Genomic DNA, 56,374 nt, shown 5'->3' on the forward strand with positions numbered 1-56,374 from the left:
GACTACGATCACCTATTTCCGTAAAGGCAGCCGCAGCAGAAAAACCCGACATAATTTGTTGGCGAATTTGCTCGGCAGACTCCGTACGCGGATTATCGTCAGTAACGATCACGTGGTCAGCTCGCTGCTCCGCTACAGCAGCCATTTCTGCTCGCTTTCCCGTATCACGCTCACCACCACAACCGAACAGGCACCACAGCTTTCCGGTGCTCCCTAAATGCTCTTTCAGCGCTTCGAGAGCATTAGCTAATGCATCCGGCGTGTGGGCATAGTCGATAACAACGCTGGGCGCATTAACCTCGCGGTATAACGCCATACGCCCAGGCACTGGGCCCAACTCAGTTGCCGACTCAAACAACTGCTCTAAAGGCTCGCCCAATCCATAAAGCGCACTAATGGCTAACAGCACATTGTCTAGGTTAAACCGCCCCATCAAACCAAGATTAAGCGTTTTCTCACCTTCCGGCGTAGCAACAAGAGCCTGTTGACCATGCTCATGGGGATGCCAACCAATCACGCGCAGCGTCACTACTTCATCGTCGCCTACTGCCAAAACACGCACACGGCTATCACAGCCTGCCAACATTAGCCGCGCAAGAGGATCATTTGCATTGACGACCGCAAGCAAAAGCTCAGAACGCCGGAACAACTTTGCTTTTGCAGCGGCATAAGCCGCCATACTGCCATGGTAATCAAGGTGATCTCGCGTCAGGTTGGTGAATACGCCTGCGGCGACGTTCACTGCGTCTAAACGGCGTTGCTCAAGGGCATGTGAAGAAGCTTCAAGCGCCACACGCTTCACTCCCTGGTTAGCCAAATCAGCCAAGGTTTCTTGCATTGCCAATGAGCCAGGCGTAGTAAGGCCTGTGTCGACCAATTGGCCAAGGCGACCAACACCTAATGTCCCAATCACCCCAGCAGGCTTGCCAAGCAGTTCACTTAACGCTGCTATATAATGGGTAACAGAGCTTTTCCCATTGGTGCCCGTCACCCCAATCACCTGAAGGTCTTTAGGAACAGAAAACAGTGTGCGACCTAGCTCGCCAAGTCGCATAGACAGATGCGGCAAATAAAGTATTTGCCCGTCCAGTGAAACACCACCTTCTCTTGTATGCGCCAAAACGAGTGACGCACCTGCCGCCACTGCTTGATCAACAAACTCATAACCATCACGCTGACTACCAGGGACAGCCACAAATACATCACCCATCGCTAACTTACGTGTATCCGTCACTAAGCGAAGCTGCTCTGGCAATTTAGGCAGCTCCTTAGGTAACACGGCGTTGGGCCAAACCTGCTTTAGCGCTATCCATAGACTTTCTGGGGACAACCTCATGCAATCTCCTTTGCTACTCGACCTCATGATCGGGTGGCACGTCCAGCAAACGTAGGGCATTACCTGTCACGCTAGAGAACACCGGAGCAGCCACTGCGCCACCATAAAATTGGCCAGCGCGGGGGTGGTCAATCATAACGACGGTAACAATACGCGGGTCGGAAATAGGCGCAATCCCCGCAAAAACACTGCGGTAAGCATCGGTGGTATAACCTTGCTGCCCTATTTTACGCACCGTGCCTGTTTTCCCCCCCACACGATAGCCTTCAACCTGCGCTCGGCGCCCACCGGTATAGGCGGCGACCGACGTTTCTAAAATATTCAGCAAATCATTAGCCACTGTGGGCGATATAGCAGGACTCCCCTGGGGAGGCTCAGAAAGCCTCAACAGCGAGGGCGGTAAACGCACGCCATCATTGGCGAGCGCTGTGTAAGCACTGGCCAATTGAACGGCTGAAACAGAGAGACCGTAACCATAGGAGAGCGTTGCTCGTTCACTTCGAGACCAGCGAACCGGCGCTGGCAAACTGCCTGTCGCCTCACCAGGAAAGCCGGTTCCTGGTGCTTGCCCAAGGCCTAGCTGATTGTATTTTTCCCAAATGGCCGTATCACTTAGCTGCAGCGCTAAACGAGACATACCAACGTTTGAAGATTTTTGTAGAATCCCCGCTAAATCTAAATCGCCATAATTACGGAAGTCTCGGATAGTGAACTGATCCAGGCGCATCCAGCCTGGCGAGGTATCAACGACAGCATCGCGATCTACAACACCACTTTCCAGTATTGCAGCCATCGCCAAAGGCTTCATAACAGACCCAGGTTCAAACACATCAACCAGTGCCTGGTTGCGTAAACCTCGCGGATCTAACCCAGCGCGGTTATTCGGGTTGTAAGAAGGCAAGTTAGCCATTGCTAACACTTCCCCTGTGCGCGCATCGAGCATTACCAACGCCCCACCGTCTGCCTCATGCTCAGCGACAGCAGCACGCAATTCACGGTAGGCCATATATTGAATACGCTGATCAATCGACAGCGTTAACTCACCACCAGGTTGCGCTTCACGAATAACACCCAGCTCACGAACTAACCGACCGCGTCGATCCTTTAAGACTCGGCGTTGTCCAGGATGCCCCGCCAAATAGGGCTGATAAGAGAGCTCCAGTCCCTCTTGACCCACATCATCCACATTGGTAACACCCAGCAACTGCGCCGCCACTTCACCGGCGGGATAATAACGTTTGTATTCACGCTGCTGATAAACACCAGGCGTACGTAAATCCAATATACGTTGGGCCGCATCTGGCGTCATTTGACGACGAAGGTACATAAACTCTCGACTGCTATATCGAGAGACACGAGATTCAAAGTCATCGAGCGACATGCCTAAAGCTTGCGCCAGCATTACTCGCTGAATGGCATCGGTAGGTAGCTCTTGAGGATTCGCCCAAAGTGTCACAACAGGCGTAGAAACAGCCAGAGGTTCACCATTACGATCAGTGATCATACCGCGGTGTGCGGGTATTGCCTCATGGCGCAGCGTACGGGCATCACCCTGGCTCTGTAAAAACGGGCGATCAATTACCTGAAGCAGCGTAATCCTGCCGACTAAAATGGCCGACGCCACCATCACAACAATGAGAATAAATAAAAAGCGTCCGCCAGCTAACGGCGGCGCAATAGGCATTTGACGGGATATCCCTCCCCGACTTTCGCGCTTCATGGTCGAATCACCTCGACATCATTCACATCGGGAATGCGCATTTCAAGCCGTTCCGTAGCAATTTGCTCTACACGGGCCGGAGTAGACCACGCCCCCTCTTCCAATAGCAGCTGTCCCCACTCGGTTTGCAGCTGATTTTTTTCCTGCTCTAACTGCTGTAGCTGCGCATACTGCACTCGCGTCATATGCGTGGTGGCAACCACTAAACCACCGGTAACGACACACGCTAAGAACAGCGCAACAAGGATAACCGGCCAAGCTCGAAAACGTAGCTTGAAAGGCCATTCGGTGCGCAGCGTTGACGCCCAACGCTCTATCCGATCCATGCTCATGATCACACTCGTTTACGGGCGGCTCGCATGACGGCACTGCGCGCCCGGGGGTTAGCGTCTACCTCTTCGTCACTTGGGCGTATTCCTTTACCCAAGGCTTCAAGACGGCGATTTAGCTGATCATCGCGAATCGGCACGCCCCGTGGCAAGTGCGTATCACCCCGCACATGATGACGAATGAAGCGTTTTACACGACGATCTTCAAGCGAGTGGAAGCTAATCACAACCAGATGCCCCCCAGGAGCCAACACTTCCAATGCCCCCTCAAGCGCTGCATCCAGTTGATCGAGCTCACCATTTAAATAAATACGCAGCCCCTGAAACGCTTTGGTCGCTGGGTGACGGCCCTTTTCCCAAGCAGGGTGAGCCTCTTTCAATACCTCGGCCAAGTCAACAGTGTGCGTAAAAGGCTTTTCCACACGTCGCGTAACAACAGCACGCGCCAAGCGCTTTGCGTAACGCTCTTCACCATAGGTTTTAAACACATTGGCAATATCACTTTCGCTAGCCCGGGCTAAAAACGCGGCTGCACTCTCTCCTTGGGTAGGATCCATACGCATATCAAGAGGACCGTTGCGCATAAAGCTAAAGCCACGCTCTGGATCATCTAACTGCGGGGAAGAAACACCAATATCTAGCAATACCCCTGAAAGCTTTCCGTAAACCCCTTGCTCTTGTGCATATTCAACTAACCGAGCGAACTCTCGCTGCGTTATGTCGAAACGAGGATCATCGATATCTTTAGCGGCTGCTATTGCTTGAGGGTCACGATCCATGGCCATTAAACGACCTTGTTCGCTCAAGCGCGAAAGAATAACGCGGGAGTGCCCGCCTCGCCCAAACGTGCCGTCTAAATAAATACCATCGGGATTATGAACAAGTGTATCTACCGCCCCTTCTAGTAAGACGCTGGTGTGGCGAAAATGGGAAGTAACCTGGTCAGCGTCAGGAGAAGGCATGTTAATCTCACACAGTGTTAAGAAAGATGCGAACGGCGCACCTTTTATGGAAATGGGGAGTCGGCCGATAAGCCGGGTTCTGTCGTGGACAGTCATTCCTCTAGGCGCTGCGTCACCACAGCGCTCAAGCAACCTACCCGGATCCAGCGCGGGCCACGCCATTGGATCCCTATTTGGTCTTGCTCCGAGTGGGGTTTACCATGCCACGCACTGTTGCCAGGCGCGCGGTGCGCTCTTACCGCACCCTTTCACCCTTACCAGCCTCGAAAGGCTTAGGCGGTCTACTCTCTGCTGCACTTTCCGTCGGCTTACGCCGCCCAGGCGTTACCTGGCACTCTGCCCTATGGAGCCCGGACTTTCCTCCCCCAACACACTTTTACAAGTGTATTAGCGGCGACTGTCTGGCCAACTCCGGCGGCAAGCATACCAGCGCCCCGCCGTCGCCTCAATGCCCACCTTTCAATGCTTGCAATCTTGCGTACCATTCCTGCTTTCGGCCGCCTAGCATTTTTGCAGCAACGGCTGCCCCCTGCTTGACGCCAACACCCTCTGCTAGCATTGCTTTAAGCAGCTCATCAGCAGTAATAGATTGCTCATCGCTTTGAACAACGGGCGCCGCCCCAGCGATCATTACGACAAATTCTCCACGACCTTGGTTAGGGTCTTGCTTAAGCTGATCAAGCAATGAGGAAGGCGAACCCTGCAAAAAAGTCTCATACGTTTTGGTCAATTCTCGCGCCAGAACAACCGCTCGCTCAGGCATTTGCTCACATAACGATTCGAGCGTGTGCTCAATACGGTGAGGTGACTCGTAAAAAACCAACGTTTCTTCTCGAGACTGCCATTTTTCAAGCGCTTGCCGTCGCGCACTCGGCTTAGACGGCAAAAACCCACCAAATGTAAACCTATCAGTCGGCAATCCGGCCGCTGAAAGCGCACTGACTAGCGCACAAGGCCCAGGAAGCGGCACCACCTGCCTACCCCGCAATCGCAACTCTCTTACCAATACGAACCCCGGGTCACATATAAGCGGCGTTCCCGCATCACTAATTAGGGCAACATTTTCCCCCGCCATTAAGTAACTATCCAGCGTATCGACACGCCGTGCTTCATTATGCTCATGCAGTGAGAGCATCGGCTTATTAATGCCCAAATGCGCTAACAAGCGACCGCTGTGGCGTGTATCCTCCGCAGCAATACGTGATACCTCCGCTAATACCCGAGCAGCGCGTGGCGATAAGTCTTCCAAATTCCCAATTGGTGTTGCAACCACGTACAATATACCCGGATGCTGGTGTGTCATCGTGACTCCCGATTTGTTAATAGCCTGCACTGACGGTGCGCCATGCTTGTGCAATGATAAATTTATCCGCTCATCGAGCGACGGCAGCGCAAATGGAAACTAAGGAAGGATACATGAAACAGTCAATACGTGGATTACTAGCCACTGCCTTCATGGCGCTTCTGATTACAGGGTGCGCTATGCAATCCCCAAGCGTGGTTGACCGCGCCCCTGATCAGGATGCTAGCCGATTACTTAGTCAAGCAGAGCAGCAAGCGCCTGAACAAGCTGCCAAGACGCGACTGGAAGCGGCTAATATCCTCGCCAGACAAGGACAACGCGAAAATGCTTTTGACGCAGCCGATGCGGTTGATGAAAACATGCTTTCAGAATCGGATCGGGTGCGCTGGGCAATGCTTTTCTCTGAACTTGCTCGCGGCATGGACGATCCCCGCGCAGTCCTCCGCGCGACCCAGGTGCTTGACGACGAACTGCCTATGCAAGCAAACCAGCAAGAAACCCTTGCAGAACGGCAGCAGTGGGCACGTCAAGCCTTGGATCAAACTGAATATACGAAAGTATCCATACCTGAATTAGAGGGTGTCGAAATACGCCGCATAGCAGTGGCATTACCAGAATCTGGCCCACTAAGCAGTGTGGCTAACGCTATCGCTTCTGCCATGCGCCGTCACCACGATTTGCGCGGAGATAATGTACAGCTTAATTTCATCAATGCGTCTCAATATTCATTAGATGAAATTTACCAACGTGCACAGCAAATGAACGCTCAACTTTTGATTGGTCCAATTGACAAAGGCCAAGTCACCCAACTTGAGCAGCGCGATAGTGTACCACTACCGACGCTGGCTCTGAACTATGGCAACAGCGCAAGCAATCAAGCATCTCAACTGCTTCAGTATGGTTTATCTGCTGAAGATGAAGCCCGCCAAGCAGCTCGCCGCGCCTTTCAGGACGGCCATCGTCAAATGTCTATCATGGTGCCCGACAATGCCTGGGGACGGCGCGTCGGTGAAGCTTTCTGGAATGAGTGGCAAAGCCAAGGCGGTGAAATCACCAATGCCGTCCGCTATAACCCTAGCAGCGCCGTAGCTAACGCCGTCAAAACAGCCCTAAATGTCAGCGGCGATCGTGCCCGCCTGGGGAACATTGATGCACTATTCTTACTGGCACTTCCCGAATACGCACGCCAAGTGCCGCCCACCATGGACTACTACTACGCCCCCAACCTGCCTATTTATGCCACCTCCCACCTCCATGAAGGGCGCCTACAGACACGCTTAGATCAAGACCTAAATGATGTAATGTTTATCGATATTCCCTGGCAAATCCCTGACGCAGCGGTTGGCGGGGAAGAGGCGCTGCCCTTTTATTCGACGTACGCAGAGCTTCGCAACGAGTCAGACCCTTCAATGTTTCGCCTAATGGCAATGGGCGTGGATGCTTACGAACTTGGCATCCGCCTATCAGACTTATCAGCCCTTGACGGCATGAATGGAAGCACTGGTACGCTTCGCCTATCAGGTGATGGCAGGGTTTCTCGAGAACTACCGTGGGCGAAATTCCAAAATGGCGTGCCTTCGCCCATTTTGATTCCTGGCCTACTGAACGATGACCAATAGTTATCAGAATCCCAATACTCCGCAAACAGCGCGGACACGGGGCGCAGCCATTGAGCAACTAGCCGCTCAATGGCTGCAGCAACATGGCTTAACGCTTGTCACTAGCAATCATCACGTTAAAGGCGGTGAGCTTGATCTTGTGATGAAAGACCAGGACATCCTGGTCTTTATCGAGGTCAAACATCGCACCACTACTCGTTACGGCCACCCCTTAGAGACCGTCACTGCACAGAAGCGCCACCGCTTAATACGAGCAGCCAAGCTCTATATCGCTCGGCATGCTGTTTCAAGTCCGTGTCGCTTTGATATCCTAGCGATCACAGGCACGCCTCCCGCGCTTGAATTCCAGTGGGAAAAAGCGGCTTTTGATGCTTACTGATACTTTTACCTAGGATGCCCTAATGGACTTTCAATCACGCATACTTAATCACTTTAACGCCAGCATAGATACGAAGACATATGCCAGCGAAGTGCTGCCGCCTTTCATCGAAGTCGCCAGCCAAATGATGGTTCAGTGCTTAGTTAACGAAGGTAAAGTTCTCGCCTGCGGCAATGGCGGCAGCGCAGGCGATAGCCAGCACTTTTCGTCCGAGCTATTGAATCGTTTTGAACGTGAGCGCCCCAGCCTACCCGCACTAGCACTGACAACCGACACTTCAACGCTGACCTCGATCGCCAACGACTACAGTTATAATGAAGTGTTTTCCAAGCAGATCAGGGCGCTAGGCCAGCCCGGTGATGTCTTATTAGCCATTTCCACCAGCGGCAACTCAGCTAATATCGTTCAAGCTATCCAAGCGGCCCATGACCGCGACATGACGGTAGTCGCGCTAACGGGCAGAGATGGCGGCGATATGGCGTCATTACTAGGCCAGGATGACTGTGAGATTCGCGTTCCAGCAACATCCACTGCACGCATTCAAGAGGTTCACCTACTCGTCATCCACTGCTTATGTGATTTAATTGACGAGCAGCTCTTTGGCGGAGTCGACTAAATAGTCAGCACCAAACAAATTAAACTGAGCAGATTAAACTGCACAGACACAATCAAACGGGTAGATTAATACCTACTGACTTTACATTTTGAAAGGAGTCATCGCCATGGCCCTACGCTATTCTTTATACAAACTGATTGCCGTTGCGACACTAAGCGTTATTTTACTAACTGGATGTGCTAATAACGCGGCATCTAACCCTTCCAACTATGGTCAGCGCAGCAGTGATGTCGAAGCCATTGACACAACCATTGAACGTGAAGCGCCACGTGCGCTGGAGCGCTCAGACGCCCGCTTGAGAGATGCACGCATTAGAGCACATAGCTATAACGGCTCATTACTTCTGGTAGGGCAAGTGCCTAGCGAGGAACTGCGTAATAAAGCAGGTGAAGTCGCCAGCTCTCTACGCGGCGTAGACCAAGTACATAACGAACTCAGTATTGCTGCAAACCTACCCGCTAGCCAACGCCTAAACGATACCTGGCTAACCACCAATGTCATGAGCCAACTCGCCACTAATGACCGCATCGACTCATCAAAGCTAAAAATCACCACAGAAAACGCGACGGTGTATCTGATGGGCATGGTAACTCGAGATGAAGGCAACCGAATTGCTAACGCGGTATCAGCGGTTGGCGGCATTCAGCGAATCGTTAAAGTCTTTGACTATATGGATTGATTAACACACCGCCATAAAAAAACCTCGTCCTCGGCTTTTCACCGAGACGAGGTTTTTTATTCATCAACTGCTTGCTAAGAAAAACCGACGCTCAAAAGCACAAGTTAACAACTTAGCTAAAAACCACGCTACTTAACCACGCGTAGCGTTGGTTTTTTCTTAGCCTTCTTAGACGGCAGTGCAGAAACGTCACCCTCTTTTTCAGGAACAGGCTCTGTTACCGTTAACTCAGGCTTGGACGATTCGTCAAAAGTGTCTGAAAAATCGCCATCCAGTTCGGCATCATCAAACTCTGCCGCATCCAGCTCTGGCTCATGCCCAAACACCATACCAGCACCATTTTCACGAGCGTAGATCGCGATAAGCGCAGGCGTAGGAATCATTACCTGCATAGGCTGGCCACCAAAGCGAGCGTTAAACCCCATGGCCTGATTTTCCATAAACAGGTCACGCACAGCGGTCGGCGCTACATTCAACACAATTTGTCCATTTTGAACAAACTGGCGCGGTACTTCCACGCCAGGCTGAGTAGCATCAACCACCACATAAGGCGTCAACTCATTATCCAACAACCACTCATAGAGAGCTCGGGCGAGATAGGGACGGCTCGATTTCATAAGACTCCCTCCTCCTGACAAATATGCCCCTTACCTGATTAAGGAGAAGAGGCAGTATGAATTCAAGCGCGCATCTCTTTTTCACGCTCGTTTAAAGATGCTTTAAACGCTTCACGTTCGAATACTCGCGACATATAGCCCAACAGAGGCTTTACCTGCTTCTCAGGCAACTCAATATTCAGCTCAGGCAAACGCCATAAAATCGGCGCTAAACAGCAGTCTACAAGCGTAAACTCCTCACTCATAAAGTAAGGCATATCTTCAAAGATAGGCGAAATCCCAATGAGGCTTTCGCGCAGTTCTTTACGCGCTTTTTCCGCTTCTTTTTTACCGCCTGTGCGTATCTGCTCCAGCATTGGGCACCACTCGCGCTCAATACGATGCATCCACAAACGACTTTGCGCCCGCGCCACCGGATAAACGGGCAGCAGAGGAGGATGAGGGAAACGCTCATCCAGATACTCCATCATGACCTTAGACTCATAGAGCACTAAGTCACGATCTAGCAGCGTAGGCACGCTGTTGTACGGGTTGAGGTCTGCTAACTCTTCAGGTGGACGCTCATCGCTGACATCAACGATATCAACCGCCACCCCCTTTTCAGCCAGAACAATGCGCACACGATGACTAAAATGATCATCATTACCAGAGTAAAAGATCATCGACGACCGCTTGGCCACAACACCCATGAAAGCATCCTCGCATCAAAACAATCTTTGATAATAACACGCCAGCGCTAGCTTATGGGATGGTAACCCGCTTTGCATTACGACTGACTAGATAAACAAAGGGCGCACGGCTTCCGCCGTGCGCCCGACATGCCGCTCATCACTTAATAATTAGTGAACATCTCGCCAGTACTCACGCTTAAGCAAGTAGGCAATCACACCAAAAATGAAAATGAAGATCAGCACTTTAGGTGCTAACGCCTGAGCTTGAAGCTTGGAGGGCTCACCCACATAAGCTAGGAAGTTAGTAAGATCATACACTGCTTCCTCAAACTCAGCAGGCTCCATGGAACCTGGCTGGGTCACTTGCAGCACATCACAAGACTGGTACTTACCCGACAAAGGATCGGGTGACTGCCCCGCCACCGGATGATCCGTTTCCGAACACACCAGCTCTTGTACGCCTTGTAGAGGCTCCAACACGTTAGGCATCGCAACCAGGTCAAATACCGTGTTGTTAACACCAGTGGGACGGCTCGGATCTTTGTAGAAGCTAAGCAGATAAGAGTAGATCCAATCCGTTCCACGCACACGCGTCTTGAGCGATAGATCCGGAGGCGGCGCACCAAACCAACCCTCCGCATCACCGCTGTTCATGGCGTTATGCATTTGGTCGTTGTAGGCCAAATCTGACGAGAAAATCAGATTTTCTTCAACCAAATCCTGCGGCATCCCCAAATCGTCAGCCGCACGCGCAAAGCGCTGATACTGAAGTGAGTGGCAGCCCATGCAGTAGTTAACATAGAGCTTCATGCCATTTTGCAGCGAGGCTTGATCATGCAGATCAGGCTCCATCGAGTGCGGGACACTCGCACCACCGGCAGCCATCGCAGTTACTGGCACTAACGCGAAAAGGAGTCCCAAAAGATACTTTTTCATTAGCCAGTCACCCTTTCCGGAACGGGTTTAGTCTTCTCCAGCTTGGTGTAGAACGGCATCAAGACAAAGAAGGCGAAATAAATCACGGTGCACGCCTGGGCTAGCAGCGTCCTGCCCTCTGTCGATGGCAACACACCCAAAACACCAAGGATGACAAAGCTGATAGCAAACAGCGTCAGCATGGTTTTCGACATCCAGCCTTTATAGCGCATTGAGCGCACCGGACTACGATCCAGCCAGGGCAGAACGAACAATATTGCAATCGCAGCCCCCATAAAGATAACACCGAGGAACTTAGCGTCTAAGCCGAACACTGAGAAAGTGATTGCGCGAAGAATGGCATAGAAAGGCGTCATATACCAAACGGGCGCGATGTGATCAGGCGTTTGTAGCGGGTTAGCTTGATCAAAGTTTGGCTTTTCAATAAAGTAGCCGCCGCCTTCTGGGAAGTAGAACACCACTACACAGAAAACAAACAGGAAGACCGCAATACCCACCAAGTCTTTTACCGTGTAGTAAGGATGGAAGGGAATCCCATCCAACGGCACGCCTGCCTCATCTTTCTTCTGCTTAATATCAATACCGTCAGGGTTATTTGAACCCACTTCGTGTAGCGCAATAATATGCAGCACGACGAGCGCTAAAATAACGATTGGCAGAGCAACCACATGCAGTGCAAAGAAACGGTTGAGGGTAATGCCTGAAATCAGGAAGTCACCACGCACCCACTGCGCCAGATCAGGGCCAATGCCAGGAATCGCTGAGAACAACGAAATAATAACCTGAGCACCCCAGTAAGACATCTGACCCCATGGCAACAAATAGCCCATAAAGGCTTCTGCCATTAGCACCAGATAAATCGTCATACCAAACACCCACACTAATTCGCGAGGCGCTTTGTAGGAACCATACAAGAGGCCACGGAACATATGCAGATAGACGACAAGAAAGAAGGCAGAAGCGCCGGTGGTGTGCATATAGCGAATCAGCCACCCCCACTCCACATCACGCATAATGTATTCGACAGAATCGAATGCACCTTCAGCAGAGGGGTTAAAGCTCATGGTTAACCAAACCCCGGTCAAGATTTGGTTAACCAACGCCAGCAGCGCTAATGAGCCAAAGAAATACCAAAAGTTAAAGTTTTTAGGCGCGTAATATTTGGAAAGATGCTCTTGCCACATCTGAGTGGCAGGGAAGCGATCATCTACCCAACGCATGAGGCCCTTTTCCGCCTTGGCTTTATTCGGATTACCCATCAGGCAGCCTCCTCATCTTCGCCAACGACAATAATGTCATCACTCTCAAAGCGGTAGGGTGGAACCTCAAGGTTGATCGGCGCAGGTACGTTATTGAACACGCGACCGGCCAAGTCAAAGCGAGAGCCATGACATGGACAGAAGAAACCACCCGGCCAATTCTCCACACCCACCCCCTCGGCATTCGGTTCAGGTCGGAACAGGGGCGAACAACCCAAGTGCGTGCAAATACCAATCAACACGCCTATTTCCGGCTTGATAGAGCGCAAACCACCCTGGATATACGCTGGCTGCTGCGGCACTTCCGAATCAGGATCCGCTAAACTGTCGCTCCCTAACGCTTCAGTTCGCTCGATCATTTCAGGCGTACGATTAATAATCCAAATCGGCCGACCGCGCCACTCAACGGTCATACGCTGCCCAGGCTCAAGCTTCGATATATCAGCTTGAACAGGCGCACCTGCCGCTCTTGCCCTGGCACTAGGCTGCCAAGAAGCCACAAAGGGGACCGCAACCCCGACAGCGCCCACCGCCCCCACAACGGAGGTGGCGCCTACAAGGAAACGGCGCCGACCTTTGTTTACGCCGTTATCTGCCATTTCTGGTTTCTCCCATCAGCTTACCCGTTCCGCCGCAAAGGCGTCTTGCGACGACGAATATCAAATACGCTCTATGTTAAAAAAACAAAGCGCTCTGCACAAGAACAACCGCCCGTGACCATGGTGGTATAAGCGTTATAATTTTTTGATATTCCAATAAAAAGCGCCCAGGTCTTTGACCTGGGCGCTTTTGCCGCATAGCGTAAAATTAACGCTTAGAGAACTGCGGACGACGACGTGCTTTACGCAGACCGACTTTCTTACGCTCAACTTGACGGGCATCGCGGGTTACATAACCAGCGGCGCGCAACGTTGGACGCAGATCTTCATTGTAGTTCATCAGGGCGCGAGTGATACCGTGACGAATGGCACCTGCTTGAGAGGAGCCGCCGCCGCCAGCAACAGTGACGAATATGTCAAACTGATTCAGCGTTTCAGTCAACTCAAGCGGCTGACGAACAACCATACGACCAGTTACGCGACCAAAATACAGGTCAAGATCTTTATCGTTGACAGTAATTTTGCCAGAGCCCGGCTTCATAAACACGCGAGCGGTGGAAGTCTTGCGGCGCCCGGTACCGTAATACTGCTGTGTCATGGCGAAGATTTCCTCAGATGTTCAGTTCAAGCGGCTGTTGGGCAGCATGCGGATGCTCGGCACCGGCGTACACTTTTAATTTTGAGTACATGGCGCGACCCAAAGGACCTTTCGGCAACATACCTTTAACGGCAGACTCAATAATGCGCTCAGGGGCATGATCAAGCATTTTGTCGAATGTCATAGAGCGCAGACCGCCCGGGTAACCAGTATGGCGGTAGTAGGTTTTAGCCTTCGCCTTGTTGCCGGTTACATGGACTTTTTCAGCGTTGATAACAACAATGTAATCGCCAGTATCAACGTGAGGAGTAAATTCGGGCTTATGCTTGCCACGCAGGCGGCGAGCAATCTCGGTTGCCAGACGACCGAGCGTTTTGTCCGTAGCGTCGACTACGTACCAGTCGCGCTGGACGGACTGCGGCTTAGCACTGAACGTCTTCATGGATAAAATCACCAGATTAAGTGTGTTGGGTAGCTTACACCGCTACGTAAGCGATGAAGCACCATCCCTATTTTTTTTGGTTGCCAGAAAAAACCAGCAACATGCAGCGAGGCGGCATTCTACAGCAAGCATCACCGTAAGTTAAGTACCGCCACTCTTTTTTATTGATATCGCTCTTATTGATATTATTCTTGCTTGCAGCGTATTTATCGGCGCACCCGATACTAAGGCTTATGAGGTAGCGCTAAATACTCTTTAGACTGCATTTCCTGCAGACGCGACAGCGTCCGCTGAAATTCAAAGGTCAGCTTGCCATCGCGATACAGCGCTTCAATTGGCACCTCTGCCGACATCAACAGCTTAACCCCGCGATCATAAAACTCGTCAACCATATTAATAAAGCGGCGAGCCTGATCGTCTGTTTTTGCATTCATCTGAGTGACGTTAGATACCAAAACTGTATGAAATTCTCTGGCAAGCTCAATGTAATCATTCTGGCTACGCGGCCCATCACAGAGTTCGACAAATTCAAACCATGCCACATCGTCGTGGAGTCGGCGCGTCTTTAAAATGCGATGATTAATCTCAAGAGGCGCCCCCTCCTCACCCTCATGGCCGGCTATCTCTCTGAAACTTCTGCTTAGCTCCTGCTCGGCCGCTTTATCAAGCGGTGCATGAAAAATCTCAGCCCGCTCTAGGGCACGCAAACGGTAGTCAACACCAGAATCGACGTTGACGACCTCGCAGTGACGATTCACTAGCTCAATGGCGGGAACAAACCGTGCGCGCTGCAACCCATCTTTGTAAAGGTCGTCCGGCACTATATTTGATGTCGCCACCAACACCACGCCACGCTCAAACAGCGCCTCAAGCAAATTTGCCAAGATCATTGCATCGGTAATATCTTTGACAAAAAACTCATCAAAGCAGATGACGCGTGCCTCAGCAGCGAACTTGCCAGCAATCAGCGTCAATGGGTTCTTTTCGCCCTTATAGTGAGTCAACTCATTGTGGACACGCTGCATAAATCGATGAAAGTGGGTGCGCATTTTTTCAGGGAACGGCAGCGCCTCGTAGAAAGTATCGACTAGATACGTTTTCCCACGCCCCACACCTCCCCAAAAGTAGAGCCCCTTAACGTCAGGCAGCACTGGCACGCCGGCACTGACCTTTTTACCCAGCAGCCCGGCAACTTTTGCCTTTAACCCTTTGTTAGCAACGACGGCTTTAGGAGCACTAGCGGGCCTGGCTAGCAGCTCATCATAAAGGCGCTGAAGATGCTTAACCGCCTGCTCTTGAGCAGGGTCGTACTGGAAATCGTCACGCTTTAAGTCTTCCTGATACCGCGCAAAAGGCGTTAATCGGCTCGCCTGCTCGCTGTCTTGACGTGCAGATAATGATGACATCAACTCGCTCCCACAGCACACATCGTGAACGGAACTGTGACGTTGTAAGAACACAGCCTGCCCAAATAAAAAAACAATATTATACGCTGCATAATAACTGAGCGCATGAGCGGATTGACCCAACCGACGGATACGCGCCTATAATGGTCACGCTTTGTTAAGCTGTTTGTTAAACTATTTGCCAAACCCCGCCATGCGCTTGGTGGCGTGCATCATCTCTAGGGAGAATACTGTGGAAGCAAGCTCGCCATTCACTTTTGCGATTATCGGTCTCGTTATTGGATTTGTTATCGGCTTGGCGTGTTATCGCCTGTTCAGCAAAAGCCAACGTGACCACGCCACACTAAAGCAGGCTTTGCTTGAGCGTGAACATCAAATAGCCGAGCTTAAGAAAGGCATGGGAAGCCACCTCACTGGCATCCAGCAGCACATCATTAATATTCGCCAGGAGACTGATCGGCTAGAACAGCAAATAGACAGCGAAGCTGCTGAATGGAAACTGGAAACGGCCATCACACCTTCCACAAACAAACTCGCGCCTAACACAGAGGACGAAGGTGATGTTAACACTCCGCGTGATTATGCAGATGGCAAAAGCGGTACGTTATCCGAAGACTTTGGCCTAAAAGGCAGCTTGAAAGAACATGATGCGCCTGCCCCGCAACCTCCGCGTTATTAATAATTAACAAGATCAAAGCATCCGCATAGCCAACCGATGCGGATGCTTTGCACAAATTAGCGCTAGGCGGGATTATCGATATCGACAAATCGATGCTCTACATCATACTCACTCGCCAACCACTCACCCAGCGCCTGAACACCAAAACGCTCAGTAGCATGGTGACCAGCAGCAATGTAATGAATACCCATCTCTCTAGCCAAGTGCGTCGTGCGCTCTGATATTTCCCCAGACACGAAAACTTGCGCCCCTGCATCGTAAGCCGCCGTAATCATGTCTTGAGCACCTCCAGTGCACCATGCGATCCGCTCCACAGAGCCAACTAAAGGCGACTCGACCACTAAAGGCGCTCGATGGAGCACTGCAGCCAATTGACTGCCCAGTTCTGCAACGCTTAGCGGCTCAGCTAATCGGCCGGACCATAACAGTCCTTCACCAAGCTCACCATCAATGCATCCCTCGACCTTCCACCCCAGACGCTTGGCCAGCTCGGCATTATTGCCAAACGCGGCATGCGCATCTAACGGCAAGTGGTAAGCCAGCAAGCTCATTTCGTTATCCAGCAGCGTTTTAATTCGCTTCTGCTTCATGCCGGTAATGGCTACCGGTTCATTTTTCCAGAAATAACCATGGTGCACTAACACCATGTCCGCTCGCCAAGCGACCGCCTCCTCCAATAACGCCTGACATGCCGTCACCCCTGACATCACCCGCGTTACAGTGTCACGCCCCTCCACCTGAAGGCCGTTAACGGTAAAATCTTTAAATTGCGATGAGCGCAATTGATGGTCGCAAGCAGCAACTAGTTGGTCGCGATGGATCACACTGACTCCTTAACCGATTAACAGGCTATCGTGAGGAACATCTCAATAAAGTGTTACGATGGAACTATTGTAAATCTCGCTTCGCGTTATCGCGAACCTCGCGACCATTTAGACTATCACCCGCTGAGGAAATTTCGCATGCACCGCTCTGTGCTGCCCTATATATGGCCAATTATCACCGGGCTATTGCTCGCCGCCTTGGTGCTACTTGCTTTCCCAGAGTATTTGCCCAACCCGTTTCGGCAAACGCCACCCGCAACGGTCGAACCCCCCTCTTCGCTGGTGCCTACTAGCGGAGAGCCGGCAGCTAATCGACCTGCCCCCGAGATTCGCCAAGCAGAGCCGCTCAACCGCAACCAAGGGCCTGCAAGCTACTCCAACGCCGTTAATCAAGCGGCGCCAGCCGTCGTCAACATCTATTCATCACGCATTGTTGAACGCGATCAGCATCCATTGATGTCCGATCCTTTTTTCCAGCAGTTCTTCAGCGGCGACGATGCAACCACGCATCAGCGAATGCTATCGAGCTTGGGCTCTGGCGTTATTGTCAGCCATGACGGCTACGTGCTAACCAATCACCATGTCATTAATGGCGCCGATCAAATACAGGTAGCACTTCGCGATGGTCGGGAAACACTTGCCGAGGTAATTGGCACTGACCCAGAAAGCGACCTTGCCGTTTTACGCATTACCCTTGATGACTTACCGGTAATCGAGCTTGCTGACTCAGAACAGGTAGCCGTGGGTGATGTAGCACTCGCTATCGGCAATCCTTTCGGTGTTGGGCAAACCGTTACCATGGGCATTATTAGCGCGACGGGGCGCAGCCACTTAGGTTTAAATGCCTACGAGGACTTCATTCAAACAGACGCCGCGATAAATCCAGGCAATTCCGGGGGCGCATTAGTCAACCCTGACGGCGCTTTAGTGGGCATTAATACGGCTATCTTCTCACGGTCAGGGGGATCACAAGGGATTGGTTTCGCGATTCCAGCCAACCTTGCCCACAGCATCTTGAATGAACTGGTTACCCGCGGTCGCGTCATACGCGGCTGGCTAGGCATAGAAGCACAAGCACTCTCCCGCGAGCTGGCCGCATCGTTTGGGTTAAGAACCCCTCAAGGCGTGATCGTCGCTGGCGTCGTGAAAGACGGACCTGCCGCTAAAGCAGGCTTACAGCCCGGCGATGTTCTGCTGTCTATTGACGGTCAAGTGATTTTGGATGCTCGGGTAACAATGAGCGCGATTGCTTCCATTCCACCCGGCACAAAACTACCGCTGACGATCGTACGAAGCGGTGAGCGTATGGACATGACACTGGAAGTAGGTGAACGGCCGGTACCCATTAATGCTACGTCAGGAGAGCATCAGAGCGACTCGTAAGTCGCTCTGATGGTTATCGGTGCTTGTTCAGACGGCGCCTTCTCAGGCAATGCTCAATCGTTAATACGATACTCCGCCGAACGAGCATGGGCCGTCAGCGATTCGCCCCGGGCAAGTACAGAGGCTATTTTACCAAGCTCAGACGCACCACTAGGCGAGCACTGAATAATGGAGGAGCGTTTCTGGAAATCATAAACCCCCAGTGGCGATGAAAAACGGGCTGTTCCAGACGTGGGCAGCACATGATTCGGCCCTGCACAATAGTCACCCAGAGCTTCCGAAGTATGCCGCCCCATGAAGATAGCCCCAGCGTGACGCACGTCATCAAGCCAGTCACTAGGCGCCTCGACAGAAAGTTCAAGGTGCTCCGGTGCGATACGATTGATCAACTCAATGGCTTCGGCTTGATCTTGGCAGAGAATCAATGCACCACGACGTTGCAGTGAAGCACGGGCAATATCTTCCCGCTCCAGCGTCGGCAATAATCGCTCAATTGAAGCCTCAACGGCATCCAGGTGATCAGCCTTCCAACTAACAAAAATCGCCTGGGCATCCTCATCGTGTTCAGCCTGAGAGAATAAGTCCATTGCCAACCAATCTGGGTCTGTTTGGCCGTCAGACACCACCATGATTTCAGAGGGACCGGCAATCATATCAATACCAACTTGACCAAATACCGCGCGCTTAGCAGTCGCTACGTAGATATTTCCAGGCCCTACGATTTTATCTACCCGCGGAACGCTTTCAGTGCCATAAGCAAGCGCCGCGACCGCCTGTGCGCCACCAATCGTGAACACATAATCGACGCCCGCCAGATGCGCAGCTGCCAGCACAAGATCATTCAGCACACCGTCCGGAGTCGGCACAACCATCACAATCTCGCGCACACCAGCCACATTGGCAGGGATAGCATTCATCAATACCGATGAAGGATAAGCGGCTTTCCCGCCTGGCACATAAATACCTGCGCGGTCCAGCGGGGTAACCTTTTGGCCCAGCACCGTTCCATCAGCCTCTTCGTACTGCCACGAGCTTGGCTTCTGGCGCTCATGATAACGCTTAATACGCTCAGCAGCGGCTGACAGCGCATTGCGCTGCTCAGCAGGCAGACCGTCAAAGGCCTTTTTCAGCTGCTCAGGAGATAGGCGTAGCTGCTCCATACTCTCGGCTGACAGGCGGTCAAAGCGATTGGTCGCCTCAACCACCGCACTGTCACCTCGCCGTTTAACATCTGCCAATATCTCTTCAACACGAGCCTGTACTGCCTTATCAGACACCCCTTCCCAATCCAGCAGCGCGTCTAAATGCTGATGGAATGCCCCATCAACAGTCGAGAGACGGGCAATGGTGGCTGTGGACTTATCGCTCATGGTAAACCTCGTGTCATTCAATAGGCTGAGTCTGACGCTTTTTAACCGCACTTTCCAGGCGGGCTAACAATGGCTTAATACGATCATGCTTCATGGTCATGGCGGCTTTATTAACCACCAGGCGGGTACTGATATGGGCAATGAGCTCACGAGGCTCCATGCCATTGGCGCGTAGCGTATTGCCGGTATCCACGATATCAACAATTTCATCGGCCAAATTCATCAGCGGAGCAAGTTCCATCGCCCCATAGAGCTTGATCACTTCGGCTTGAATACCCTGCTCCGCATAGTAACGCCTCGCTACGTTTACAAACTTAGTAGCTACACGACGACGCGCTTCAGCTGGCAACTGCCCCGTCACACCAGCAGTCATCAGCTTGCAACGAGCGATATCCAGATCTAGGGGCTCGTATAGACCTTCAGCCCCATGCTCAAGCAGAACGTCTTTACCCGCAATGCCCACATCTGCGGCACCCAGCTGCACATAGGTCGGCACATCGGTTGCCCGTATAATCACCAACTTTACATCTGGCAAATTAGTATCAAACAGCAGTTTACGGCTTTTACCCAAATCTTCTGCCGGGGTAATCCCCGCATCCGCCAACAGCGGCAGCGTTTCGTCCAGAATACGCCCTTTTGAAAGGGCCAAAATCAGTTGCTTACTCATTATTTAGGCCAATGGTTAATAACATGGCTTAGCCAGGAATACGGCGAATGCGCGCACCCAGCAGCTGTAATTTTTCCTCAATGCACTCATAACCACGATCGATATGATAAATACGATCTACAAGCGTTTCGCCTTCAGCCATCATTGCCGCGATCACCAATGATGCTGACGCACGAAGGTCAGTAGCCATTACCGGCGCACCTGAAAGCTTTTCTACGCCTTCAATCAGTGCCGTATTACCTTCAAGGGCAATATTCGCCCCCATCCGGTTTAGCTCTTGTACGTGCATAAAGCGGTTTTCAAAGATGGTTTCCACTACCCGGGAATGCCCCTCGGCGACAGCATTCATCGCCACAAACTGGGCCTGCATATCGGTAGGAAATGCAGGATAGGGCGCAGTGCGAATATTAACCGCTTTTGGACGCTTGCCATGCATATCCAACGCGATCCAATCATCGCCACTGGTAATCTCAGCACCGGCTTCTTCAAGCTTCGCAAGCACCGCTTCTAAAATATCGGCACGAGTGCGCTTCACTTTCACGCGACCACCCGTCATGGCAGCGGCCACCAGGAAAGTACCCGTTTCAATACGATCAGGCATGACATCGTGCTCACAGCCATGCAGAGATGCGACACCTTCGATCACGATGGTGTCTGTACCATGCCCACGAATATTAGCCCCCATCTTGATCAAACACTCGGCGAGATCGACAATTTCCGGCTCGCGCGCAGCATTTTCAAGAATAGTAGTGCCATCAGCGAGCGTTGCCGCCATCAACAGATTTTCAGTACCCGTTACCGTCACTGTATCAAAGAAGATAGTCGCCCCTTTCAAGCGTCCATCAACTCGGGCACGAATATAACCCGCTTCAACGCGGATCTCTGCGCCCATCGCCTCAAGACCACGAATATGCAAGTCCACCGGACGTGAACCAATTGCGCACCCGCCTGGAAGAGAAACATCTGCCTTACCGAAATGTGCTAACAACGGGCCTAACACCAGAATGGAGGCGCGCATCTTCTTAACGAGTTCATAGGGAGCATGACACTGCGTTACCTGAGAGCCGTCAAGCTGGATACTGAGCTTCTCTCCCATCACCGGCTCAACGCCCATCCGCCCTAGCAGCTCCAGCGTCGTAGTGATGTCCTGCAAATGAGGCAAATTACCAATAATGACCGGACCATCTGCCAAAAGGCTGGCACACAAAATTGGCAACGCCGCATTCTTAGCGCCACTCACCCACACTTCGCCATCTACCGACCCATTGCCGGTAATGATTAATTTATCCATAGAGAAGCCGCTACTATGCGTTTTCCGGTGCAGTTTGCCACTGCGCCGGAGTAAACGTTTTGATACTAATGGCGTGCAGAGCGCCGGATGCAATTTCGTCATTTAGCGCCGCATAGACCAGCTGCTGACGCTTTACAGGAGAAAGACCTTCAAAAGCTTCGCCAACTGCGATCACCTGAAAATTGCAGCCTTCACCCTGGATATGAAAATCACATCCACCGATGCGGGACTCAAGCAGTGCTTTTACCTCGTTGGGTTGCATAAGACAGGAAACTCCTTTGGGTCATTAAACTAGGTGGTTGAAATAGGGGGTCGTTGAATTAGAGAGGAACAGGGGGAACATGATAAAGAAAAGCGGCACGCTTGGCGATGCCAGACGAACACTCACGCTTCAGCGTTGGGCGAACCTATTAGCGCATCGAGCTCAGCGAGCGACGTTAAACGCTCAAGCGGAGCAGACAATGCAATCGAGGTAACGACAATACCTAGCGAGTGACACGCACGCAGCCATTCAAACAGAACGCTAATCGCCGCGCTACTTGCTTTTGAAACGTCTGAAAAATCGAGGACAACATCAGTTAACCGAGCACTTTCAAGCCACTTAACGCCTGCAGCGGCCACATCGGCCGCTGCATTGACATTGAGATCACCCTGAACCGCCAGCGCGCAAGACTGCGCAATCAGCGAAACATGGGGCGTAGATAACAGCGTCGTCACGCGTTGCCCCCTTGCTCAAGCTCGTCGACACCAATTTCGGGTGACCAGCTACGAATGACGGCATCGTAGTCTCGGTTATTTTCGCGCATCGACTGGTCAAACTGATTGCGGAAGGTCAGCCCTAAATTGATGCCATTAACAATGACATTGACCACTTTCCACTCACCATTTGAAAGTCGCAGGCTGTAGCTAACGGGGTAAACCTGACCATTAGTGGCAACAACTTCCATATCAACACTGGCTTGATCTTCATAGCGCTGACCGCGCTGGTCGGTCAACACTCTCAACTCATCATAATCAAAGGTCACGAGACCACGCGTGTACGTGTCGATCAGGGTTTGACGAAAGACATCGGCGAACCGACTACGCTGTTCTGGCGTTGCATTGCGAAAGTAGCTGCCCATCACGCTAGCGCCAATATAACGAAAATCCGCCACATCATTCAGGCTATCGTTGACCAACGCTTTAAGCTCATCAAGATTATTGGCGTAATAATCTTCTCTGCCGTTAATCTGCTCCATGAAGCCATTGACGTTGTCACGAACCAACGCTTCTGGCGATTTCGACTGGGCCTGAGCGGCAAAAGGCAGCAGAACAACCGCTAGCGCCAACCAAAAGAGCAAACGACGGGCCAACATTACGCTATTTTCTTTCATTAAAGTCACCTCATGACAACTGACAGCACCCACGCTGCTTAGTTAGTAACCATATTGGATACAAATTGCTGGATAAGTTCTTCGAGCACCAGGGCAGACTGGGTATCTCGAATAACATCCCCCTCTTCAAGCACTTCAGGAGCGCCGCCAACACTCAGGCCAATATACTGCTCACCGAGCAGCCCAGCCGTCAAAATAGCCGCGGTAGTATCTTGCGAAAGCTGGCCTTCAAGATCGCTATCGAGACTCAGCACCACCCGCGCATCATACCACTCGGTATCAAGCTCAATGGCCTCTACCCGCCCCACAGTAACACCGGCCATGGTGACCCGCGCACGTGGTTTCAGACTGCCAATATTGGAAAAACTGGCCTCAAGACGAAACGTGTCGGAAGATGTTGAAAGCGTCATGCCACTTACGCGCAAGCCCAAAAAAACAAGCCCCAGAATGCCCGCAAGCATAAACAGGCCAACGCCAAACTCCATGGTTTTACTGCGCTTCATGTTATTGCTCCACCCATTAAAGGCCGCCAAACATCACGGCGGTCAATACAAAATCCAGCCCCAAAACAGCAAGCGATGAATACACCACCGTGCGTGTTGTCGCACGTGAAATACCTTCAGAGGTAGGCACTAAGTCATACCCTTGGAACACCGCAATCCAGGTAACGACTACTGCAAATACAAGGCTTTTGATTATTCCATTACCAATATCATCAACAAACGAAACACTAGCCTGCATATTGCTCCAGTAAGAACCTTCAAAAACCCCCAGCCATTCCACACCAACCAAATAGCCACCCCAAATCCCCACCACGCTAAAACCAACGGTCAGAATGGGTAGCGCAATAAAACCTGCCCACAGCCTTGGCGCCACAACCCGGCGCAGTGGGTCAACGCCAATCATTTCCATGCTGGTTAACTGTTCAGTCGCCTTCATCAGGCCAATTTCCGCCGTCAACGCAGAGCCCGCGCGCCCTGCAAACAGTAGCGCAGCAACCACCGGCGCTAGCTCTCGAAGAAGCGAAAGAGCAACCATCTGGCCAAGCGCCTGCTCTGCCCCAAAGTCAACCAAAATGGTATACCCCTGTAGCGCAAGCACCATGCCTATAAACAGCCCTGACACCAGCACAATAGCCAGAGATAGCACACCGACAAAGTGCACTTGGCGCAGCCACAACGACCACCCTTCCCGAGAAGGCACCCCTACAGCCGACTGGGCAAGAAAGACACCTGCACGCCCTAGCGACTCTAAGGCATCACACCCTTTTTGCCCCAGCCGAGCAACATGCGAAATAGCATGTTTAATATTTGATTGCATTTAACGCACCTTCCCTGCGGAGGCTTGGCCTAGAATATCGCGGTAAAGTGTCTCAGCGGGATAGTGAAACGGCACCGGCCCATCTGGCTCACCATGAATAAACTGGCTTACTCGGGGATCTTGGTTCGTATCTAAGGTACTTGGCGTGCCTGAGGCTACCACCTGCCCATCGGCAATGAGGTACAGATAATCCGCAATACTGAGGGTCTCTTTGATATCGTGCGAAACGATCACTGACGTAAGCGACAGTGCCTGATTCAGCCGTTTAATTAGCTGTACAAGCACCCCCATAGAAATAGGGTCTTGCCCGACAAAAGGCTCATCATAAAGGATTAACTCTGGGTCAAGCGCTACCGCCCGTGCCAGCGCCACACGCCTTGCCATCCCCCCCGAAAGCTCAGCTGGCGACAAGTGCCTAGCCCCGCGCAAACCCACTGCCTGTAACTTAAGAAGCACTAGATCGCGTATCATAGGGTCAGGCAAGTCAGTATGCACCCGAAGCGGAAACGCTACGTTTTCAAATACATCGAGATCTGAAAACAGTGCGCCGCTCTGAAATAACATACCCATGCGCTTACGCAACGTAAACAGGGCCTTACGCGATAGGCGATGCACATCTTGACCGTCGATTAGCACTCGCCCCCGGTCAGGCGTTAATTGCCCACCAATTAGCTTTAAAAGGGTCGTCTTGCCGGTACCGCTTGGCCCCATGATGGCCGTTACCTGGCCACGCGAAATCGTCATATTGATTCCGCGAAAAATATCATGATCACCCCGCGAGAAGTACAAATCTTCAATTTCGATGAAGGGAGCATCGGTCATGGGCTGGCTGGCCTTGATGGTCGTCTTGCCGCAGCAGCAATAGTATATGCTGGCTACGCATGAGTTAGTTAAAAACAAATAATTCAAAAAAACAGCTAGTTTAAAAGAACAGACAGTTTAAAAAACACTGTTTTCGAAATATTATCGAACATCGTAACTGAACGCTACTCACAGTAACAGATGCGCTCATTGCAACCGCACTGAGGAGTAGGATACGCGCCTTACCTACAAACCGCGCCAAGATGTTATTCTTAGCGACCTACTTTTGACCGCTTATGAAAAGAGATGCCCTCATGCGCCAGCCACTATCGACACCTAGCCCACTGCGTGAAAGTGCGCTGCGCACGCTGCAAATTGAGCAAGCCGCTATCGGTGGGCTTCAGGCAAAGCTTGATGAGAGCTTTGACCACGCTTGTGAACTTATCCTTGCCTGCCAGGGCCGCGTAGTGGTAACCGGCATGGGTAAGTCCGGCCACATTGCGGGCAAGCTGGCTGCAACGTTGGCAAGCACCGGCACGCCTGCTTTTTTTGTACACCCAGGTGAAGCCAGTCACGGCGATCTCGGTATGATCACTCGCGCAGATGTTGTACTAGCCCTCTCGAACTCTGGCGAAACCGCAGAGGTCACCGCGCTGCTTCCGCTGTTGAAACGCCTAGGAACCCCCCTTGTCAGCATGACGGGGCGCCCAGGGTCCACATTAGCCAAACACGCCGATGCTCACCTTAATAGCGGCGTTGAGCGCGAAGCCTGCCCTCTCGACTTAGCACCGACTAGCTCAACCACAGCAGCACTTGCCTTGGGTGATGCCTTAGCCGTGGCATTATTAGAAGCACGTGGTTTCACCGCGGAAGATTTTGCGCTTTCACACCCAGGTGGAAGCCTCGGCAAACGCCTACTTTTGCGTGTAAAGGATTTAATGCACAACGGATCACGCCTCCCCCAAGTAGCATTAGGCAGCCCGCTACGGGACGCACTGTTGGAAATTACTCGCCAAGGGTTGGGCTTTACCTGCGTAGTCGATAGCGAAGGACGCCTTGCCGGCGTTTATACCGACGGTGACTTACGCCGAACGCTGGATCAGTTCCATGATCTACGTGACGTCCTAGTTGATGATGTGATGACACGTCCTGGAAAACGTATTGGCCCCGATGTGTTAGCGGCTGAAGCAGTACGCATCATGGAAGACAGCCGAATCACCGCACTGGCGGTCGTGGATGATCAGCAGCGCCCCATTGGCGCGCTGCATATGCATGACTTACTTGCTAGCGGTGTCATTTAATCGTTCTTTTCAAACATTAATAACGGAGGCTTCATGGCCCTACCTGACGCTCTACAAGACCGGATTCGCCGCGTAAGATTGCTTGCCATTGACGTTGACGGCGTACTTACCGATGGCCGCCTTTATTTTCAAGCTGACGGTATCGAAATCAAAGCGTTTCATACCCAAGATGGCCACGGCCTCAAACTTTTGAAGCGCGTCGGAATCCATGTTGCCTTAATTACTGGGCGTGATTCTCCCATGGTCAGCCAACGTGCTGCGTCGCTGGGCATTACCCACGTGTATCAAGGGTGCGAGGATAAACTCACTACGCTACGCGCGCTTTGCCAACGCCTAGATATCACGCTTGAGCAGGTTGCTTATTGTGGTGACGACCTACCAGACCTTGCTCCAATGAAACGTTCTGGCGTAGGCATCACCGTCCCTAATGCTCCTGATTATATGCATACCCACGCTGACTGGATCACCGATCGGCTTGGTGGCCACGGCGCTGTACGTGAAATCTGCGACACCTTATTGATGTCTCAAGGCCATTGGGATGCTGTTTTAGATACGTACCTACACGGCCAATCGTAATGCGCTTTTGGGTTAAAAAACGCATTTGGATAACCATCATGGTGCTTGCCTTAGGTGGCATACTGGTATGGTTGGATCCACGCGGCCCTCAAGACCAATCAATCGACGCTGAGGCTCGCGCTCAAGAGCCCGGCCATGTATTAGAGAATGCAGAAATCACTCTGTTTGGTGACACCGGTGCCATCCAGCAGTCGCTGACGACGCCACGCTTAGTCCATACCCCTCAAACGGCGATGACAGATGTCTTCTCCCCCAGGGCGACACTATTCGATAGCGAAGAGCGTCAATGGCTAGCGACGGCGGAGACCGGCACCCTAAATACTGACACGCAGGTGCTCACACTAGCTGGCTCAGCCCAATTACTTGCACCCGACGAGGGCTGGCAGCTGAATACAGAGTTATTACATTATGATGGCACCACCCGTCATGCTTGGAGCGATGCCGAAACCATACTTCAGCAACCGCCCCAGCGCATTGGCGCTTCACGCATGGATGTATGGCTGGATGATAGCCAGATCCGCTTAACCAATAACGTGCGCGGCGTTCACCCGCCTGCCACTCGTTCTCAGTAGGAGTCGCGATGAACGCTCTTATTCGCACGGCACTCTTCGTCATTGCGCTACCCATTTCAGCGGCAGCGCTACCGGTCATGGCACAAAGCCAAGCCCCCGTAGAAGTAGAGGCTGACCGTTTAGATCTCGATCAACGCGCAGGCACTGCTGTGTATTCAGGCAACGTCGATATTCGGCAGGGCAATATGCAACTGCGTGGAGATCGCGTTGAGATTCAGCGCAACGATGCTGGCGAGCTATCGCGCGCCGTTGCAACCGGTGGACGAGCCTATATACGCAACCAGCTCGAAGACCAAGCTAGCCCAATGGAAGGCTGGGCAAAGCGCATTATTTATCATGTTGCCGAGCGTCGGGTAGAGCTCATTGACCAAGCGGAACTGACCCAGCAAGCAGATCGCTTTGAAGGTGGACGCTTAGAGTATTTTATCGACCAAGGTGTGGTTCAGGCGCGTTCTGATGTTAGTGGTAGTGAACCACAACGTATCCGCATGACTCTTCAGCCGGAACAATAGGAGTGTCCAGTGGCGACAAATAACGCAGAGCCTGCACCTCAAACCACAGCCTCAGAATCAGCGCCGATAAAAACCCTTTATGCTCGCCACCTAGCCAAAAGCTATAAACGCCGCCGTGTCGTTAAGGATATTAACCTAGAGATATCTCAAGGCAGCGTGGTAGGGCTACTAGGCCCCAATGGCGCTGGCAAAACGACATCGTTTTATATGATTGTCGGCTTGGTAAAGTCTGATGCGGGAAAGGTTGGCATTGACGAGCTTGATTTAACCCATGCCCCCATGCACGAACGTGCAATGGCAGGTATTGGCTACTTGCCTCAGGAAGCCTCTATTTTTCGCAAACTTTCTGTCGCCGACAACATAATGGCAATCCTGGAAACTCGTAAAGAACTCGATCGTAGCGCCCGGGAGCAGCGCCTTGAGTCGCTACTGGAAGATTTTCACATCACGCACATTCGTGACAACTTCGGCATGAGTCTTTCGGGCGGAGAGCGTAGACGTGTTGAGATCGCACGCTCCCTCGCGACAGAGCCTGCCTTTATTCTGCTTGATGAGCCGTTTGCCGGCGTTGACCCGATCTCAGTGGGTGATATTAAAACGATCATTCGAGCCCTCAAAAAACGCCATATCGGCGTACTAATCACTGATCATAACGTCAGGGAAACACTAGATATTTGCGATATTGCCTACATTGTAGGTGACGGTCATATCATCGCCAGTGGCCCCCCTCAGGAAATTCTCAACAACCAGCGGGTAAGAGACGTTTATTTGGGGGCTGATTTCCGCCTGTAAACAGCCACCTGCAAAAAAAATAGTAGTGGTGGCATAGTTATTGCACTTGCACCAAGCCATAACTCGCACTAGGGTGGAGCTTTCTGATTAACGAGTGGTTCTCAGATGGTCATGAAAGCTTCTCTTCAATTGCGTATCGGTACACAGCTGACCATGACACCTCAGCTGCAGCAGGCCATCGCCCTGTTACAGCTATCAACGCTGGACCTCCGTCAAGAAATTCAGCAAGCACTTGATGCCAATCCAATGCTTGAGCAGGAAGATGAGTTCGGCGAACAGGCCGTTAGTGAACCCCAGGAAGTTGAATGGTCCGAAAGCATTCCTAACGAACTCTCAACTGACAGTGACTGGTCAGACACTTATCAAGACCTAGGTAGCCATGGTGCCAGCAGCGAGGGGCCTGACTTTGAGCGTCAAGCCGCTGGTCAAAGTTTGCATGGCCACTTACTTTGGCAACTCGCCATGACAGATTTTTCACCACGCGACCATGCCATTGCTGAAAGCCTCATCGATGCACTGGATGCCAACGGCTACCTAACTCAACCTCTCAATGACATTCGCGAAGGACTTAAAGCCCAAGGGCATGAAGGCCTTAGCCAGCGTGAAGTTGAAACAACCTTGCTGCGCCTTCAACAGTTTGAGCCCACCGGTGTATTTGCTCGCGACCTGCGGGAGTGCTTAATGCTGCAGCTCGCCTCACTACCCGAAGATACACCGCTGCTGATGCCTGCCAAGCGCTTAGTGCGTCAATTTCTTGAAGCGCTCGGTAAAGATGATGTGCGTTTGCTAAAGCGGCGGTTAAGTCTAGATGATGAGCAGCTTGATGACGTAATCCGCTTGATCCGCAGCCTGGACCCTCGCCCCGGGAGCGCCTTTGGCGACACAGATGACAGCTACGTAACGCCAGATTTAGTCGTCCGCCATGACCACGAAGGATGGCACCTGGAGCTAAACCCAGAGGCACTGCCGCGCTTGCGCATTCAACCTGACTACGCAAGCCTCATCAAACGGGCTGACAAGAGCCAAGATAACCAATTTTTAAAAGAGCATCTCCAGGAAGCGCGCTGGCTCATCAAGAGCCTTTCAAGTCGAAATGATACGCTACTGCGGGTGGGCCGAGAAATCATAGCTCGCCAGATAGGCTTTCTGGAACACGGTGAAGAAGCCATGAAACCGCTGATCTTAGCCGATATCGCAGACGCCGTTGAAATGCATGAATCTACTATTTCCAGGGTCACCACCCAGAAATATATCCATACCCCGCGCGGTGTGTTCGAACTCAAATACTTCTTTTCCAGCCAAGTAAGTGGCCAGGACGGCGGCGACAGTCACTCCAGCACCGCCATCCGGGCTCGAATCAAAAAACTGGTGCAAGATGAACCGCCCGGCAAACCGCTCTCAGACAGCCGCCTCGTGGCGCTATTGGAAGAGGGTGGCATTAATGTAGCAAGGCGAACGGTGGCCAAATATCGTGAATCAATGGGTATTCCCTCTTCAAGCGAGCGCCGCCGTTTACGCTAATAAAACAGTGCTAACGAGACAAAGTCTGTCTAGGGGCTTTGCAATAGCGCAAAAAGGGTTACAATCGAAGAACAGTCCGATGGATAAGGAGCACGTCAATGCAAGTAAATATCACTGGTCATCACGTAGATCTGACTGACGCCTTGCGTGACTATGTAAATGAGAAGCTGGAACGCGTTGAGCGCCATTATGACAATATCACCACCGTACAAGTGACCTTATCTGTTGAAAAGGAGCGTCAGCAAGCTGCCTGCACCCTGCATGCTGCAGGTGCCGATCTACACGCAGAAGCATTAGACAATGATATGTATGCTGCGATTGATGCACTAGCGGACAAAATTGACCGTCAACTCGTTAAACACAAGGAAAAAGCACAAGCTCGCGCCCAAGGCGCTGGCGTGCGTTAACTCAATGACGTTGGAAACCATACTTCCCCCGGAGCGCGTGCTGTATGACGTCCCCGGGGGCAGCAAAAAAAGGGTGCTGGAATTTTTCAGCACCTTTATTGCGCAAAACACGCCAAGCCTAGATAGCCAAGAAGTCTTCAGCCGCCTGATTGGTCGTGAGCGTTTGGGTAGCACTGGAATAGGCAACGGCGTTGCCATTCCTCACGCCCGTAGCCCTCACTGCAGCTCGCCTATCGCTGGTTTTTTAAAGTTAGCCGAGCCTGTAGATTTCGATGCTATTGATGGCGATCCCGTCGACCTTGTTTTCGTACTTTTAGTACCCGAAGAGGCGGACGACACGCACTTAGCCTTATTAGGGCAAGTGGCGTCTATCATGAACAGCGTTGACACACGTCAGCAGCTTCGTAGAACGGCTAGCCAACGTGAGCTATTGGACCTTATAACAGCAAAAATTCGTGAACAACCTGTTACTTAAATAGTCCACCGCTAGACACTGCCTACGTTTACCTCCATTTTTATTGGCATGCCAAGAGAAACTCTATGCAATTGGTGATCATTAGCGGCCGTTCAGGGTCCGGTAAATCTATCGCCTTACAAGCGTTAGAAGATCTTGGCTATTGTGCCATCGATAACTTGCCCGCCATGCTACTCGGCTCCCTGGTGGATGAGCTTCGTGAGCAAGGGGCACGCCCCCAATTAGCGGTAAGTATCGATGCGCGCAATTTACCTGCTGCACTAAAGCAACTGCCAAAAATGCTTGAATCTTTGCGTCAGAAAAGCATTCACTTCCAGGTTATCTATCTAACCACCGATGCCCGAATTCTTCTTGAGCGATACTCAGCCACGCGTCGTCGCCACCCTCTTACGCGTGATAGTGACATGACGCTTGAAGAGGCCATCAATAAAGAAGAAGAAACCCTGCTCGACATCCGTGATCTGGCTGACCTGATGATCGACACATCGCGTCTGTCGGTTCATGACCTGCGCCGCCGGATAACGGATCAGGTTGCCCAACAGCGTGAAGATAGATTAACCCTGACACTAGAGTCATTTGGCTATAAACGGGGCGTCCCACTTGACGCAGACCTCGTCTTTGACGTGCGCTGCCTACCAAATCCGTACTGGGATCCTACACTGCGCCAATACACTGGCCGTGATGCCAATATCATCCACTTTCTGAAGGGATATCCTGTCGTAGAAGAAATGCGCAATGATATCCAGACATGGCTGGAAAAGTGGCTACCCGCTTACCAAAATAGCCAACGCAGTTATATGACGATTGCGATTGGCTGTACCGGTGGGCAGCACCGCTCTGTCTTTATGGTGGAACAACTGGCGCAAATGCTGGTAAAACAAGCGGGAGAGGTTCAACTCCGTCATCGTGAGCTAGGCTTGCAGTACACCCTCAGTGAGCAGCAGCCCTCCACATCCGCGCCTTCAACAAACGCGCAATAAGCAACGCCTTTTCTTCACGACCCCACTCGGCTAAAAGGAACCAGAGTGCCAGAAAGAACCTTAACACTCACTAATCAGCGCGGCCTTCATGCTCGCGCAGCGACAAAACTCGTCAAGTGTGGCCAACAGTTTTCGGCCAACATTCACGTTTACAAACAACAACAAATGGCAGATGCGGCCAACATTATGTCGTTATTGATGCTGGCCGCCCCTTGTGGCACTGAACTTAGAGTTCATGCGGAAGGCGACGACGCCGAACAAGCACTAGAGGCGATTGAAGCGCTGTTCGACGCACGTTTTGACGAAGACCACTAACATCAGCAAAACACGTGCTAACTGAGCTGTTAGCTCAGTTGTTAGTTACCAGCGACGGTCATTGCATCAATTAGCCAGCTACCCGTGTGAATACTGCCACGGGTATCGATGTCATCACCGACGGCGACCAAGCCAGCAAACATGCTATTCAAATTACTGGCAATAGTGAATTCTTCGATAGGGTGCTGTATTTCGCCATTTTCTACCCAGAAGCCTGCCGCGCCTCGCGAATAGTCGCCAGTCACGCCGTTAACCCCCTGCCCCATTAGCTCAGTCACCCAAATGCCACGCCCCATCTGCTTCAGCAAATCATCTCGGGGCGTCAGCGGCGCTAACAAACGTAAATTGCGTGCCCCACCTGCATTACCTGTCGATTGCATGCCTAAACGCCGCGCACTGTAAGCAGACAGCATATAGCTGGCCACACTACCCTGATCAATAAAGCGATTGTTGCGAGTCTGAACGCCTTCAGCATCAAACGGCGAGCTAGCCGTCGCCCCCACCTCCATAGGCCGTTCTTCCAAACCAAACCAGCTCGGGAATAGCGGGCTACCTAAACGATCACATAAGAAAGAGGATTCGCGATAAAGCGCCCCACCTGCCAACGCCCCCATCAAGTGACCTACCAAGCCACTGGAAAGTGACGGGTCGAACAGCACCGGGAAGGTGCCTGTTGGCGGCCGTTGAGCGCCTAACCGACGTAGCGTGCGTGATGCCGCTTCGCGGCCAACCTCCGCAGGATCTCGAAGCATGGCAGGATTACGTGCCGAGGTATAATCGTAATCGCGCTGCATGCCCTTCTCATCCTGTGCAATCAGCATGCAGGAAAGTGAATGGCTACTGCCTTTCTGGGTGCCGAGGAAGCCGTGGCTGTTCGCGTAAACTCGCACTCCCTCACCACTGGATAGCGAAGCGCCTTCCGACTGATGAATTCCCGCTACATCACGCCCCGCTTGCTCACATGCCAGCGCCAAATCGATTGCTTCATCGGTCGTCAACGCCCAGGGATAATGCACTTTAAGGTCAGGTAGGTCAGTTGCCATTAGCGACGCATCTGCTAACCCTGCGGCAGGGTCCTCCCCCGTATAACGGGCAATTGCCAGGGCTTTCTCTACCGTGGCTTTAATTGACGCGCTGCTGGCATCGGTAGACGAGGCGCTGCCCTTGCGCTGCCCAACATATAGCGTAATGGCAATCCCTTGATCACGTGAAAGCTCAACAGTTTCAACTTCACCAAGACGCACGCTTATCCCAAGACCTTGATCTACACTAGCGCCTACCTCAGCAGCATCTGCGCCTAATTTTTTTGCCAGCGCAAGCGCCTCTTCAGCACGCTGGGTTAACAGTACCTGCTGGGCCGCTGCATCAAATGCTTGTGCCATTTTGGCCTCCTTTTCGCCTGAATCGCATTGGCGGATCAATGTTGTGGTCGCAGCCTGATATAATGCTGCAAACGAAACTAATTAGTGAGTTCTAGTATGCCTAAGCAACGCCCCGAGCCCTTCGATATTGATGAACAAGAAGAGCGCCCCAGTAAATCTCAGCTCAAGCGGGAAATGCATGCCCTTCAGGCGCTTGGCGAAACGCTTATCGCGATGAAACCTGCCGAGCGCGCAAAATTTCCGCTCTCTGACGACATGTTACGCGCCATAGAAGAAACCTCGCGCATCCGCTCCCATGAAGGCCGCCGTCGCCATATGCAATATGTGGGCAAGCTTATCCGCAAAGAGGACCTTACTGCCATACAGGGTGTCTTCGACGCTATCGAGCAGGAAAAAGAGCAGCGCGATCATGCCTTTCACCGGCTAGAAAAATGGCGCGACCGGTTAGTCGAAGAAGGTGACAGCGCTGTCGATCTATTTATGGCGGAATACCCTAACGCTGATCGCCAGGCAATACGACAACTGGTACGCAATGCGCGTAAAGAGCGTGAGCAAAGTAAACCGCCGACCAGCTCGCGCAAGCTGTTCAAACACTTACGCGATACGCTGGCACTCTAACCCCTGTATGTCTCAATGACTGGGTCATAAAGACTGGTTCATAAGGACTGGTTCATAAGGACTAGGTCATTAAGACCAACTCATACAGACCTAGTGATGGCAATCAAGTCACGAAGACTGGGTACCGCCGACCGTCAGCTCATCCAGCTTAAGGGTGGGCTGACCGACGCCTACCGGCACTCCCTGCCCCTCTTTGCCGCAGACACCTATTCCTGTATCCATTTCCATATCATGGCCAATCATTGAAACACGCCCCATTGCCTCAGGACCGTTGCCAATCAAGGTAGCTCCTTTAACAGGCGCAGTAATTTTGCCATCTTCAATGAGGTAGGCTTCGCTAGCGGAAAATACGAACTTACCTGATGTAATGTCGACCTGACCACCACCGAAGCTGACCGCATAGATACCGCGCTTAACGCTTTTGATAATGTCGGCGGGTTCATCCTGGCCTGCCAGCATGACAGTATTGGTCATACGCGGCATCGGCAAATGGGCAAAAGATTCACGCCGCGCATTACCCGTTGGCGCCATATTCATTAACCGTGCATTAAGCTTGTCTTGCATATAGCCAGTTAAAATACCGTCTTCAATCAGCGGCGTGTATTGCCCTGGCGTGCCTTCATCGTCCACGCTTAACGAACCACGGCAGTCAGCAACGGTAGCATCGTCGACAACCGTTACACCTTTCGCCGCAACACGTTTCCCCATCTGCCCTGCAAACGCTGAACTGCCCTTACGATTAAAATCGCCTTCAAGCCCGTGGCCCACCGCTTCATGAAGCAAAATACCTGGCCAGCCAGCGCCGAGAACAACCGGCATTTGACCAGCAGGTGCATCGACTGCCTCTAGGTTAACTAAGGCTTGGCGAACAGCTTCTTTCGCATAGCGTTCCGCTACGTTTTCATCTCGCAGCCTGGACATGGAGTAACGACCGCCGCCCCCAGCACCGCCTCGCTCTCGCCGACCATTTTTAGCCGCGATAACACTTACATTAAAACGGACTAATGGGCGGATATCTGCCGCTAAGGTGCCATCACTGGCACGTACTAACACCACTTCATAAGTGCCTGACAATGAGGCGCTCACTTGGCTAATACAGGGGTCAGCTGCACGCGCGATGCGGTCTGCTTCTTTTAACATTGCCACTTTTTCGTCAGCGGTAAGCCCCGCCAACGGATCAAGTCCTGCATAACGACCTGCAGCGCTGACAGCCACTACCGGCTGCCCAGATAGCTGCTTACCACTTCGTACAATGCCCGCTGCTGTACGGCCAGTATCCATTAGCGCATCTGCGGTAATTTGATTAGAGTAGGCAAAACCCGTCTTTTCACCTGCCAAGGAGCGCACACCAACGCCGCCATCAATGTTATAGCTGGCTTCTTTTACTTCACCATCTTCCAGCACCCACCCCTCTTGCCAAGTACGCTGGAAGTAGAGATCGGCATAATCAATACCAGCCCCCAGGGCATAAGACAGCCCAGTATCAAGGGCATCCAAATCTAGGCCACTTGGTGTCAACAAAATGGAAACAGCGGTATTTACATCGCTCTTATGTGCGGTCATTAAGGGCCTTCTAGAGTGATCTGCGGCGACGTCCATGGACCTCGCACGCGATAGTGAATAGTGGTTGCTTGATCTAACGCGCTACCAAAAAGCTGGTCCGCTACAAAAAGAGCGCCACCTACAATCGGAGCACCTACGGCTATGGCTGCGATAGGCAAGCTCTGGCTAATAGGTAGTGTGACGCCTAGTCGCTGATCAAGTTCACGTTGTATAAGATTGACGCTTCCCGTCAGGGTTAGCGTGGTAGATGGCGCTTCAATGGAAAGCGGACCGCGCAGCAGTAATTGGCCCGCGGCGACATCTGCCGTGCCATGCACCCGATCAAACGCAGTTCCTTGTCCCGTCACGTCCGAAAAATCGAAACGCAAGCGGCGCAGTATATTGTCAAAATTAAGCAGACCAACCAAGCGAGCCGGTGTTGATTCCAGCGTCACAAAGCGCCCATCACGTACATCGGTTCGAATATCGCCTTCCGCCCGACTTAATTCAAATTGCCAGGGAGCACCTGGCCACGTCAGCGCTGCGCTGACATCCGTAGAACGGCTACGCATGGCGATTGGTTGGCCTAGACGCTCTAACGCAGTGCCTACATCACCACCCTGTATCGAAACATCAGCGCGGGTATGACTATTGTTAGCGTCGCCTTCCCATACCAGTTCTCCGCGGGCAGAGAGCTGCCCCAGTGTCAGGCCGACCGGGGAAAGAGTAAAACGTTGCCCCTGGCTTTGCCAATAAGCGGTTAACGGTCCGAAACGCCCTTCCCCAACGCCAATATCAGCTAGTCTGAGCCTGCCATCCGGCAACTGGTTAAGCCATTCGGGTATAGCAGTTGGTGTGGCGTGCTGAGTTTCGACAGCATCCATCCAAGAGCCTGGTGTCGGCGCACTGCTGTCATGCGCTGCAGCAGGCACATCAAATAGCCGATCTACTTCCAACGATGAGATAGCGATATCAAGCGGCAGCGCGCTACCGGGCTGATAAGTCACTCGACCTGACACAAGATCACCGCTTAACTGCATAGCCAAGCGCTTTCCTTCAATATTGCCTGTCGCTTCTAAGCGACCAAAACACGCATCACGGAAATGCACGCAAGGCGTACTAAGCATTACTGATATTGGCGTATCCTCACTATCGCCATTCGACGAAGATGACGCCTGCATCAACGGTGACAGCGCCTCCTGCCAGTCATCAAGAGGCAACTCTTCAACCTGGGCGACAACGCTCCAACCTGGCTGTGTTGGCCAGCCACTCGGTGCGGCAGCACTGCCCAAAGCTATTACCCCCGCCAGCTCATCATGATCAAGCTGTACGCGAGCATTAACGATGTCGGCCAACTGTGTTGTTAAGCGACCACTGTCGAAGTCCGCGCTTAACCGCCATGGCCATGGCTGTTCAGCGGACTTGCTAAATGGCGCTGGCAACCTGCTTGTAATACCAAGCAAGCGGCTTTCAAGGACGATCGACGGTGATGGCTGTAGGTTGACCTGCCCACGCCACTGAGCACGCCCCTCAAACAGCTGGCGAGCTTGCTCAGCGGGAATATTGGCCAGTTGAAATAAGGTGGCGACATCAATATTCCCGCCCAAGGCAATACCGTCGTCCGGAACATTGATATCCGCTTCTATGGAATTACCTGACCACAGACCCGATACATGCCCGAGCAAAGCGTTTTTTTCGCCGTGCTGCTGCCACGTCATCTCTCCCTGAAGATCTTCTAGCGGAATGTCGACAGGCTGAAAAGCAAGCGTTGTGAAATTTGGTCGAGCATTAATCTCCAGCGCCAATGAGTCCGGCGCGCTCAGTGGTAACGATAAAGCGATGTCACCCTCAACCCGGCCCTCTGCACGAACATCGTTAAGCAGTGGCAGATCAATCTCAGGCATTGCCTGGAGAAACGCCAGCAGTGAATCACTATCACTGCTGACACTACCCGACAAATTAAGCGTCTCATCAGCCATCTTTAGCACCCCATCAGAGACGTCAATGCCTTGGCTTTCAGCATGCTGAATAACCGCCTCCAACACCTGATCCTTCCAAACCAATCTGCCCTCGATTTCCTCAAGCATGGGCCACCCAGGCGCGATGGGTAATCGCCCCTGTGTGACAGAGAGGGCCAACGTGGAGGAAATTTGGTCTGCAAACTGACTTTCTGAACCAGCCTCTTCCCCAGTAAAGGGAAAGCTAAGCTTGAGCGAGCCATTGGGAACAACACCACCTACGTCAGTTAATAGCCACTCACGAAGTTCAGGCTCAAGAGCTTTAACGGGCAGCCACTGAGAGAGCGGGTAATTAAGCGCATCAACATTTGCAAACGCAATATCAAGCCCAAACTGGCCGCCTTGTTCACTCGCAATCAGACCAAAACCGCCACTCACCTCGGCACCATCCCAATCTAGGCGTAGATCCCTACCACTGATCATGGTGCTCGGGCCGTCATACACCCACTCCACCACGCCCTCGGCATGGCTCAACAGCATGGGTGATTCAAACAATTCAGGAAAATTAAGCGAGCTGCTTCCAGCACTGTTAAACGTTACTCTGCCGCGAAAGTCTCTTGCCTGTACCCAAGCATCTAACGGGCCACCTCCTGGTGCTTGCTCCCAAGGCAGCACCGCCACATTGGTTAACGCCGCATCAACCCCCCAATGGCCTTCATGCTGACCTAAACGCAAACCTTGGACCTGGCCACGGGGTGATAGTGTTTGTAACACTCGAGTAAGCGATTCAGGCAACAAAATATAGTCGCGCCAAGCCGCCAAAGAAGCCAGTTCAAATGCGCTGGTGCGCACCTCCCATTGATCAGGCTGGTGGGATAAGTACCAATGCCGCGGTAAGGCTGGGCCACCACTTCCACCTTCTGGACGCGCCCACTCGACGTTTTCAGCATCTCCACTAAGCCAGGCTTCGCCGCCCTCACCGTCTCGCCGCCAAAGGCCATTGGCCTGAATGTTTTGCAGTACGGCGTATTGAATCTCGTGGCGCAGGGTCAACTGTGGAACATCGACAGCCAAGCGAACCTCATCTAAGCGGCCTGCATGCCAGCGACCCCACAACGTAACCTCGCCTCCCATTTGCTCTAGGGAAGGCATGCGATCGGAACGTAAAACAGCGGCTAGTGTCACTAAATGATCCAGCTGCATGTCCAATTGGAGCGCCGCTGAAAAATCACGGAAACCCTGTTCTCCAGGCTGCATCTCCACGTTCATCGCAATGGCCGGCAGCGTTTCTTGGGCTTGTGCTTCTTGGACCTCAACTTCTTGAGACCCTGCTCCTTGCGAAATCACACTTTGAGATTCTAAGATCGTGACGGCACCTTCCAAGCGCGTTCGCCGCTCATCGCCATTGAGCAGTAAGGTAGGCGCGTGCAAGGTGACGGCCTGCTGGCTTCCATGCAGCACCAGACGAGTATTATCTACCCACAATCGCTGGCGAAGAATAAGACCTGCCCAGGCGTCCAATGCCGCTAAATCAACAGTGGGCTCCTGAGACATAACAATCGGCAGCTCTGCTGGTGCCGGCCAACCCCAAGCAGCGTCTCCCTGCTGATATAGATGAAATTCAAGGCCTGTGATGCGCGCATCATTAAACACGGGTGCAATGCTTCTCAATGTCGCCCAACCATCAAGCCGCAAATGTGCACTTTCAAGGGATACTAATTGCTGCCCGTCAGGCGTCGCTGAATGCACGCCCTCCAATTGCAACACAAGATCGTTACGCGCCAACGACAGCGATAGGTGCTCGATAGTAACGGGCACCCCCACACGGGCCTCTAATAACGCTTCTATTTTCGGTGTTAGCAGACTGGATTGGCTAATTAATAAGCGCGCCAACAATAGAAAGACAGCAAGGCCGCCTAGTAACGAGGCGATCATTACTAGGCACCATCGAGAGAATAAACGTAACGCTATCATTACATTAGTACGATGTCGTACTGTTCTTGGGAGTAGTGTTGCTCTACCTGAAATCGAATGGTTTTATTAATAAACGTTTCCAGGTCGGCAACCGCCGCAGACTCTTCGTCCAACAGTCTGTCAACCACCGGTTGAGAAGCAAGCACCATATATGTTTCGGCACTGTAGGCACGCTCTTCGCGCAATATCTCACGAAAAATCTCGTAACAAACAGTTTCAGGCGTTTTCAACGTCCCGCGCCCACTGCATGTTGGGCAAGCTTCGCACAAGGTTTGCTCCAGGCTTTCCCGCGTGCGTTTACGGGTCAACTGCACTAAGCCCAGCTCAGTCACCCCGGTGCACTTCGTCTTCGCATGATCACGCTCAAGCGCTTTCTCAAGCACGCGTAACACTTGGCGCTGATGCTCTACATCCACCATATCGATAAAGTCGATAATGATGATGCCGCCAAGGTTGCGTAGCCTTAGCTGACGGGCAATCGCAGTCGCCGCTTCCAGGTTGGTTTTAAAAATCGTCTCTTCAAGATTACGGTGACCGACATAACCACCGGTATTAACATCGATCGTGGTCATCGCTTCTGTCGGATCGATAACCAGATAGCCACCAGACTTCAACTGAACCTTGCGACCTAGTGCTTTTTGAATTTCATCTTCAACGCTATACAAATCAAAAATGGGTCGCTCGCCTGGATAATACTCGATACGATCTACCGCATCTGGCATAAATTCTTCAGCGAACTCGACCAGTTTGATAAAGTTCTCGCGGGAATCGATGCGCACTTTTTCAATATCATCGCGCATGACATCCCGTAATGTACGCATAAACAACGGCAGGTCATCGTAGATCACACTAGGCGACGCCGCCGTTATTTTACGCTCACTGACTTTGCGCCAAATACGCAGCAGGAAGTACATGTCACCCGCCAGCTCTTCATCACCAACCCCTTCTGCCGCAGTGCGCACGATGAAGCCACCGGCTACCTCGATGGTCTGCTCGTCAATTCCCTTATCTAGCAGCGCTTTTAAACGCTCCCGCTCTCGCTCATCTTCAATGCGCTGAGACACGCCATGGTGGGGAGAGTCAGGCATATAGACAAGATAACGTGACGGAATCGAGAGATGGGTAGTGAGCCTGGCACCCTTGGTGCCAATGGGGTCTTTGGTCACCTGAACGACAAGCGCCTGACCTTCATGTAGCAACTGACCAATAGTCTGCTGCTCATCATTAGGCGTCCCTGATGGCATTACCTCATGGGCATGAATAAACGCCGCGCGCTCAAGGCCAATATCAACAAAAGCAGCCTGCATACCAGGCAGTACACGCACTACTTTGCCTTTGTAGATATTACCTACAATGCCGCGCCTACGTGAGCGTTCAATGAGCGCCTCTTGTAAGACACCATTTTCCACCAGCGCAACGCGAGTCTCCATTGGCGTTAAATTGATGAGGACTTCACCGCTCATGCAAAATTCCTTATTGAGTCACAGTATCCTTGCCAACACGGCAGGCGGCGAAATGGCGGTTATCTCTGCTGATAGCAGCCCGACCAGATTGGCACCCCTTGCTGGCACAACAAGCGTGTTGTTTCATAGAGTGGCAGCCCCACGACTGCTGAATGGCTACCCTTAATTTCTTCAACAAACACAGCGGCTAAACCTTGGATGGCGTATCCTCCGGCTTTGTCTACTGGCTCACCGGTTTGCCAATAGTCAGCTATTTCCTGCTGACTGATTACGCGCATCTTGACGACCGTTGTCACACAACAAGAGAGTACACCCTTGGGGCCAGCCACAGCGACCGCTGTTAATACATTATGACGACGCCCAGACAGCTTCTTAAGCATAACGGCTGCATCATGCTCATCAATTGGCTTGCCCAATATCTGATCATCAATTACCACAGCCGTATCTGAACCCAGCACAGGAAGGGCTGTTCTTGAAACAGCCGCTTGCGCTTTCGCACTCGCCAAGCGCTCCACATAAGCTTGCGCAGATTCACCCTTGAGCGGCGTTTCATCTACATCACTTGGCATGACCTCGACCGCCACACCTATCGATGCTAACAACGCCTTACGTCTGGGAGATGCCGAGGCAAGGCATAACACAGGCGACGATGCAGAACGTGAACTATCCATTACAGCAACTCCAGCAGCTTATCAAACGCTAGCTAAACGCTGTTCGAGCGCTTTAAGCATGGTAGACCACCAGGGCCACAGAACAGCACTGATCAGTGATGGAATCAAAAAAGACAAATGGATTGAAAAATCCCCCGTCAGCGTGCGTAACCACTGCTCAATCAACTGCACCAAGCCTAATAAGACCAGCACGAGAACAGACTGCTGTACTAAAGAGTAAGCGCGAAAGCGGGGGTAAACCAGGGCGCATAAGAAGGCCAACAGCGACAATATCAGAGCATGCTGACCTAACGCGGTACCTTCGATCAAATCCATCAGAATGCCGATAACAAAGCCATGAAAAACACCCACTCTATCCGGCGTTCGCATGCACCAGTAAATCAGCATTAGCCCTATCCACTCAGGACGGTAGACTTGCCACCCTTCAGCTAAAGGCATCACTTGCAAGCACAATGCAAGGACAAGCGTAAACCATACAAAGATAAGCGATACGACCGGCGTCTTAGCCATTACTGCACCTCTCGTGCAGCATCCTGCTGCAAACCAATACGCTGGGCAGCGTGCAGTGCAGCGGCTGAAATATCCATACCCTCTCCCCAAATAGTATCCTCTATCTCTTCACGGGGCGGCGGGAACAACAATAGGAAGTGACGTGAACGCTGCAACTGAGCAGAGGGCTCTGCGGTCACTTGAGCGAAAGGCTGACCTGGGTCGTGGTAAACGTCGGTGACCCTAGCAACGGGATGGCCTGGCGGGAAGCGTCCTGCCAACCCTGACGTGGTCAGCAGATCACCTTCACGAATGTCTGCTGTATCCGGCACATGCAAAACATTCACGCTTCCGTAACGACCAGCTCCCTGCACAATAAATCGCAGGCCATTACGATTCACTTGAACGGGCAATGCATGGCTCGCATCAGCCAGTAACAGAACGCGGCTTGAGTACGCCGACACAGCAGTCACTTGCCCCACCAAGCCAAAAGCATCAATCACCGGCTGACCGACATAAGCACCATTTCGATGCCCCCGGTCAACCACCATCTGATGACTAAAAGGATCATTATCTAGCGACAGTAGCTCAGCAGTTATGTACGGAATATCTCTACGCTGAGCTGCCTTCAGAAGATCACGTAATTCGGCATTCTCCGCGGTTAGATTCGCCAACCGCTGACCACGATGTGAAAGCGTCAAAATTTGCTCACGCAGGCGACGATTCTCATCGACGAGCGCTTGCTGGTCAGAAAGCGCAAGCGCCCCCCAGTTAAGCAGATCGCTAGGCACGCTAACGACCCACTGAATTGGGGCAACAATCATCGTCATTTGGGCGCGCACATCTTCCATGCGGGTAAATCGCTGGTCGGCAAACATTAAAATGCTTGCCAATAGCACACAGAAGAATAGCCGATACCCTGGCAATGACGCGTGCGAAAATAGCGGTTTAATAGGCAATCCCCCGCGATAAACCGCTACGATCAGTCGCTCGACAGCAACTCGAAGGTATGCTGATCAATCATTTCCAGTGCCTTGCCGCCACCGCGGGCCACACAGGTGAGCGGATCTTCAGCCACAATCACCGGCAAGCCTGTCTCTTCAGCGATTAATTTATCGAGATCACGCAACAGTGCGCCACCTCCTGTCAGCACCAAGCCACGCTCAGCGATATCGGAAGCCAACTCAGGTGGTGATTGCTCAAGAGCACTCTTGACCGCTGCCACAATAGATCCCAAGGTTTCTTGAAGCGCTTCGAGAATCTCATGGGAGTTCAGTGTGAAACTACGCGGTATGCCTTCCGCTAGGTTACGTCCACGCACATCAATTTCACGCAGTTCGCCCCCGGGATAAGCACAACCGATCTCTTCTTTGATTCGCTCAGCGGTGGCTTCACCAATCAAGCTGCCGTAGTGACGACGCACATACGCAGTGATGGCCTCGTCAAAGCGGTCACCACCGACACGAATAGATTCTGAATAAACCACGCCGTTGAGCGAAATAATGGCAATCTCGGTAGTACCACCACCGATATCAACCACCATTGAGCCCTGCGCTTCTTCAACCGGAAGCCCGGCACCAATTGCGGCGGCCATCGGCTCTTCGATTAAAAACACTTCACGAGCACCAGCACCTTCCGCCGACTCGCGAATAGCGCGCCGCTCAACCTGCGTTGACATGCAGGGAACGCACACCAAAACGCGAGGACTGGGCGTTAAGAAGGTGCTTTGATGCACTTTACGAATAAAGTGCTGAAGCATCTGCTCTGTCACGGTGAAGTCGGCAATAACACCATCTTTCATCGGGCGGATGGCGGTAATATTGCCTGGCGTGCGACCGAGCATACGTTTGGCGTCGGTGCCAACCGATGCCACGCTGCGCATGTTGCCAGACTGGCGGATAGCGACTACGGACGGTTCATCGAGAACGATGCCACGACCGCGTACATAAATCAGTGTGTTGGCCGTACCCAAGTCGATCGACAGATCGCTGGAAAACAGCCCCCTCAAACGTTTGAACATGGATGTTGTTACCTAGTGCAGACCGGGAACCCTGTGCGGATGCAAACGGTATCACCGCTACCCCTTGGCAGCAAGCACGAGTCGTGCCTAATACTGCCCGTTAGGGCCAATATGTGGTACCTTTTGCGGCTATTTTCTACGTCTGCTACACAAGACGAATTTAAGATGACCGTATGTATACCGCTGAACGCGGAATATGTTCCATCACGTTTGCGAGGAAAATTCGATCATGGCGCTTGAAGAATCTCATGTGCGCCGGGCCGCACACTTGGCCCGACTCGCCGTTAGCGATGACCAAGCCAGTGGTTTTGTCGACGATCTAAGCCGCATCCTGGACATGGTCGACCAGCTACAAAGCCTGGACACCGATGGCGTTGCGCCGCTTGCGCACCCGCTGGATGCCACACAGCGGCTGCGAGCCGACGAAGTCACGGAAACTAATCAGCGCGACGCTTTCCAGCGCTGTGCTCCGGCAGTAGAAAATGGCCTGTATCTCGTACCCCGCGTGGTGGAGTAGCCAGATTACCACGCACAGGCCGCTATTTTCTGCTCTTTCTATTCGCCCCCGAACGGAGCTTCCGGGTCATGCATGATAAAACCGTAACGCAGCTTGCCGCCGCCCTGAAAAGCGGTGAGCTTTCCAGCCGAGAGCTGACTTCACACTTTTTACAGCGTATCGAGCAAGCTGATGGCGCGCTCAATAGCTTTATTACTGTCACCGCCGAGCAAGCACTTGATCAGGCAGAAGCTGCCGACAATGCGCGTGCTGCAGGCAAGGCTGGCAAGCTAACAGGCATTCCCTTCGCACTGAAAGATATCTTTTGTACTCAAGGGGTGAAAACCAGCTGCGGTTCGAAAATGCTCGATAATTTTATCGCGCCTTACAATGCCACCGTGGTAGAAAAACTTAACGCAGCGGGCACCATTAGCCTGGGCAAAACCAACATGGACGAGTTCGCTATGGGCTCTTCCAACGAAAATAGCTATTTTGGCGCGGTCAAAAACCCCTGGGACCTTACTGCGGTTCCCGGTGGCAGCTCAGGTGGCAGTGCCGCCGCAGTAGCAGCAGGCCTTGTCCCTGCTGCGATGGGCACAGATACCGGCGGCTCTATTCGCCAACCCGCGGCATTTTGCGGCATTACCGGCTTGAAGCCTACGTATGGCCGCGTTTCTCGCTATGGCATTATTGCCTATGCGTCTAGCCTCGATCAGGCTGGCCCTATGGCGAAAAGTGCTGAAGACTGCGCGCACCTGCTCAATGTTATTGCTGGCCATGATGTACGTGATTCCACCAGCGTTGCCCGCGGCGTTCCCGACTACACAGAAACGCTCAATGCACCGCTTTCTGGCCTCAAAATCGGCCTGCCAAAGGAGTACTTTGGTGATGGTTTAGACGCTGACGTCGAAAAAGCGGTCCGCGAGGCAGTGAAAGTATATGAATCATTAGGAGCGACCGTACGCGAAGTGAGCCTGCCGCATACCCACTATGCGATTCCGGCTTATTACGTTATCGCCCCCGCAGAGGCGTCCTCGAATCTCTCCCGCTATGATGGCGTGCGCTTCGGGCATCGCTGCGATGCACCGGCTGATCTTATTGATCTCTACACGCGGTCTCGTGCGGAAGGCTTCGGCGATGAGGTGAAGCGGCGCATCCTGATTGGCACACACACGCTTTCTGAAGGCTTTTTTGACGCCTACTACACCAAAGCGCAGAAAGTGCGTCGTTTGATTCGACAGGACTTCCTGGACGCCTTTGAAGACGTAGACGTACTGATGGGGCCCGCATCGCCAACGCCCGCGTTTGATCTTGGCGCTAAGAAAGATCCGGTGTCCATGTATCTACAGGACATTTACACCATCGCCGTTAACCTAGCCGGCATTCCTGGCATCAGTGTTCCTGCAGGCTTTTCCAATGGCCGTCCGGTTGGCCTGCAGATCCTGGGTACCCACTTTGCAGAAGCACAGCTGCTAAACGTGGCTCACCAGTTCCAGCAAGCCACTGATTGGCACTTACAACGCCCTGCTTTTGCCGAGGAGAACGCCTAATGCAATGGGAAACCGTGATTGGGCTGGAAGTACACGTTCAGCTCGCAACTCGTTCGAAAATTTTCTCCGGCGCTTCCACCGCTTTTGGTGCAGAACCGAACACTCAAGCCTGTGCTGTTGACCTTGGCTTACCCGGCGTTCTGCCTGTGCTGAACGAGCAGGCCGTTGCCATGGCCGTTCAATTTGGGCTTGCGGTACACGCCGACATTCCTGAAGTATCGGTGTTCGACCGTAAAAACTACTTCTATCCCGATTTGCCCAAGGGCTACCAAACCAGCCAGATGTATCATCCGATCGTCGGCGCAGGTGATGTTGAAATCACCCTAGATGACGAATCGACCAAGCGTATTCGTATTCATCACGCCCATCTTGAAGAAGACGCTGGCAAGTCGCTGCACGAAGACTTCCATGGCATGACGGGCATCGACCTTAACCGGGCGGGCACACCGCTACTGGAAATCGTCTCTGAACCGGATATGCGCAGCGCAAAAGAGGCCGCCGCGTATCTCAAAGCGATTCACTCTATTGTGACCTATTTGGGCATTTCCGACGGCAATATGGCGGAAGGCTCAATGCGCTGCGATGTTAACGTTTCAGTGCGCCCTAAAGGCCAAGAAGCCTTCGGTACTCGCGCGGAAATCAAAAACGTCAACTCGTTCCGCTTTGTTGAGCGCGCGATTGCTTATGAGGTCGAGCGCCAGATTGAGCTGATCGAAGACGGTGGCAAGGTCGTGCAGGAAACCCGCCTGTTTGATCCTGAGCGCGATGAAACCCGCAGTATGCGTACCAAAGAGGAAGCTAACGACTATCGCTACTTCCCCTGCCCGGATCTGTTACCCGTGGTGTTAGATCAAGCTTACCTTGATCATCTTCGCAGCCAGTTGCCAGAACTTCCTGCCGACAAACGGGCGCGTTTCCAGAGTGAGCTAGGCTTATCGGTCTATGATGCCCACGTACTGTCTGCTAGCCGAGAAATGGCCGAGTTTTTCGAAGAAGTACAACAAGTGTGCGGCGATGCTAAACAAGCCGCTAACTGGGTACAAGGGGAGCTTTCGGGTGCGCTTAACCGTGAGAACCTAAGCATTCAGAACAGCCCGGTTTCCGCAAAACAGCTCGGCGAGCTGATTAGTCGCGTACTGGATGACACCATTAACGGCAAAGCCGCTAAGCAAGTCTTCCAAGCACTGTGGAATGGACAAGGCGATAGCGCCGACGCCGTCATTGACGCAAAAGGCTTGAAGCAAGTAACGGATACTGGCGCGATCGAAGCGATGATTGACCAGGTTATCGCAGAGAGCCCGGCTCAGGTTGCTCAATATCGTGATTCTGAGCCAGAGAAACGCGGCAAGATGATTGGTTACTTCGTTGGCCAAGTCATGAAGGCATCTCGCGGCACGGCGAATCCGCAGCAAGTTAATGGCTTGTTAAAAGAGAAGCTGGACGCATTGCTGTAACGTCGACCGACAAGTGACAGCAATGTCATAGCGGCTGCCTCGGCAGCCGCTTTTTTTGTGTCTATAACAACTGGCTTGGCTGGGTAAAGCGTTTTAGCTGCGCGCAACCGGCGGCCCACACGTCAGCCTCCAGCTCTGCAATGGCGGCGGTAGGAAAGCCAATTCCCTGGCTCGGCACTCCTTCTACTAACAGGCCCGCCAGCTCACCCACCAGCGGCATATGACTGACGAGCATAATCGGGGCATCTGCAGATTGATTTAGCAGCCATTCACTGACATCACCAGGTGAATCTTCCGGGGTAATAAACGCCAATGTATTAAGTTGCACACCCAAAGCATCACAGATCCGCTGAGCTGTCTGCTGAGCTCGTACAAAAGGGCTGGCATAAATCGTGGGGGAAGATAGTTCACCCTGCTCAATACGCATGGCCAGCCAGCGGGCCATTTTTTCGGCTTCAAGCTCACCACGAGGCGTTAATCGGCGCGATTGATCGGGAAACCCCGATGCAGCCTCACCATGGCGCATAACTAGCACACTAGGCATTCCTGCCTCCATTTTCACGGTGGGCTTGCTGAACAGCCTCACGAGGCAGAATAAATTCCACATCACTGCTTTGCTCGCCCATCATCAGAGTGCGTGCCATCTCCTGAGCCGGAACACCTTCAAACAGCACGCGATTCAGGCCCTCAGCCAGCGGCATATAAACACCCATTTCACGCGCTTTAGCGCAGACAAGCTTGACGGTATTTACCCCTTCAGCTACTTGACCTAATGCCGACACTGCCTCATCAAGACCTCGCCCTTCCCCCATGGCGTAGCCAACCCGATAGTTACGGGATAGATTTGAAGAGCAGGTAACGATTAAATCACCGACGCCAGCCAAGCCTAAAAACGTCATCGGGTTAGCACCCTGCGCAACTGCAAAGCGGCTCATTTCTGCTAGTGCTCGCGTCATCAGCATGCTGCGAGTGTTCTCCCCCATACCCAGCGCTGCCGCCATACCTGCGGCAATGGCGTAGATATTTTTAAGCGCCCCACCCAGCTCAACGCCATGACGATCATTACTGGCATAGACGCGAAAATAGCGACAGCCTAACGCTTGCTGCACCCGCGTTCTGGTAAGCGCATCGGCGCTGGCAATGACGGTGGCGGTCAACTGCTTATCAGCGATTTCGGACGCTAAATTAGGCCCCGCTATGACGCCGACGTGGGGAAACCCAGTTTCCTGCTCAAGCACCTGACTCATTAGCAAAAAGCTATCTTGCTCAATACCTTTGGTGGTGCTGACCAGAATTTGTTCCGGGGTTAACCAGGGTTTGGCAGCTTGAACAACACTGCGAAACGCTTTGGAAGGGATAGCAATCAGCACTAACTCAGCGTCTTCTAGCACCGATTGAAGATCGGTAGACGCGATGACGGCGGGATTAATTACATAATGTGGTAGATAGCGCCCATTGCGATGCTCGTGATTTATTTGCGTCACCAAAGCTTCATCGCGCATCCACTGGCGCACCTTTGCGCCATTATCTGCTGCAATACTCGCCAGAGCGGTACCAAAACTTCCGCCCCCCAGCACTGCGACATTCATCTGCTGCTCATCAGCCATGACGATATCCTGATCATTGGTCTCGTGCGTTTAGCGCTTACTTTATCATCATCTCTATTAAAACAAGCGGCCCGCTTGGATATCCAAGCGGGCCGCGTCGATCAACTACTGATTTATCAAGCCGTTAAGACGTTATTAAGCCGCTTAACATAGGCAGCGGGGTCATCAAGATGACCGCCTTCAGCGATGATCGCCTGATCCAGCAAAATATGCGCCAACTGGCCAAACAGGTCGCCGTCAGCATTTTCCAGACGCGCCACCAGAGCATGGTTGGGGTTTAGCTCCAGAATAGGCTTCACCTCGGGCAATGGCTGGCCAGCAGCTTCCATAATCCGACGCATCTGATAGCCCATTTCATGCTCAGGAAGCACGACACAGGCGGGCGAATCAGTTAAGCGGTGGGTAATTTTCACCTCTTGAACACCCTCGCTTAACGCTTCTTTGACGCGCTTAACCAAGTCTTCTTTGGCTTTAGCTGTTTCTTCCTGAGCTTTCTTCTCTTCCTCGTCTTCCACATCGCCAAGGTCCAACTCACCTTTAGCCACATCGGCAAACGATTTACCATCAAACTCGGTGAGATGACTCATTAGCCACTCGTCAATACGGTCCGATAGCAGCAGCACTTCGATACCTTTCTTACGGAAGATCTCTAAGTGCGGGCTATTTTTCGCCGCATTAAAGCTGTCGGCGACCACGTAGTAAATCTTCTTCTGCCCCTCTTTCATACGCTCAACGTAGTCGACCAGTGACTGCTCCTGGGCGGCAGTATCGGTATGCGTTGAAGCAAAACGGAGCAGGCCAGCAATCTTTTCGCGATTGGCGGCGTCTTCACCTGGCCCCTCTTTTAGCACGCTGCCAAATGTATTCCAGAAGGTCTGGTACTGCTCATTGTCTTTCGCCAACTTCTTGAGCATATCCAACGCACGCTTGGTCAACGCACCCTTGATCTTATCGACCTTGGGGTCTTGCTGGAGCAGCTCACGAGAAACGTTCAGAGAGAGATCGCGGGTATCTAATACGCCCTTGATAAAACGCAGATACAGGGGCAAGAACTGCTCCGCGTCGTCCATAATGAACACACGCTGAACATACAGTTTAACGCCTCGCGCGCCATCACGATCGAACATGTCAAACGGTGCACGACCCGGCACATACAGCAGGCTGGTGTACTCCAGCTTACCCTCAACCTTATTGTGGCTCCAGGTCAGCGGATCGCTAAAATCGTGGGCAACGTGCTTGTAAAATGCCTTGTACTCGTCCTCAGTGACATCGCTTTTCGGACGAGCCCATAACGCAGTCGCTTCGTTAACCGTTTCCCACGTGGTGATTTCACTGCCTTCAATATCGTTGCCTTCGTCGTCCTTCGCCGTTTCGGTTTTAGGCATACGTACGGGCACTTCAATATGGTCGGAGTATTTGCGCACTAGCCCTTGCAGGCGATAGTCGTCGGCAAACTCTTTAGCATCGTCTTTAAGATGCAGCGTGATTTCAGTACCGTGACGTTCACACTCAATATCAGCAACGGTGAACTCACCCTCACCCTTTGAGCGCCACTCGACCCCTGCTGAGGCGTCAGTGCCCGCTTTGCGGGTGTGTACCGTCACTTCATCAGCAACGATAAATCCAGAGTAGAAACCTACCCCGAACTGGCCAATCAACTTAGCGTCTTTCTGCTGCTCGCCAGAGAGCTGCTTTAGGAACTCTGCGGTACCTGAGCGTGCGATAGTACCCAGATTCGCAATGACATCATCGCGATTCATGCCAATGCCATTATCACGTAGCGTGATGGTGTTAGCCTCGCGATCATGCTCAATTTCAATGCGCAGCTCGCTGTCACCTTCATAAAGCGCATCGTTATCAAGTGCGGCATAACGCAGTTTGTCACAGGCATCAGCTGAGTTAGAGATCAGCTCGCGTAAAAATATCTCCCGGTTAGAGTACAGGGAGTGAATCATTAAATTTAGGAGTTGCTTAACTTCCGTTTGAAAGCCAAGAGTTTCTTCCTGGGTTGCCGTCGTCATGCGCTTAGCCCTCATTAATCACGTTGTGCTTGGCGCTCCTGCCTAACGTTAGGCAAGAGCGGAAAAGGTTGTGAACTCAATATGGGGATAAGCGGCGGGATTTCAAGAAGGTGAGTGAGAAGAAGCGGCTGGCGTTTGCTCTGCATATTTCCAATTACGATATTCTGACAGGTGGGCATCGACACGATTAAGTAACCAACCTACGATCAAAACATCATCAACAATGCCAATCATTACGAGAAAGTCGGGAATAAGATCAAAAGGCATGACAAGATAAGCAAGTGCTAGCGCCATCAGCCCAAAGGCCGACCAGGGAATAGGGCGAAAACTGCCTCGCAGCACGTCACGCGTCATAGGCAAAAACAGCTTTAGAGCTCGGCCAATGCGTTTCACTGCCCATACACGTGTTTTGAGCCGTCGAAACAACCACCACGTAGACATTCGTGCCATCGTTATTGAATCCTCTAGGTTTCGTAATTATCAGAACATTGTTGGCACATTTAGTTCATCATCGACCCAGCAATACAGTTCTAGCACTATAGCGGCTAGACACCATTAGCGAGCAAGAGGGAGTGCCATGCAAGCTTCGCCATTTCGATTAACATTTCGCAGCCTATTTGCGGCAATGCTCATCGGCTTACCAACTGCCTCCTGGGCAACATCTGACTCAGCGATGCGTGAGGCACTTGAAGCTGCACGTCAACAGCAGTGGCAACAGATCAATGACCGCGCGATAGAGGGGCATATCCTTAGCGGCTATGTTGACTACCATCGCCTACGTAGCCAATTGCCTAATGCAGCCCCCAGTCAAGTGCTGCAGTTTATCGAGCGCCATGCTGATTCACCGCTATCAGAATGGATGCGTGGCCAAGCGATCGCAAAGTATGGCTATGCGGGCCGATTTGGCGACCTGCTTGCCGTTGCTGACGGCGTACCAACAGGCACTGCTCGTCAGTGTTACTACTACACAGCTCTCTTGGATAGAGCACCTGCTGAAGCTCGCGAAGCGGGGCTTGAGCTGTGGCTCGTGGGTAGCTCCCAGCCAGATGCCTGCGACCCGCTGTTCAATCGCCTTCGCGCGGATGGCACCATTGATGCCACGGCAATTTGGGAGCGTAAAATGCTCGCCTGGCAGGCGGGCGAAGAGCGCTTAAGCAGCTATCTAGGCGGGTTGTTGAGCAGTCAGTGGCAAACAGCACTGAATACCGCTGAAACGGTCATAAACTCATCAGGCGCGCTTGCCTCAGCACCTACCTGTCTTGGCCCTGAATGCGCTGCCACGGCGGCGTTTTATAAAGCCGCCATGCAGCGCTACACGCGTGAAAACACCCCAGCAGCCTTCTCAACGTGGCAAGCCATTGGGCCACGCCTCAACTTAGCCCATACTGACCGCCAAGCGATCGAAGAAGAACTTGCGTTTTATGCACTCGTACGCAACGTTCCTGGCACCCTTTCCTGGGTCGACAGCGTCCTACCCTCGCTGAACAGCGAACGCGTATTAGAGTTGCGCGTTCGCGACGCTCTGGCCAAAAGACAGTGGACCGATGTCGTCCACTGGATCACTGAAATGCCTAGCAGTCAGCAGGAAAGTAGCCGCTGGCAGTACTGGCTAGCCAGGGCCAATGAGCAACTGGGTAATCGTGACGCAGCGTTAGCGCGTTACCAACAAGCAGCAACCGACCGAAGTTTCTATGGCTTTGCTGCTGCCGAAAAACTCAACCAACCCTACCAGCTCAACTTAGAACGCAACCATTTTGACGAAACCACTAGGGCACAAACGGCACGCCTGCCGGTGGTTCAGCGCACTGAAGCACTCCTACGTATAGGCGAAGATGGGTTAGCCAACAGCGAGTGGCTATATGCCGTACAGAATGGCACACCTTATCAGGCGCGGGCGCTCGCCGATTACGCCGCTCACCAGCAGTGGCATGCTCGCTTAGTGCAAACCACGATTGCAGCTGAAATGTGGGACGCGCTGGATTGGCGTTTCCCAGCGGCTTATCGTGATAGCTTCCTACATTGGGGCCGCATAACCGGCGTCGACCCTTATTTACTGATGGCCATTACCCGGCGTGAAAGTGCTTACAACCCAGTCGCCCTTTCGCCTGCGGGTGCCCGGGGATTAATGCAGTTAATGCCAGGCACTGCTAGCCAAGTTAGTCGTCAACTGGGGCTAAATGATCCAGGTCCTTACGGCGTTTTAGAGCCTGAGCTTAATATTCGCTTAGGTAGCACCTACTTGCGTGACAAGCTGGAACGCTATCAAGGTAATCGGTTGGCCGCCACCGCCGCTTATAACGCAGGACCAGGCAGAGTAGATCAATGGCTAGGCAACAACAGCATGGAATCGTTTGACCTGTTTGTAGAAAGCATTCCTTTCCGGGAAACCCGAGATTATGTACAGGCCGTGTTGAGCTACCGGGTCATTTTCGAAAGCCTGGCAAACGGCGGCAACAGCGAGGGCGTCTCACTACTTAGTGAGAGTGAGCAGGCCGTTCGCTATGATCGCGCGCTGCTTGTAAGCCGATAACCTCAACAGCCCCTCCACTGACACAGCGCCCGGTTATACCGGGCGCTGTTCTAACGCTAGACGAACACCAAATACCACCAGCACCACACCGGTAGCGGCATTGAGCGTTTGTGCAAAACGAGCGCTGGCCAACCATTTACTAGCCCCACCCACCATTAGCACCACGCTAATTTGCCAGATATTGGCAATCATGAAATGAACCCCTGCAAGCCATAATGATTTCAGCAGTGCTGGATCAGCAGGCGAGATAAATTGGGGTAAAAATGCCATATAGAACACCACGGTTTTGGGGTTCAAGACATTGGACAGCAACCCTTCTTTGATAGGCTGCCAAAATGGCACTGGTGAGCCGCTTGCCATCACGCCCTGAACAGGCAAAGGAGTGCCACGACGCGCCGCCAGCAGGCTGGAGACGCCCAGCCAAATCAGGTAAGCCGCCCCCACCAGTTTTAGCATATGAAATGCCCAGGCCGACTGCAGTAATATCAGTGAAATACCCAACGCTGAAATAGTTGCGTGGACGAACAACCCGCAGCAAATAGCGATACTTGTTGCAATACCATCTCGAACACCACCGCGGGCAGTGTTGCGGATGACGAGTAGCGTATCAACCCCAGGGCTTATTGATAGCAGCGTTATCGCCACAAGGAACGAGACAAACTGAGCATCGATAAAACCGATTTGCGTCATGAGAGGAAGCCCGCCAAAAGTTAAAAAATCTTAAGCCCACAACTGGACGTCTGAATTATTTGCTTCTACATTAATTTTGGCAGGCATTCACAAAGGATGCTTGCCCAATCATTAAGCATGTTAAGGATATGGACGATGGCGACTGGCACTGTCAAGTGGTTCAACGAGACCAAAGGTTACGGCTTCATCTCTCCTGATGACGGCGGTGACGATCTATTTGCCCACTTCTCCGAAATTCAAGCTGAAGGTTTCAAGACCCTGCAAGACGGTCAAAAAGTCAGCTTTGAGGTAACACAGGGTAAAAAAGGCCTTCAGGCTTCTAACATTCGTCCGGTCTAACGCCAGAGGAATAAAACAAGGCCCGCTCATGCAGCGGGCCTTATTCGTGTTCACTGATTATGTAAGCACATTACTCCTGGGCGCGCTCAGTTTCTTGCTCCTCACCGACACTGTCCATACTTTCACTGTCCATACTTTCACTGATCGGCTGCTCACTCTCGAGGGCCTCAAACTGCTCTTCTAAACGCTTTTGCGCTTCTTCAAAACGTCGCTCAGTGTCTTCAATTAGCGCATCTACGTCGGTGGCCTCCAAATGATCATCTAAGTCAGACGTACCGGGTAAGCTGGACTCCGTTTCCCAACTTGGGGTTGGAGCGTCACCATCCATCGGCTCCAAGACCGGTGTCTGCTGCTCGACTTCTTTAAACTGCTCATCTAAGCGGCGCTGGGCTTCTTCAAAGCGGCGCTCGGTCTCAGCAATAACGTCATCGACATCTGAACGAGTGGTTTCGCCAGGCATAGCACTGGCTTCATCGAGAGCATCTTCAGGGTCCGCTGCAAGCGTGTCTTCATCCGCCTGCACCTCTTCGTTATTGGGCGAGATTGAGGCTTCCGATGCATCATTACTGTCATCTCTCAGTGCCTCTGCTGCCTCTAGCTCCTCTGCCGCTTGGCGCGCTTCAATGTCCTCTTCTATATCATCCGCACTAGCGGCTTCATCCATCTCTTCGCTGCCATCTGCAACAGTAGGTGCTTGTTGAGCATCCACGTCACTGCTAGAGGTGTCCTGCTCATTTGTAGTCGTAGTATCTTCCTGTGCGTCGCCGCAGGCGCTTAGCAGCAGCGCGAGACTGGCTAGTAGCGGCATCCAAAAGCGATTTACCATTGGATTTTCTCCTTAACAGTGGTTCAAATAATAAAAAACACTTAGTGGCGATCATTAGCCGTCAATAGTGAGCACCCTTCTGGCAGCAGCACTTTCAGCGCAAGCGGCACTACT

Annotated in this window: 60 protein-coding genes and 1 other RNA gene (2 of these 61 only partly in view); 22 read left to right on the plus strand and 39 right to left on the minus strand. The window is 52.4% G+C overall.

From position 1 onward, the window contains the following. The 6 genes from INT21_RS12750 to rsmI form a co-directional block, all read right to left on the minus strand. On the minus strand, positions 1–1,336 hold the 5' portion of the coding sequence (locus INT21_RS12750) for a UDP-N-acetylmuramoyl-L-alanyl-D-glutamate--2,6-diaminopimelate ligase (RefSeq protein WP_193068173.1). It extends 158 nt beyond the left edge of the window; the window shows 1,336 of its 1,494 coding nt (coding positions 1–1,336); its start codon is at positions 1,334–1,336; the stop codon falls past the left edge of the window. A gap of 13 nt (positions 1,337–1,349) precedes the next feature. Beyond that, positions 1,350–3,056 (minus strand): peptidoglycan D,D-transpeptidase FtsI family protein, encoded by a 1,707-nt coding sequence (locus INT21_RS12755; RefSeq protein WP_193061305.1) that lies wholly within the window; start codon positions 3,054–3,056, stop codon positions 1,350–1,352. Next, a complete protein-coding gene (gene ftsL / locus INT21_RS12760) occupies positions 3,053–3,388 on the minus strand; it encodes a cell division protein FtsL (RefSeq protein WP_089037720.1) in 336 nt (111 codons plus the stop codon). Before ftsL ends, INT21_RS12755 begins: the two co-directional genes overlap by 4 nt. A 2-nt stretch (positions 3,389–3,390) precedes the next feature. Then, positions 3,391–4,347, minus strand: coding sequence for a 16S rRNA (cytosine(1402)-N(4))-methyltransferase RsmH (gene rsmH / locus INT21_RS12765; RefSeq protein WP_089037719.1), 957 nt, complete (start codon positions 4,345–4,347; stop codon positions 3,391–3,393). A 52-nt stretch (positions 4,348–4,399) separates the two neighbouring features. Continuing rightward, positions 4,400–4,760: RNase P RNA component class A (rnpB, locus tag INT21_RS12770), an RNA gene on the minus strand. 32 nt (positions 4,761–4,792) lie between these two features. Then, the gene (gene rsmI / locus INT21_RS12775; RefSeq protein ID WP_193061304.1) at positions 4,793–5,650 is read right to left on the minus strand and encodes a 16S rRNA (cytidine(1402)-2'-O)-methyltransferase; all 858 of its coding nucleotides are present in this window, start codon (positions 5,648–5,650) and stop codon (positions 4,793–4,795) included. A gap of 113 nt (positions 5,651–5,763) precedes the next feature. Here rsmI and INT21_RS12780 point away from each other — a divergent pair, with 113 nt between their 5' ends. The 4 genes from INT21_RS12780 to INT21_RS12795 all read left to right on the plus strand — a co-directional run bounded on the left by INT21_RS12780 (position 5,764) and on the right by INT21_RS12795 (position 8,943). Next, positions 5,764–7,269: a penicillin-binding protein activator gene (locus tag INT21_RS12780; RefSeq protein ID WP_193061303.1), complete on the plus strand. Its 1,506-nt coding sequence runs from the start codon at positions 5,764–5,766 to the stop codon at positions 7,267–7,269. After that, positions 7,259–7,648: a YraN family protein gene (locus INT21_RS12785; protein ID WP_089037716.1), complete on the plus strand. Its 390-nt coding sequence runs from the start codon at positions 7,259–7,261 to the stop codon at positions 7,646–7,648. Before INT21_RS12780 ends, INT21_RS12785 begins: the two co-directional genes overlap by 11 nt. Positions 7,649–7,670: 22 nt before the next feature. Beyond that, a complete protein-coding gene (locus tag INT21_RS12790) occupies positions 7,671–8,264 on the plus strand; it encodes a phosphoheptose isomerase (RefSeq protein WP_038485436.1) in 594 nt (197 codons plus the stop codon). 106 nt (positions 8,265–8,370) lie between these two features. Beyond that, complete coding sequence (locus tag INT21_RS12795; RefSeq protein WP_089037715.1) at positions 8,371–8,943, plus strand: BON domain-containing protein; 573 nt, start codon at positions 8,371–8,373, stop codon at positions 8,941–8,943. Positions 8,944–9,071: 128 nt separating this feature from the next. On the opposite strand, the gene INT21_RS12800 is transcribed toward INT21_RS12795, so the two are convergent. From INT21_RS12800 to zapE, 8 genes are all read right to left on the minus strand, one after another. Further along, complete coding sequence (locus INT21_RS12800) at positions 9,072–9,560, minus strand: ClpXP protease specificity-enhancing factor (protein ID WP_193061302.1); 489 nt, start codon at positions 9,558–9,560, stop codon at positions 9,072–9,074. 62 nt (positions 9,561–9,622) lie between these two features. Next, positions 9,623–10,249, minus strand: coding sequence for a stringent starvation protein SspA (sspA, locus tag INT21_RS12805; RefSeq protein ID WP_089037713.1), 627 nt, complete (start codon positions 10,247–10,249; stop codon positions 9,623–9,625). A gap of 150 nt (positions 10,250–10,399) precedes the next feature. After that, the gene (locus INT21_RS12810; RefSeq protein ID WP_193085310.1) at positions 10,400–11,167 is read right to left on the minus strand and encodes a cytochrome c1; all 768 of its coding nucleotides are present in this window, start codon (positions 11,165–11,167) and stop codon (positions 10,400–10,402) included. Beyond that, the gene (locus tag INT21_RS12815; RefSeq protein WP_089037711.1) at positions 11,167–12,426 is read right to left on the minus strand and encodes a cytochrome b; all 1,260 of its coding nucleotides are present in this window, start codon (positions 12,424–12,426) and stop codon (positions 11,167–11,169) included. Before INT21_RS12815 ends, INT21_RS12810 begins: the two co-directional genes overlap by 1 nt. Next, positions 12,426–13,025 carry a ubiquinol-cytochrome c reductase iron-sulfur subunit gene (petA, locus tag INT21_RS12820; protein WP_089037710.1) on the minus strand — a complete coding sequence of 200 codons (600 nt, stop codon included), beginning with the start codon at positions 13,023–13,025 and terminating at the stop codon, positions 12,426–12,428. The genes INT21_RS12815 and petA overlap by 1 nt, the downstream gene beginning before the upstream one ends. A gap of 208 nt (positions 13,026–13,233) precedes the next feature. After that, a complete protein-coding gene (gene rpsI / locus INT21_RS12825) occupies positions 13,234–13,623 on the minus strand; it encodes a 30S ribosomal protein S9 (protein WP_038485457.1) in 390 nt (129 codons plus the stop codon). 13 nt (positions 13,624–13,636) lie between these two features. Beyond that, positions 13,637–14,065: a 50S ribosomal protein L13 gene (rplM, locus tag INT21_RS12830; RefSeq protein ID WP_009721993.1), complete on the minus strand. Its 429-nt coding sequence runs from the start codon at positions 14,063–14,065 to the stop codon at positions 13,637–13,639. Positions 14,066–14,289: 224 nt separating this feature from the next. Beyond that, positions 14,290–15,471, minus strand: coding sequence for a cell division protein ZapE (gene zapE / locus INT21_RS12835; protein ID WP_193061301.1), 1,182 nt, complete (start codon positions 15,469–15,471; stop codon positions 14,290–14,292). A 232-nt stretch (positions 15,472–15,703) separates the two neighbouring features. On the opposite strand from zapE, the gene INT21_RS12840 reads away from it, so the two are divergent. Further along, positions 15,704–16,150, plus strand: coding sequence for a ZapG family protein (locus tag INT21_RS12840; RefSeq protein ID WP_193061300.1), 447 nt, complete (start codon positions 15,704–15,706; stop codon positions 16,148–16,150). A gap of 62 nt (positions 16,151–16,212) precedes the next feature. Here INT21_RS12840 and INT21_RS12845 read toward each other — a convergent pair whose 3' ends face one another. Continuing rightward, positions 16,213–16,974, minus strand: a complete 762-nt coding sequence (locus INT21_RS12845; RefSeq protein WP_089037707.1) for a Nif3-like dinuclear metal center hexameric protein — start codon at positions 16,972–16,974, stop codon at positions 16,213–16,215. A gap of 138 nt (positions 16,975–17,112) precedes the next feature. Between INT21_RS12845 and INT21_RS12850 the strand changes: the two genes are divergently transcribed. After that, entirely contained in the window at positions 17,113–18,357 is a 1,245-nt protein-coding gene (locus tag INT21_RS12850; RefSeq protein WP_193061299.1) for a Do family serine endopeptidase, read from the plus strand. 53 nt (positions 18,358–18,410) lie between these two features. On the opposite strand, the gene hisD is transcribed toward INT21_RS12850, so the two are convergent. From hisD to INT21_RS12895, 9 genes are all read right to left on the minus strand, one after another. After that, a complete protein-coding gene (gene hisD / locus INT21_RS12855) occupies positions 18,411–19,727 on the minus strand; it encodes a histidinol dehydrogenase (protein WP_193061298.1) in 1,317 nt (438 codons plus the stop codon). Positions 19,728–19,740: 13 nt separating this feature from the next. Then, a complete protein-coding gene (hisG, locus tag INT21_RS12860; protein WP_038485475.1) occupies positions 19,741–20,394 on the minus strand; it encodes an ATP phosphoribosyltransferase in 654 nt (217 codons plus the stop codon). 28 nt (positions 20,395–20,422) lie between these two features. Beyond that, positions 20,423–21,685, minus strand: coding sequence for a UDP-N-acetylglucosamine 1-carboxyvinyltransferase (murA, locus tag INT21_RS12865; RefSeq protein WP_193061297.1), 1,263 nt, complete (start codon positions 21,683–21,685; stop codon positions 20,423–20,425). A 13-nt stretch (positions 21,686–21,698) separates the two neighbouring features. Next, complete coding sequence (locus INT21_RS12870) at positions 21,699–21,947, minus strand: BolA family protein (protein ID WP_193061296.1); 249 nt, start codon at positions 21,945–21,947, stop codon at positions 21,699–21,701. A 122-nt stretch (positions 21,948–22,069) separates the two neighbouring features. Then, positions 22,070–22,402: an STAS domain-containing protein gene (locus tag INT21_RS12875; protein ID WP_193061295.1), complete on the minus strand. Its 333-nt coding sequence runs from the start codon at positions 22,400–22,402 to the stop codon at positions 22,070–22,072. After that, the gene (locus INT21_RS12880; RefSeq protein WP_193061294.1) at positions 22,399–23,058 is read right to left on the minus strand and encodes an MlaC/ttg2D family ABC transporter substrate-binding protein; all 660 of its coding nucleotides are present in this window, start codon (positions 23,056–23,058) and stop codon (positions 22,399–22,401) included. Before INT21_RS12880 ends, INT21_RS12875 begins: the two co-directional genes overlap by 4 nt. A 38-nt stretch (positions 23,059–23,096) precedes the next feature. Continuing rightward, positions 23,097–23,561 (minus strand): outer membrane lipid asymmetry maintenance protein MlaD, encoded by a 465-nt coding sequence (mlaD, locus tag INT21_RS12885; RefSeq protein WP_038485491.1) that lies wholly within the window; start codon positions 23,559–23,561, stop codon positions 23,097–23,099. 16 nt (positions 23,562–23,577) lie between these two features. Next, entirely contained in the window at positions 23,578–24,378 is an 801-nt protein-coding gene (mlaE, locus tag INT21_RS12890; RefSeq protein ID WP_089037702.1) for a lipid asymmetry maintenance ABC transporter permease subunit MlaE, read from the minus strand. After that, on the minus strand, positions 24,379–25,200 hold the full coding sequence (locus INT21_RS12895; protein WP_089037701.1) for an ABC transporter ATP-binding protein: 822 nt from the start codon (positions 25,198–25,200) through the stop codon (positions 24,379–24,381). It lies immediately after the preceding gene. A gap of 293 nt (positions 25,201–25,493) precedes the next feature. Here INT21_RS12895 and INT21_RS12900 point away from each other — a divergent pair, with 293 nt between their 5' ends. From INT21_RS12900 to INT21_RS12945, 10 genes are all read left to right on the plus strand, one after another. Next, positions 25,494–26,480 carry a KpsF/GutQ family sugar-phosphate isomerase gene (locus INT21_RS12900; protein ID WP_083005806.1) on the plus strand — a complete coding sequence of 329 codons (987 nt, stop codon included), beginning with the start codon at positions 25,494–25,496 and terminating at the stop codon, positions 26,478–26,480. A gap of 33 nt (positions 26,481–26,513) precedes the next feature. Beyond that, complete coding sequence (locus tag INT21_RS12905) at positions 26,514–27,056, plus strand: KdsC family phosphatase (protein WP_193061293.1); 543 nt, start codon at positions 26,514–26,516, stop codon at positions 27,054–27,056. Beyond that, entirely contained in the window at positions 27,056–27,628 is a 573-nt protein-coding gene (gene lptC, locus INT21_RS12910) for an LPS export ABC transporter periplasmic protein LptC (RefSeq protein WP_193061292.1), read from the plus strand. The genes INT21_RS12905 and lptC overlap by 1 nt, the downstream gene beginning before the upstream one ends. 8 nt (positions 27,629–27,636) lie before the next feature. After that, positions 27,637–28,140 carry a lipopolysaccharide transport periplasmic protein LptA gene (lptA, locus tag INT21_RS12915; protein WP_089037699.1) on the plus strand — a complete coding sequence of 168 codons (504 nt, stop codon included), beginning with the start codon at positions 27,637–27,639 and terminating at the stop codon, positions 28,138–28,140. 66 nt (positions 28,141–28,206) lie between these two features. Next, a complete protein-coding gene (gene lptB, locus INT21_RS12920) occupies positions 28,207–28,932 on the plus strand; it encodes an LPS export ABC transporter ATP-binding protein (protein ID WP_193061384.1) in 726 nt (241 codons plus the stop codon). Between the two features lie 105 nt (positions 28,933–29,037). Then, positions 29,038–30,453 (plus strand): RNA polymerase factor sigma-54, encoded by a 1,416-nt coding sequence (locus tag INT21_RS12925; protein WP_193061291.1) that lies wholly within the window; start codon positions 29,038–29,040, stop codon positions 30,451–30,453. Positions 30,454–30,551: 98 nt separating this feature from the next. Continuing rightward, positions 30,552–30,860, plus strand: a complete 309-nt coding sequence (gene hpf / locus INT21_RS12930; protein WP_009721972.1) for a ribosome hibernation-promoting factor, HPF/YfiA family — start codon at positions 30,552–30,554, stop codon at positions 30,858–30,860. A gap of 4 nt (positions 30,861–30,864) precedes the next feature. Continuing rightward, positions 30,865–31,335, plus strand: a complete 471-nt coding sequence (locus INT21_RS12935; protein ID WP_193061290.1) for a PTS sugar transporter subunit IIA — start codon at positions 30,865–30,867, stop codon at positions 31,333–31,335. 65 nt (positions 31,336–31,400) lie between these two features. Further along, on the plus strand, positions 31,401–32,315 hold the full coding sequence (gene rapZ, locus INT21_RS12940; RefSeq protein WP_193061289.1) for an RNase adapter RapZ: 915 nt from the start codon (positions 31,401–31,403) through the stop codon (positions 32,313–32,315). A 45-nt stretch (positions 32,316–32,360) separates the two neighbouring features. Beyond that, positions 32,361–32,630 (plus strand): HPr family phosphocarrier protein, encoded by a 270-nt coding sequence (locus INT21_RS12945; RefSeq protein WP_193061288.1) that lies wholly within the window; start codon positions 32,361–32,363, stop codon positions 32,628–32,630. A 41-nt stretch (positions 32,631–32,671) separates the two neighbouring features. On the opposite strand, the gene pmbA is transcribed toward INT21_RS12945, so the two are convergent. Further along, entirely contained in the window at positions 32,672–34,012 is a 1,341-nt protein-coding gene (gene pmbA, locus INT21_RS12950; RefSeq protein ID WP_193061287.1) for a metalloprotease PmbA, read from the minus strand. A gap of 96 nt (positions 34,013–34,108) precedes the next feature. Between pmbA and yjgA the strand changes: the two genes are divergently transcribed. Next, positions 34,109–34,630 carry a ribosome biogenesis factor YjgA gene (gene yjgA, locus INT21_RS12955; protein ID WP_089037693.1) on the plus strand — a complete coding sequence of 174 codons (522 nt, stop codon included), beginning with the start codon at positions 34,109–34,111 and terminating at the stop codon, positions 34,628–34,630. A 108-nt stretch (positions 34,631–34,738) separates the two neighbouring features. On the opposite strand, the gene tldD is transcribed toward yjgA, so the two are convergent. From tldD to INT21_RS12990, 7 genes are read right to left on the minus strand one after another with little or no spacing between them, the layout of a single operon-like run. Further along, the gene (tldD, locus tag INT21_RS12960; protein WP_193061286.1) at positions 34,739–36,193 is read right to left on the minus strand and encodes a metalloprotease TldD; all 1,455 of its coding nucleotides are present in this window, start codon (positions 36,191–36,193) and stop codon (positions 34,739–34,741) included. After that, on the minus strand, positions 36,193–40,065 hold the full coding sequence (locus INT21_RS12965; RefSeq protein ID WP_193061285.1) for a YhdP family phospholipid transporter: 3,873 nt from the start codon (positions 40,063–40,065) through the stop codon (positions 36,193–36,195). The genes tldD and INT21_RS12965 overlap by 1 nt, the downstream gene beginning before the upstream one ends. Positions 40,066–40,103: 38 nt before the next feature. Further along, positions 40,104–41,567, minus strand: coding sequence for a ribonuclease G (gene rng, locus INT21_RS12970; RefSeq protein ID WP_193061284.1), 1,464 nt, complete (start codon positions 41,565–41,567; stop codon positions 40,104–40,106). A gap of 59 nt (positions 41,568–41,626) precedes the next feature. Next, positions 41,627–42,238: a Maf family protein gene (locus INT21_RS12975; RefSeq protein WP_193061283.1), complete on the minus strand. Its 612-nt coding sequence runs from the start codon at positions 42,236–42,238 to the stop codon at positions 41,627–41,629. 21 nt (positions 42,239–42,259) lie between these two features. After that, positions 42,260–42,748: a rod shape-determining protein MreD gene (gene mreD / locus INT21_RS12980; protein ID WP_038485544.1), complete on the minus strand. Its 489-nt coding sequence runs from the start codon at positions 42,746–42,748 to the stop codon at positions 42,260–42,262. After that, on the minus strand, positions 42,748–43,686 hold the full coding sequence (gene mreC, locus INT21_RS12985; protein WP_193061282.1) for a rod shape-determining protein MreC: 939 nt from the start codon (positions 43,684–43,686) through the stop codon (positions 42,748–42,750). The genes mreD and mreC overlap by 1 nt, the downstream gene beginning before the upstream one ends. 23 nt (positions 43,687–43,709) lie before the next feature. Next, positions 43,710–44,747 (minus strand): rod shape-determining protein, encoded by a 1,038-nt coding sequence (locus INT21_RS12990; RefSeq protein ID WP_009721960.1) that lies wholly within the window; start codon positions 44,745–44,747, stop codon positions 43,710–43,712. 229 nt (positions 44,748–44,976) lie between these two features. Between INT21_RS12990 and gatC the strand changes: the two genes are divergently transcribed. From gatC to gatB, 3 genes are all read left to right on the plus strand, one after another. Then, positions 44,977–45,264: an Asp-tRNA(Asn)/Glu-tRNA(Gln) amidotransferase subunit GatC gene (gene gatC, locus INT21_RS12995; RefSeq protein ID WP_083005849.1), complete on the plus strand. Its 288-nt coding sequence runs from the start codon at positions 44,977–44,979 to the stop codon at positions 45,262–45,264. A 68-nt stretch (positions 45,265–45,332) separates the two neighbouring features. Then, entirely contained in the window at positions 45,333–46,793 is a 1,461-nt protein-coding gene (gene gatA / locus INT21_RS13000; RefSeq protein ID WP_193061281.1) for an Asp-tRNA(Asn)/Glu-tRNA(Gln) amidotransferase subunit GatA, read from the plus strand. Continuing rightward, entirely contained in the window at positions 46,793–48,247 is a 1,455-nt protein-coding gene (gene gatB / locus INT21_RS13005) for an Asp-tRNA(Asn)/Glu-tRNA(Gln) amidotransferase subunit GatB (RefSeq protein WP_193061280.1), read from the plus strand. The genes gatA and gatB overlap by 1 nt, the downstream gene beginning before the upstream one ends. Before the next feature lie 61 nt (positions 48,248–48,308). Here gatB and sixA read toward each other — a convergent pair whose 3' ends face one another. The 4 genes from sixA to INT21_RS13025 form a co-directional block, all read right to left on the minus strand. After that, positions 48,309–48,791, minus strand: a complete 483-nt coding sequence (gene sixA / locus INT21_RS13010; protein ID WP_193061279.1) for a phosphohistidine phosphatase SixA — start codon at positions 48,789–48,791, stop codon at positions 48,309–48,311. Continuing rightward, a complete protein-coding gene (locus INT21_RS13015) occupies positions 48,784–49,854 on the minus strand; it encodes an NAD(P)H-dependent glycerol-3-phosphate dehydrogenase (RefSeq protein WP_089037623.1) in 1,071 nt (356 codons plus the stop codon). Before INT21_RS13015 ends, sixA begins: the two co-directional genes overlap by 8 nt. Positions 49,855–49,970: 116 nt before the next feature. Beyond that, positions 49,971–51,875 carry a molecular chaperone HtpG gene (htpG, locus tag INT21_RS13020; protein ID WP_193061278.1) on the minus strand — a complete coding sequence of 635 codons (1,905 nt, stop codon included), beginning with the start codon at positions 51,873–51,875 and terminating at the stop codon, positions 49,971–49,973. Positions 51,876–51,977: 102 nt separating this feature from the next. After that, the gene (locus tag INT21_RS13025; RefSeq protein ID WP_193061277.1) at positions 51,978–52,325 is read right to left on the minus strand and encodes a YkvA family protein; all 348 of its coding nucleotides are present in this window, start codon (positions 52,323–52,325) and stop codon (positions 51,978–51,980) included. A gap of 127 nt (positions 52,326–52,452) precedes the next feature. Here INT21_RS13025 and INT21_RS13030 point away from each other — a divergent pair, with 127 nt between their 5' ends. After that, complete coding sequence (locus INT21_RS13030; protein WP_193061276.1) at positions 52,453–54,405, plus strand: transglycosylase SLT domain-containing protein; 1,953 nt, start codon at positions 52,453–52,455, stop codon at positions 54,403–54,405. A 33-nt stretch (positions 54,406–54,438) separates the two neighbouring features. Here INT21_RS13030 and INT21_RS13035 read toward each other — a convergent pair whose 3' ends face one another. Continuing rightward, the gene (locus tag INT21_RS13035; protein ID WP_193061275.1) at positions 54,439–55,095 is read right to left on the minus strand and encodes a LysE family translocator; all 657 of its coding nucleotides are present in this window, start codon (positions 55,093–55,095) and stop codon (positions 54,439–54,441) included. 135 nt (positions 55,096–55,230) lie between these two features. On the opposite strand from INT21_RS13035, the gene INT21_RS13040 reads away from it, so the two are divergent. After that, positions 55,231–55,434, plus strand: coding sequence for a cold-shock protein (locus INT21_RS13040; protein WP_009721950.1), 204 nt, complete (start codon positions 55,231–55,233; stop codon positions 55,432–55,434). A gap of 70 nt (positions 55,435–55,504) precedes the next feature. Here INT21_RS13040 and INT21_RS13045 read toward each other — a convergent pair whose 3' ends face one another. Both INT21_RS13045 and yegS read right to left on the minus strand, forming a co-directional pair. Continuing rightward, positions 55,505–56,260, minus strand: a complete 756-nt coding sequence (locus INT21_RS13045) for a hypothetical protein (protein WP_193085311.1) — start codon at positions 56,258–56,260, stop codon at positions 55,505–55,507. A 41-nt stretch (positions 56,261–56,301) separates the two neighbouring features. After that, a protein-coding gene (gene yegS, locus INT21_RS13050; RefSeq protein ID WP_193061273.1) for a lipid kinase YegS crosses the window boundary here: on the minus strand, positions 56,302–56,374 show its final stretch. The gene runs 887 nt beyond the window's last position; 73 of the gene's 960 nt are visible here — the last part of the coding sequence; its start codon lies off the right edge, out of view; it ends in the stop codon at positions 56,302–56,304.

Source organism: Halomonas sp. 3F2F (assembly GCF_014897805.1).
Classification (GTDB): Bacteria; Pseudomonadota; Gammaproteobacteria; order Pseudomonadales; family Halomonadaceae; genus Vreelandella.

Excerpts from the sequence above, each read along its gene's own strand:
- petA (WP_089037710.1), bottom strand. The coding sequence starts at position 13,025 with ATGGCAGATAACGGCGTAAACAAAGGTCGGCGCCGTTTCCTTGTAGGC.
- INT21_RS13045 (WP_193085311.1), bottom strand. The coding sequence starts at position 56,260 with ATGGTAAATCGCTTTTGGATGCCGCTACTAGCCAGTCTCGCGCTGCTG.
- pmbA (WP_193061287.1), bottom strand. The coding sequence starts at position 34,012 with ATGGCACAAGCATTTGATGCAGCGGCCCAGCAGGTACTGTTAACCCAG.
- htpG (WP_193061278.1), bottom strand. The coding sequence starts at position 51,875 with ATGACGACGGCAACCCAGGAAGAAACTCTTGGCTTTCAAACGGAAGTT.
- lptC (WP_193061292.1), top strand. The coding sequence starts at position 27,056 with ATGCGCTTTTGGGTTAAAAAACGCATTTGGATAACCATCATGGTGCTT.
- rapZ (WP_193061289.1), top strand. The coding sequence starts at position 31,401 with ATGCAATTGGTGATCATTAGCGGCCGTTCAGGGTCCGGTAAATCTATC.
- rng (WP_193061284.1), bottom strand. The coding sequence starts at position 41,567 with ATGAGCGGTGAAGTCCTCATCAATTTAACGCCAATGGAGACTCGCGTT.
- sspA (WP_089037713.1), bottom strand. The coding sequence starts at position 10,249 with ATGGGTGTTGTGGCCAAGCGGTCGTCGATGATCTTTTACTCTGGTAAT.
- rsmH (WP_089037719.1), bottom strand. The coding sequence starts at position 4,347 with ATGCCTTCTCCTGACGCTGACCAGGTTACTTCCCATTTTCGCCACACC.
- murA (WP_193061297.1), bottom strand. The coding sequence starts at position 21,685 with ATGGATAAATTAATCATTACCGGCAATGGGTCGGTAGATGGCGAAGTG.
- INT21_RS12780 (WP_193061303.1), top strand. The coding sequence starts at position 5,764 with ATGAAACAGTCAATACGTGGATTACTAGCCACTGCCTTCATGGCGCTT.
- hisG (WP_038485475.1), bottom strand. The coding sequence starts at position 20,394 with ATGAGTAAGCAACTGATTTTGGCCCTTTCAAAAGGGCGTATTCTGGAC.
- gatB (WP_193061280.1), top strand. The coding sequence starts at position 46,793 with ATGCAATGGGAAACCGTGATTGGGCTGGAAGTACACGTTCAGCTCGCA.
- INT21_RS12850 (WP_193061299.1), top strand. The coding sequence starts at position 17,113 with ATGCACCGCTCTGTGCTGCCCTATATATGGCCAATTATCACCGGGCTA.
- INT21_RS13035 (WP_193061275.1), bottom strand. The coding sequence starts at position 55,095 with ATGACGCAAATCGGTTTTATCGATGCTCAGTTTGTCTCGTTCCTTGTG.
- INT21_RS12755 (WP_193061305.1), bottom strand. The coding sequence starts at position 3,056 with ATGAAGCGCGAAAGTCGGGGAGGGATATCCCGTCAAATGCCTATTGCG.
- rplM (WP_009721993.1), bottom strand. The coding sequence starts at position 14,065 with ATGAAGACGTTCAGTGCTAAGCCGCAGTCCGTCCAGCGCGACTGGTAC.
- sixA (WP_193061279.1), bottom strand. The coding sequence starts at position 48,791 with ATGCCTAGTGTGCTAGTTATGCGCCATGGTGAGGCTGCATCGGGGTTT.
- INT21_RS12810 (WP_193085310.1), bottom strand. The coding sequence starts at position 11,167 with ATGAAAAAGTATCTTTTGGGACTCCTTTTCGCGTTAGTGCCAGTAACT.
- tldD (WP_193061286.1), bottom strand. The coding sequence starts at position 36,193 with ATGACCGCACATAAGAGCGATGTAAATACCGCTGTTTCCATTTTGTTG.
- hisD (WP_193061298.1), bottom strand. The coding sequence starts at position 19,727 with ATGAGCGATAAGTCCACAGCCACCATTGCCCGTCTCTCGACTGTTGAT.
- INT21_RS12935 (WP_193061290.1), top strand. The coding sequence starts at position 30,865 with ATGACGTTGGAAACCATACTTCCCCCGGAGCGCGTGCTGTATGACGTC.
- mlaE (WP_089037702.1), bottom strand. The coding sequence starts at position 24,378 with ATGCAATCAAATATTAAACATGCTATTTCGCATGTTGCTCGGCTGGGG.
- yjgA (WP_089037693.1), top strand. The coding sequence starts at position 34,109 with ATGCCTAAGCAACGCCCCGAGCCCTTCGATATTGATGAACAAGAAGAG.
- hpf (WP_009721972.1), top strand. The coding sequence starts at position 30,552 with ATGCAAGTAAATATCACTGGTCATCACGTAGATCTGACTGACGCCTTG.
- mlaD (WP_038485491.1), bottom strand. The coding sequence starts at position 23,561 with ATGAAGCGCAGTAAAACCATGGAGTTTGGCGTTGGCCTGTTTATGCTT.
- INT21_RS13025 (WP_193061277.1), bottom strand. The coding sequence starts at position 52,325 with ATGGCACGAATGTCTACGTGGTGGTTGTTTCGACGGCTCAAAACACGT.
- INT21_RS12900 (WP_083005806.1), top strand. The coding sequence starts at position 25,494 with ATGCGCCAGCCACTATCGACACCTAGCCCACTGCGTGAAAGTGCGCTG.
- INT21_RS12965 (WP_193061285.1), bottom strand. The coding sequence starts at position 40,065 with ATGATCGCCTCGTTACTAGGCGGCCTTGCTGTCTTTCTATTGTTGGCG.
- INT21_RS12925 (WP_193061291.1), top strand. The coding sequence starts at position 29,038 with ATGGTCATGAAAGCTTCTCTTCAATTGCGTATCGGTACACAGCTGACC.
- INT21_RS12790 (WP_038485436.1), top strand. The coding sequence starts at position 7,671 with ATGGACTTTCAATCACGCATACTTAATCACTTTAACGCCAGCATAGAT.
- rsmI (WP_193061304.1), bottom strand. The coding sequence starts at position 5,650 with ATGACACACCAGCATCCGGGTATATTGTACGTGGTTGCAACACCAATT.
- INT21_RS13030 (WP_193061276.1), top strand. The coding sequence starts at position 52,453 with ATGCAAGCTTCGCCATTTCGATTAACATTTCGCAGCCTATTTGCGGCA.
- rpsI (WP_038485457.1), bottom strand. The coding sequence starts at position 13,623 with ATGACACAGCAGTATTACGGTACCGGGCGCCGCAAGACTTCCACCGCT.
- lptA (WP_089037699.1), top strand. The coding sequence starts at position 27,637 with ATGAACGCTCTTATTCGCACGGCACTCTTCGTCATTGCGCTACCCATT.
- INT21_RS12800 (WP_193061302.1), bottom strand. The coding sequence starts at position 9,560 with ATGAAATCGAGCCGTCCCTATCTCGCCCGAGCTCTCTATGAGTGGTTG.
- INT21_RS12880 (WP_193061294.1), bottom strand. The coding sequence starts at position 23,058 with ATGAAAGAAAATAGCGTAATGTTGGCCCGTCGTTTGCTCTTTTGGTTG.
- zapE (WP_193061301.1), bottom strand. The coding sequence starts at position 15,471 with ATGTCATCATTATCTGCACGTCAAGACAGCGAGCAGGCGAGCCGATTA.
- INT21_RS12870 (WP_193061296.1), bottom strand. The coding sequence starts at position 21,947 with ATGCAACCCAACGAGGTAAAAGCACTGCTTGAGTCCCGCATCGGTGGA.
- INT21_RS12815 (WP_089037711.1), bottom strand. The coding sequence starts at position 12,426 with ATGGGTAATCCGAATAAAGCCAAGGCGGAAAAGGGCCTCATGCGTTGG.
- INT21_RS13015 (WP_089037623.1), bottom strand. The coding sequence starts at position 49,854 with ATGGCTGATGAGCAGCAGATGAATGTCGCAGTGCTGGGGGGCGGAAGT.
- INT21_RS12905 (WP_193061293.1), top strand. The coding sequence starts at position 26,514 with ATGGCCCTACCTGACGCTCTACAAGACCGGATTCGCCGCGTAAGATTG.
- gatA (WP_193061281.1), top strand. The coding sequence starts at position 45,333 with ATGCATGATAAAACCGTAACGCAGCTTGCCGCCGCCCTGAAAAGCGGT.
- INT21_RS12990 (WP_009721960.1), bottom strand. The coding sequence starts at position 44,747 with ATGTTCAAACGTTTGAGGGGGCTGTTTTCCAGCGATCTGTCGATCGAC.
- INT21_RS12785 (WP_089037716.1), top strand. The coding sequence starts at position 7,259 with ATGACCAATAGTTATCAGAATCCCAATACTCCGCAAACAGCGCGGACA.
- INT21_RS13040 (WP_009721950.1), top strand. The coding sequence starts at position 55,231 with ATGGCGACTGGCACTGTCAAGTGGTTCAACGAGACCAAAGGTTACGGC.
- INT21_RS12795 (WP_089037715.1), top strand. The coding sequence starts at position 8,371 with ATGGCCCTACGCTATTCTTTATACAAACTGATTGCCGTTGCGACACTA.
- INT21_RS12975 (WP_193061283.1), bottom strand. The coding sequence starts at position 42,238 with ATGGATAGTTCACGTTCTGCATCGTCGCCTGTGTTATGCCTTGCCTCG.
- INT21_RS12895 (WP_089037701.1), bottom strand. The coding sequence starts at position 25,200 with ATGACCGATGCTCCCTTCATCGAAATTGAAGATTTGTACTTCTCGCGG.
- gatC (WP_083005849.1), top strand. The coding sequence starts at position 44,977 with ATGGCGCTTGAAGAATCTCATGTGCGCCGGGCCGCACACTTGGCCCGA.
- mreD (WP_038485544.1), bottom strand. The coding sequence starts at position 42,748 with ATGGCTAAGACGCCGGTCGTATCGCTTATCTTTGTATGGTTTACGCTT.
- ftsL (WP_089037720.1), bottom strand. The coding sequence starts at position 3,388 with ATGAGCATGGATCGGATAGAGCGTTGGGCGTCAACGCTGCGCACCGAA.